Source organism: Streptomyces sp. NPDC055243 (genome assembly GCF_044544025.1).
Taxonomy (GTDB): Bacteria; Actinomycetota; Actinomycetes; order Streptomycetales; family Streptomycetaceae; genus Streptomyces.
Genome location: NZ_JBITWR010000008.1, coordinates 163505 through 220183 on the forward strand (window position 1 = coordinate 163505; position 56679 = coordinate 220183).

Sequence of the window (56679 nt, forward strand, 5' to 3'; positions counted from 1 at the left end):
TTCAATTCCGCCCGTTACGGCAAAAACACTCCCGGCCCGGTGCGCTAAACCCTCACCCCGCGGCCGCAGTTATTGATCCATCAAGAGCAGAGCGTTTCGGGAAGGCCCCCTGCGCACCGCATAGAGGGGCCCTGGCGCCAATGGCACCAGGGCCCCGAAGGAACTGCTACACCATCCGTCGGCCCTGATACTGCGCCGACTTCCTGTTTCCGCCGACCCGACCGACGTGCTGCCGGGGGTGCGGGGATCGCGGTTGCTCGACCGGAGACCACCTCACTATCGATGTCCTGCGGTACCCGGACTCAAGACATCCGCCCGGGCGATCCTGATGGCGCTCGGCCCCTCCGTTCATCCCTCAGTGCTGAAACCATTTGCTTGGTACTGCCTACTACCGGTGATGCGTACTGCTGGTGATGCGTACTGCTTCACGGCGGCCCCTGATCACTGCGGGCCACCCGGTCCGGCCGTCAGTCCCGTCGCCGTCCTGCAACCGCTCTGGCTTCGAAACTCCACTGCCGTACCGCCCTGCGCACTGCAACTTCGGGTACTGCTGCCCGGCAGTTCGTCTCTGCCGGGCCTTGTTGTCTCTCTGGGCTACGAGAGAAACCATAACCACACGGCCACCCAATGTCTACTCCCGCCAACATAGTTTTCTGCGCGTTCGAGGGAGAGGTAATCGTCATCGAACAGCAGTTCAGCAGAGCCCGCTGCTGGCTCACCGGCCGCTGACGGCTGCGTGGGCCGCCTCGATGAACTCGTCCAGGCGGTCCCGGAAGCGCTGCTGTGCTTCGTCGAAGCGCTCCAGCGCCTGTGGGTCTTCCTGGGCAACACGCCACAGGGCCGAATTGGCCTCCGATGCTGCTTCCAGCACGCCGCGCGCAGCCTGGGCAACTGCCTCAGGACCCTCCAGCACGATGACGCGTACGCAGCGCATGAGCGGATCGAAGACGTCGCGCAGTTGCGTGCGCAGTTCCTCGATACGCGTCAGCCTGGCGGCCTGGTCGGCGAGTTGGACATACGCGTCGCCGACTCTCCAGTACAACTCGCCGGTGACGTGAGCCTGCTCCATCAGGTCCAGATAGGCGTTGCGCCGGCTGCTGCGCACACGGTCCCGGTACTGGACCTGAACCGACGTCTCCGCCTGCACCTTCGCCGCCCGCGCGTTCCCGATCGTGGTCACCCAACTCGCCATGACCGCCGTGCCGCCGGTGAAGACCGCAACCCATACCGCGCTGTCGACCACGACGCCCAGTTTCGACGAGCAGGTTCAGTCTGTCGAGGCCGCCTCAAGGCTGCCGGCCGCTTCCAACTGCTCTTCAGAAGCGCCCTGTTGGCGTGGCCGAGCGGCTCAGGGCCGGAAGGCCCGCGTCACTGCTCACCGAGGGGTGTCTGCCGGGCGAGGAACTCCTCGAACGCCGCCTTCTGCTTCGGGTCCATGAAGCCTTGGCGGACATGGCGGGCCTTCTCCTCGAGCCAGTGCGCCTCGCCGGGGTCCAGTAGCTCGGCGACCACCACGCCGTCGCGAGCAACCGCCGTGCGCCCTCCCACGCGACGGCGAAAGAGCGTGAAGGCGCCGAATTCCGCCGGGTGGGCCAGTTCCGGCTCCTGAGCCGCCGTTCCTTCCCCTTCCTCGACTTCCTCAGCGCCCCGGGCCGGGTAGGCGGTTGGGGCCCAGTGCTCCCAGAGCGCCAGCGTGGCCGCGGGCACCAGCACCGCGCGGTCCCCCTCTGTACGCCCCTCCCACAGGAACGTGACCGTGACGGGCTCGCCGACCGCCTCGGCCAACCCGAGCACCCGCTCCACCTCGTCGTTGATCGGGTAGCTCACCACTGCGTCGATCTGTATGCCCATGGCGCCCGAGGCTACTGGCCGCCACCGCCATGCCCGGGTCACGGCTTGGTGAGCGCGGGAGTCGCCTCGGTGCGCTGCGGCTGCTCCGTCTCCGGTGCGGGGTCGGGCTCGGGGCCCGTCCCGTGGTCCCGTTCGGGCTCGGGGATTCCGGTGCGCAGGACACGGTTGACGCGTGCGGTGTCCAGGACGCGTTCCCAGCGGGCGACGACCAGGGTGGCGACGCTGTTGCCGGCGAGGTTGGTCAGGGCGCGGCATTCGGACATGAACTTGTCGATGCCGAAGACGAGCATGATGCCGGCGGCCGGGACGGTTCCGACGGTGGACAAGGTGGCGGCCAGGGCGATGAATCCGGCGCCGGTGATGCCACCGGAGCCCTTGGAGGTCAGGATCATGACGGCGAGCAGCCCGAGTTGCTGACCGATGGTGAGAGGGGTGTCGGTGGCCTGGGCGATGTAGACGGCGGCCAGGGAGAGGTAGATGGAGCTGCCGTCGAGGTTGAAGGAGTATCCGGTCGGTACGGTCAGGCCGACGATGTCGCGGCGGACGCCGAGTCCTTCGAGCTTGGTCATGACGCGGGGCAGGACGCTCTCGGAGGACGAGGTGCCCAGGACGATGAGGAATTCCTCGCGCAGGTAGCGCAGCAGCCGAAAGATATTGATCTTCAGCAGGGCGAGGATGCCGCCGAGGACGACCACGACGAAGAACAGCGAGGTTCCGTAGAAGAGGCCGATGAGCCGGCCGAGGCTGGTGAGGGTCGAGATGCCGTACTTGCCGATGGTGTAGGCCATGGCGCCGAACGCGCCGACGGGGGCCGCGAGCATGATGTAGTGCAGGATCTTGAAGACGACCGTGCTCAGCCGGTTGATGCCGTCGACCAGCGGCGCCCCCACGGGCCCCACGGCTTTGAGGGCGATGCCGAACAGGACGGCGAAGAAGATGACTTGGAGGATGTTGCCCTCGGCGAACGCCCCCACGGCGCTGGAGGGCACGATGTCGGTGAGGAAGTGCCACCAGCTCTGGTTCTCGCCGTCTTTGACGTACTGAGCGGCGTCGCCGGACAGTTGGAGGTCGCCGGGGTGGGCATGGACCCCGGCGCCGGGCCGGAACAGGTTGACGGCGATCAGGCCGAGAGCGAGCGCGGCCAGGGTCCCGCCCTGGAAGTAGACCAGGGATTTCAGGCCGACCCGGCCGACGCGGCGCAGGCTGTCGACACCGCCGATGCCCGCGACGATCGTCAGGAAGACGATCGGCGTGATCAGCATTTTGATCGCGGAGACGAAGGTGGTGCCGACCGGTTCCAGGGCGACGCCCACGAAGGGCCACAGCCAGCCGGTCAGGATGCCCGCCACGATCGCGGTCAGCACCCAGAAGTACAGCTGCCGGTACCAGGGCTTGGCCGGTGCTGAGGGCGGGGACGTGCTGGGGGTGGTGGATGCGGTTGCTGCCATGGCGTTTCTCCTCGTCGAGGAACGTGGATGCAGCCGGGACGCGGGGCGGCCTGCCGGGGCGGGGTCGTCCGCGCGGCCCCGGGCCGTGCGCGGGTCGTGTCAGGTCAGAGGAGTTCGAGGAGCTTCTCGGTGAACTCGGTGGTGGTGGCGCTGCCGCCGAGGTCGGGGGTGCGTACGTCGGTCTTGGCGAGCACCGCCGCGATCGCGTCGGTGATGTCCTGGGCCGCTGCGCCGTGGCCCAGGTGGTCGAGCATCATGGCGGCCGACCAGATCGCGCCCAGCGGGTTGGCGATGCCGCGGCCCGCGATGTCCGGGGCGGAGCCGTGGACCGGCTCGAACATCGAGGGGTGCTCGCGCTCCGGGTTGAGGTTGGCGGCGGGCGCGATCCCGATGGAGCCGGCCACGGCGGCGGCCAGGTCGCTGAGGATGTCGCCGAAGAGGTTGGAGGCGACCACCACGTCGAAGCGGGCCGGTTCGAGGACGAACTTGGCGGCCAGCGCGTCGATGTGCTCCTGGTCCCAGGTCACCCGCGGGTGGTCGGCGCCGCGCTCGGCGACCAGCTCGTCCCAGAACGGCAGGGTGTGCACGATGCCGTTGGACTTGGTGGCGGAGGTGAGTCTCCCGCCGCGCCGCGCGGCCAGGTCGAAGGCGTAGTCGAGGACGCGGGTGACTCCGGCGCGGGTGAACACGGCCTCCTGGACGGCCATTTCCTCCGGGAAGCCCCGGTTGAGCCGGCCACCGATCTCGCTGTACTCGCCCTCGACGTTCTCGCGTACGACGACGAAGTCGACCTCGCCCGGTGCGGCGGCGCGCAGCGGGCTGTCGACGCCCTCGAAGACGCGGATGGGGCGGAGGTTGACGTACTGGCGAAAGCCCCGCCGGATCGGGATCAGCAGCCCCCACAAGGAGACGTGGTCGGGCACGCCCGGGTAGCCGACCGCGCCGAGCAGGATGGCGTCCTTGTCTCGCAGTTGGTCGAGGCCGTCCTCGGGCATCATCGCGCCCTGCCGGAGGTAGCGTTCGCACGACCAGTCGTAGGAGGTGTAGGAGAAGTCGAGGCCGTGTCGGGCGCCCACGGCGCCGAGAACCTGCTGGGCGGGCGGCAGGACCTCGGCCCCTATGCCGTCGCCGGGGATGAGTGCGATGTGGTGGTGGGTCATGGCCTGATTGCAGCAATCAGGCCTCGGCGCCGTCCAAGACGCTCTGCCGATCTGCCTTATAGGGCATGCCTATGAGTGCTCGGCCGGGGCGAGTGCGCAGGTCAAGAAGGCCCGTGCGGCGGGCGATTGCTCGGCACGGCGGCTGACCAGGGCGATCTGTAGCGTCGTCTTCGGCTCGATGTCCAGCACCAGGGCGCCGGCCCGCTCGGCCATCGTGCGCCAGGAGTCGGTCACCACCGCGAGCCCGACTCGCGCGAGCACCAGCGGCAGGATCGCCACCCGGTGCTCGGTCTCCGCCGCGATCGCGAAGGCGATGCCCCGCTCGCGCAGTCCGTCGACATACGCGCGCATCCCCGTACCGCGCTGCCCGACGATCAGCCGCTGCCCGGCCAGCTCCTCGCAGGCCACCGCTCGGCCCGCCGGGAACGGCCCGTCGGGCGGGGTGACCAGCACGAAACGCTGCTCCCCCACGGCGTGCGCCGTCACCTCCTTCTCGGCCACCGGACCAGAGGTCGCAAGCAGTCCCAGCTCGGCGGCGCCCGTACGCACCATGTCGATCACATCGCGCGAGGTGAAGGCCGCCCGGATGTTCACCGACACCCCCGGATACCGGCCGCTGAATCCGCGGACCATGGTGGTCAGCGGCTCCACCGCCTGCGAGGGCATGGCCGCGATGTCCAGGCGTCCCTCGCGCAGTTCGTGCACGGCGGCAACGCTGGCGCGGGCCGTCTCCAGACTGCGCACGGCCGCCCGCGCGGGCTCGATCAGCGCCGTACCCGCCTCGGTGAGCACCGCCCGACGGCCGATCCGGTGGAACAGACTGCTGCCCAGATCCCGCTCCAGCGCCTGGACGGCCTGGGACAGCGAAGGCTGCGAGAGGTACAGGGCCGATGCCGCCCGGTTGAAACCCCCGTGATCCACGATCGCGAGGAAGTACTCCAGCTGCCGGATATCCATGACCACCATCCTCGCTGCCCGCGCAGCGCATGGCGTGGTACGCCGGTGGGGTCTTCGGGGCGTCTTCCTGGTGCGCGGCACCCTTCCCCTGCACAAAACTGGCTTTCGATATAGGTTTTCCTACTCAATGCAGCGAGCCCTGATGCCACCGCTCGCGCCGTTCCGGCTGTCTGCTGGCGGAGCCTCAGCGGGCAGCCCCACCGAAGGACGACCAGTGAGCCATCTTCCTTCCCTGTCCACCGCCCCAGGCCGTCCTGAACGGCACTACGCGCTCGGTGGCCGTCGTGACTTCGGGGCGGGGGAAAGCACATGACGACGCCCGCGGAGCTGCTCCGTTCCTTCGCCCGCACCCGGGCCTCGCTCGACGGCGAGGAGGTCACGTACTGGTGGTCCGGAGACGTGTACTCCTGGGCCCCCGACGAGCCCTACCAGCGCGTCTTCGGCTTCGAAGGGCTCAACGTCGCCCGCCTCGTCCAGGACCCCGGCAACGGCCCTGACGCCTACCAACTGCTCACCCGCGAGGCCGCCTTCTACCTGGACCCCGTCACGCGCGAGATCCTGGCCACCTGGCAGGACCTGCCGGTGGTGCACATATGGAACGACCCGGCGAACCAGAAATGGCGCCCCTTCCCGATCCCGACGACCGATCTCGGCGAACAGGTCTGCTTCAGCCTGGAGATCCCCCTCGCCTATCCCTCGCCGCTGCCGGTGGCGCAGTACCCCGTGCACTCGGCCGGCGACACGTACAAGGCCCTGGAGCTCTTCCAGTTCTTCGCCGACCGCGCCGATCTGGCGGGACCCGCACCCAGCGTTCCGGCCACCATGTCGTGGACCCGGATGTCGCAGTGGCTCCCGTGGATGGCCCGCGGCCAGCGGCCCGGCGGGCTCACCTACCACTGCCGGGGTCGCAAGCTCGGCGCGTACGCCGAGGTCCCCGAGCGCACCCGTGCCTACATCGCCGACCACCACCCGCAGTTCGCCCGCGCCCCGGAGAAGTGGAGCGAGCCGAACGAGACCAGCTGGACCTATTTCCGCAAGCTCCACCCGCCGCAGCAGCCGGACTGAACACCCGTCGAGGAGCGGGCCGAGGCGCCTCAGCCGGGGCTGGAGCGGCCGTGCCGCCAGTAGCCGAAGAAGGCGATGTCCGGCTTCGGCACGCCCCGGTCGCGTACGAGGTGCCGGCGCACCCCGGTGGCCAGGCCGGACTCCCCCGCGACCCAGGTGTAGGAGCGGCCCTGGGGCAGAGCCGCTCCCTGGACCGCGTCGAGTGCGAGCCTGCCGGGGAGATCGGCGGAGCCGTCCCGGGCCAGCCAGTGCACACGGACGCCCTCGGGGGCGACGATGTCCTTGCGGACGTCCGCCGTCTCGGGCACCTCCAGGAAGACCTCCGCGACCAGGGAGGCGGGCGCGTCCTCAAGGATGGCAAGGACCGCGGGCACGGCGCTCTCGTCCGCGACGAGCACCTGTCCTTCCGCGTCGGCCGGCGGGAGGTAGGTGCGGCCCATGTCGAAGATGCCCGCCGGGTCGCCGGGGCGGGCGCCGAGAACCCAGGCGCACGCGGGGGTGTCACCGTGCAGGGCGAACTCGATGTCCAGCTCGCCCCGTTCGGGCCGCACCCGGCGAATGGTGTAGTTGCGCACCCGGGGCCTGCGGGACTTCGGAAGGAGCAGCACCTGAGCCATCCACGCCTCACTGGAGAGGGTGGGCATCGTGAGGCCGCTCTGGCCCGCGCGGGGGAAGAACAGCCGCACGGCCTGGTCGAAGCCGGTCGGCAGCAGATGCTCCAGTTCGGGGCCGCCGAGCGTAACGGTGGTGAAATTGGGGGTCGTCCGGGTCGTCCGGCGCACTTCCAGCGTGATCATGCGCCGGGACGTGGGCGACTGCACCTTGGGCAGCATGTTCGCGGTGCCTTTCAGAGATCGAGGATGATCCGGGAGGACAGCGCCCGGGACACGCAGGCATACATCCGGCCCTCTGGGGCGCCGATGTCGTCCCGGTGCTCGGGGGTGCCGCCCAGGACGGCGACTTCGCAGCTGCCGCAGACCCCTTCGCGGCACCCGGAGGGCAGGGGGTGCCCGGCGTGGGCCAGGGCGTCAAGGAGCGACGCGTCGGCGGGCACGGTGACGGTGTCCCCGGAGCGGGCGCAGAGCGCCTGGAACTCCGTGTCGGGACCGAAGGCCTTGGCCACCGGCTGGAACCGCTCGGCACGCAACTGCTGGGAGGAGAAGGCCTCTTCGGCCGCCGCCAGCAGGGTCGCGGGACCGCAGCAGTAGACCAGGGTGTCGGCCTCCAGCGTGGCGGCGAGGGCGTCGAGGTCCGGTCTGCCCTGCCGTTTGGTCTCCACGATCCGTACCCGGTCCCCGTCCCCGTGGGCGCGGCGCAGCTCGTCGGCGAAGGGCATGCTCTCCACCGACGGCCCCAGGTAGAGCAGGGTCGCGGGGAGTTCGGCGGCCACCGCCGCGTGCAGCATCGGCAGCAGGGGTGTGATCCCGATCCCGCCGGCGAGGAACAGGTACCGCGGTGCGGGGACGAGCGGGAAGTGGTTGCGCGGCAGGGAGACGTCCAGGGCGCGGCCCGGGCGCAGGAACCGGTGCACGTACTCCGAGCCGCCCCGGCTGAGCGGGTCGTAGCGGACGGCGACGCGGTAGGCGTCCCGGTCTGCGGGGTCCCCGCACAACGAGTACTGCCGGGTCAGCCAGTTGGGCAGGGACAGGTCGATGTGGGCGCCGGGGTCCCAGGCGGCCAGCTCCCCGGCGGTGGCGCGCAGGGTCAGGGCGACGACGTCGTCGGCGGCCCGGTCGATGCGGTCGACGACGGTCTGTTGCATCGGTGATCGAAGTGTCGGCCGCATCGGCGATTCCTGTGTCAGCTGCATCGGTGTTCCCCTCTGTCGGCCGGTGCGGCCGGGTCAGTAGAGCTTGCGGTAGCCGTCCTCGAGGGTCCGTTCGAGCAGCCCCACGTCCACGTCGGCACCGAACTGCGCGGCCGCGATCTCGCCCATCGACGGCATCCCCTCGGCGAGCGCCCGGCTGTCGGGATCCCACAGCCGCGAGCGGATCAGCGCCCGCCCGCAGTGGAAGTACGCCTCGGCCACCTCGACGACGATCGCCAGCTCCGGCTCCTTGGCCTCGGTGCGCATCCGGACCAGCACATCGGGCTCGTCGGTGACGTAGCCACTGCCGTTGACCCGCAGGACCTCGCGCATGCCGGGGATCAGGAAGCACAGTCCGATGCCGTCGTTCTCGGCGAGGTTGCGGAAGGAGTCGGCGATCTTGTTGCCGGGGCGGTCGGGCAGGGCCAGGGTGTGCTCGTCGAGGACCTTCACGAAGCCCGGGTAGTCGCCGCGGGGCGAGCAGTCGGCGCGTCCGGCCGCGTCCGCCGTCGCCATCGTCAGGAACGGCGAGTGGGCGATGAAGTGACGGAAGTAGTCGTCGATACGGTCCTTCAGCTTCGCCCTGACCATGTGCTCGGGCGGCCCGAGCCGGGCAAGGACCTCCTCCGGGGAGACCCGTCGAGGGCGCGTGAGGGCATGCGTCATGGCATTTTCCTTAGGCAGGCTTCGGTTTCCTCAAGCAGGGATCGGCGCACGACCACGGGCGCTCGGCCCCGCATCGCCGCAGTTCATGGCACTATTGTGAGCAATTACTCGCGTCGTGCGCTACTCGCTTTCACGGCCCGCCGCAGGAGGTGCCATGACGTCCGACCGCCGCGGACTTCAGCCACGTAAACAGCCCCGTCAGGTCCGGGCAGAGCTGACCCGCCAGCGCATCCTCGATGCCGCTGCTCGCGTTTTCGCCGAGTACGGCTACGCGGCGGGGACCACCAACCGGATCGCCGAGCGGGCCGGGGTGTCGATCGGGTCGCTGTACCAGTACTACCCGAACAAGGACGCGATCCTGGTCGAGCTGCTGACCCGGCACCTCGACGCCGGAATGGCCGCCGCCCCACTGGACCAGGACGATCTGCTCCCGGAGTCCATCGAGGGCATCATGCGCTTCTACGTGCGCGGCGCGATCGAGAACCACCGCGACGACCCGCAGTTGCTGCGCGTGATGATGGAGCAGGGCCCCCGCGCACCGGAGTTGCTGGAGCGGATCGCCCAGGACGAGCTGAGGTGGATCGCCTACACCCGCAAGCTGCTCGGGAAGCATCCGGAGGTGCGGGTCACGGACGTCGACGTCGCCGCCCGGCTCGTCGTGTCCACGGTGGAGATGGTGGTGCACCGGGTGATGGCAGGACCGGGCCAGGTCGAGGTCGCCCGGTTCGAGGAGGAACTCGTCACCATGCTCACCCGCTATCTGACGGGGTGTCCGGCTGCGGCACCTGGCGGCTGAGCGCGCCCCCAGCCACGCGGCCGGTGGTTCTGCCGCACGGCGGGGCGAGTTGACGCACCGTCAAGTAGAGGCGTCCGTACGCCGTGACCGGCGATCCTGTCCGGACGCGAAGGCGAGGATGTCGCGGGCCGCTTCGCGCAGGCTGCCGAAGTGGCGATGCACGCCGTCCACCGCCACGGGGCTGTTGACGCCCCACACCGTCATCCCGGCACGCAGCCCGGACTCCACTCCGGAGGGGGCGTCCTCGATGACCAGGCAGTTCTCCGGTGCGGCACCGAGCCGTGCCGCCGCCTGCAGATACGGCGCCGGCGACGGCTTGCCCTCCTCCACCGCGGCCGCGTCCACGACAACGTCCGGGACGGTCAGGCCGGTCCGTACGAAGCGGCCACGCACCCGGTGTTCGTAGTTCGACGTCACCAGCGCCCAGGACCCGGGCCGCAGAGCACTCAGCAGCTCCGAGGCACCGTCGAAGGCCGCATAGACGCCGGATCGGACGTCCTCGTCCTCCAGCTCGTGCAGCGCGGCCAGACACTCCCGGGGGTCCCGGTCCGGCGCGACCTGCGCGAAGGTCTCCATCGGCCTCGTCCGCAGCGCCACCCGGTAGACCTCACCGGAGTCCAGACCGTGGCGCTCAGCCCACGTTCGCCACACCAGGCGCTGATTGTCCACGGCATCGATCAACGTGCCATCGACATCGAACAGCACACACCGCGTCGCACCGCACCGGCCAGGTTCACTGATCACGCTTCGATCATGCCACCAGCCCCTGGCCCGGCCCCTGCCCGCACTGCCTGGATTCTTCGGACCGATCCCTCTTGGCCCTGCGGTGTCGCCAGCCCGAACCGGGGGCATGCATAGTCGCGCAACGGCACGCTGGGCGAGGAGCAAGGCATGCGGCGGCGGTCTCAGGCCCGCACGGGCGCGGGCGTCTCCGGTCTGCTGGCTGCCCTGACGGTGCTCATGGGCCCGGTGACGAACTACGCCAGCAGCTCCGTGCCCGCGTGGGCCGACGAGGCCTGGGTGATCTGGCCGGCCTTCGCCGGGTTGGCCGTGCTCAGCATCGGCTTGACGTGGTTCGGCCAGCGGCTGGGAGGCGCGGAGCCCCCGCCCACCGCGCCGCCTTCCTCACCTCCCCTTGCCATGACGCGTCCCGTGTCCCTGCGGCCCCCGCATGTCGAGACGGAGCGGATGCACGGCCGGCAGAGGGACCTGGACCGTCTCACCTCCATGCTCCGCAAGCCCAACGGACGCTTCGCCGTGCTCTGCGCAGGAGGCGGCATCGGGAAGACGACGGTGGCCGCGATGCTGTGTGCCCACGCGGCGGACATGGGGTACGAGCGCTTCTGGATACGGTGGCAGGGCCTGGAGCACCTGCAGGCACAGCTGACGCAGGTCGCCGAGGCCTGTGGGCTTCCCAACTCGCTCCTGGAACGGGCCCGGGCTGGCCATGACAGTGTGCCGGACGTCTTCTGGCTTCACATGGCCCGCACCCGCAAGTGGCTGCTCGTCATCGACAACATCGACGATCCCGGCCCGATCGTTCCGGACACCGAACAACTCAGTGACTACCGCGGTTGGATCCGGCCCTACGGCGGCGGCCTCCTCCTCGTCACGAGCCGTGACACGAGCCAGGACCTCTGGGGATCGGCAGCCGAACTGATGAGACTTCGCCCGTTGACCACACCGGCAGGAGGACAGGTACTTCTCGACCTGGCTCCCCAGGCAGGCACGTTGGCCGAGGCCAAGGAGCTCGCCGCCCGTTTGGGAGGGCTCCCCCTCGCGCTGCGGGCAGCAGGCCGCTACCTGACCGAGCAGACCAGCCGCTACCGCACGTTCACCGAGTACCAGCAGGCGCTGGACCAGGATCTGGCTCCCTTGCTCGGCCCGGAGCACCCTGATGCGACCGACCCGGAGACAGCCCGTGTCCTGGTCCGCTACACCTGGGAGATCTCCCTCGACCAGCTCGCCGCGGACCGCAGACCGCTCGCCCGGCCCGTCCTGCGGCTGCTGTCGCTGTTCGCGGACGCACCCATTCCGCGGCCCCTGATCGTCGGGGACTTCGTCCAGGCGGCCGTCGGCGAGACCGTCACCGAAGGAGCCCTCGACGAGGCCCTGGCCGGCCTCCGCCGCTACGACCTCCTGCAGACCACGGAGATTCCCCTCGCCGACGATGTCGCCGCCTCATGCCTCGTCCTGCATCCGCTGGTGCGCGAAGTCAACGCCTACATCCTGTCCGTGACGACGCCGGACGTCGCCGAGTGGCGCATGCAGGTCGCCAGGCATCTGATGTCGCAGGCCCGGGAACTGTCGGAAGCCTCGCAGTCCTCATGGGACCGCGCCCGGCTCATCGCACCTCACCTTGCGCTCGTCGCCGAGCTCGGCACAGACGGCTCCATTCCACTGCCCGAAGCCCGGGACGCACTGGAGAATCTCGCCGCGCTCCTCAGCGACGCAGGCGCTCATCCGCTTCAACTCGCTCTGCGGCGCAGCGCGCACGCCATGGCACGACAGGTGCTGGGAGCCGACCACCCGGACACCTTGGAGTGCCTCGGCAAGCACGCTCGCGCGCTACGCGCCATGGGGGACTACAGCGCGGCCGTCGACCAGCACAGGGAGGTCCTTGCCGCACGTACCCGCGTGCTGGGCCCCAGTCACCTCGACACGATCTCCAGCCGTCATCACCTCGCACGGGCCCTGCGGTACCTGGGTCGTCACGCCGAGAGCGCCGACCTGGCCAGGGACACCTCCCGTGCCCTGAACAGCAGACTCGGCCCGGACCATCCCGAGACCTTGGCCAGCCGTGATGTGCTGGCCCTGGCCCTGGACAGCCTGGGAAGCCCCGGAGAAGCGGCCGAGATCCACACCGAGGTGGCGGAGATCCGCACACGGGTGCTGGGGCCCGCTCATCCTCGTACGATCTCCAGCCTCAACCACCTGGCCGACTCGCTGAATCGCCTCGGCGCTCACCCCCAGGCCGCTCGTCTCGCGCGCGAGACGGTGCGGACGGCACACCAGGCCCTCGGCCCTGACCACCCCCGAACCTTGAACGGCCGCCATGCGCTCGCCACGGCCCTGTACGGGCTTGGTGAGTTCGGAGAAGCGGTTCGAATTCACCAGGACGTACTCCAGGCAAGGACACGCATCCTGGACGCCGAACATCCCGAAGCCGTCGAAAGCCGCGATGCGCTCGAACGCTCACTGGCCGCGCTGCGCGGTACGGGTCGTTGAAGTCGCCGTTCCCCTAGGGCAGTTCGCATGGCCGGCCGTTTCGGCGGCGGGCGCCGCGGCTGTCTAGTCGCGATCCGGGCCTGGCTCGGCCGTGCCGCCTGCGGTCGGTTCGCCTGTCGTGTGCAGGATCTCGCGGGCCTGCTCGGCGGCGCGGGCGATGCCTTCGGAGACGAAGTCGAGAAAACGGGCGACGTTCTCGAGGCGGCCGGCGGCCGGAGTGTCGGGGCCGAGGACACCGACGCCCTGCCGTGCGATCTTGACGATGTCGGCGGTGGAGCGGGCACTGGCCATCATCGACTGGTACCAGATGTCGTCGTCGACGACGTAGCGATCACGGCGGCGCTCGTCACGTTCCCGGCGCACGAAGCCCTGGCTCTCGAGGAACGCGATCGCCTTGGAGATGGACGGCGGGCTCACCTGGAGGCGCTGGACGAGTTCGGACGCGGTGAGGCTGCCGGAGTCGGTCAGGGTGAGGCAGGACATCACCCGCGCCATCATCTTCGGCATGCCCGACGCTATGAGGACTGTGGTGAACACCTCCTCGTACTCGCGCACCGCCTCGGCGTCACGCCCATGGGCCTGCGGGAGCGCCTCCGAGTTTCGGGGCGCGGCCTGCTTGCGCCGGTGGGCGCGGCGTTCGGTGGCCCGGTGGGCCAAGTCGGCGCGGTAGGCGGTGGGACCGCCGTTGCGCATCACCTCACGCGTGACCGTCGAAGTGGGGCGGTCGAGACTTCGGGCGATCTCCGCGTAGGCGAGGCCGTCGGCCACGCCCAGCGCGATCTGCTGGCGTTCCTGCTGGGTGAGCCTGCCTCCCGGCATCGCGGTCTCCTTGATGGTTCTTCGATGGTTCTTCGTTGTTCCCTATGCCGCGAGCATAGCGTTCACTCGCAATCCATTGCAATGATCGCGCGTCAAATGTTGCATTAGATTCCAGCTCATCGCAACGATTTACGTGCTCTGACCTGCTGTAATGCTGTTCATGCGCAACGACTCTGTTGTCTGAACCGTGAAGGCAACGTAGCTTTTCCGTTGTCGGAAACACCGAGCCGACATCGGCAAGACAACAGAGGAGAACACGATGCAGAAGTTCGACACCCCCGCCCCGGTCGCCACCGTCCTGGACATCCCCGCGGGGCTCATCCGGCTCATCGCCGCCGACCGCAGCGACACCACCGTCGAGGTCCTGCCCGCCGACGCCGCCAAGGGCCGCGACGTCAAGGCCGCCGAGCAGACCACCGTCGCGTACGCCGACGGCGTCCTGACCATCACCGGCGCACCGGCCAACAACCAGCTCCTGGGCGCCGCCGGCAACGTCGAGGTGACCGTCCAGCTGCCCGCCGGCTCCCAGGTCCAGGCCACGGCCGCCGCCGCCGAACTCCGCGGCGTGGGACGCCTTGGCGAGGTCGCCTTCGACGGCGCCCAGGGCACCGTCAAGCTCGACGAGGCCGCCGGCGCCCGCCTGACCCTCCAGTCCGGCGACATCACCGTCGGCCGCCTCAACGGCCCCGCACGGCTCAGCACCCAGAAGGGCGACCTGACCATCACCGAGGCCACCCGCGGCGAGGTCACCCTGCGCACCGAACACGGCGCGATCACCGTCGACGCCGCCCGCGGCGTCTCCGCCGCCCTGGACGCCGGCACCCCCTACGGCCGCATCCACAACACCCTCAAGAACACCGACGGCAACCCCGACCTCACCATTCACGCCACCACCTCCTACGGCAACATCACCGCCCGCAGCCTCTAACTCCCCAACGTCCTTGAACCGCAGCCCCTGAGGAGCACCCACCATGACGAACCTGGCCATCGCGGCGAACGGGCTGCGCAAGTCCTACGGGGACAAGGTCGTGCTCGACGGCATCGACCTGGCTGTCCCCGCGGGAACGGTCTTCGCGCTGCTCGGCCCGAACGGCGCCGGCAAGACCACCGCCGTCAAGATCCTCTCCACCCTGCTCTCCCCCGGCCCCGTCTCCGGCGAGATCCAGGTCGGCGGCCACGACCTCAGCACCGACCCGCAGGCGGTACGTGCCGCGATCGGCGTGACCGGGCAGTTCTCCGCCGTCGACGGCCTGATCACCGGCGAGGAGAACATGCTCCTCATGGCCGACCTGCACCACCTCCCCCGCGCCGAAGGGCGCCGGGTGGCAGCCGAGCTGCTGGAGCGCTTCGACCTCACCGAGGCCGCGAAGAAGCCCGCCTCCACCTACTCCGGCGGCATGAAGCGCCGCCTGGACATCGCCATGACCCTGGTCGGCAACCCACGCATCATCTTCCTCGACGAACCCACCACCGGCCTCGACCCGCGATCGCGCCACAACATGTGGAGCATCATCCGCGAACTCGTCGCCGACGGCGTCACCGTCTTCCTCACCACCCAATACCTCGAAGAAGCCGACGAACTCGCGGACCGCATCGCCGTCCTCAACGACGGCAAGATCGCCGCCGAAGGCACGGCAGAGGAACTGAAGCGCCTGATCCCCGGCGGCCACGTCCGCCTCCGCTTCACCGACCCGACCGCATACCAAGCCGCCGCATCCACCCTCCAAGGAACCGCCCGCGACGACGAAGCGATGTCACTCCAGATCCCCAGCGACGGCACCCAACGGGAACTGCGCTCCATCCTCGACTGGCTCGACTCGAAGGACATCGAGGCCGACGAACTGACCGTGCACACCCCCGACCTCGACGACGTCTTCTTCGCCCTGACCGCCGACTCCACCCCCCAGCCCGGACTGCCCGGCCTGCCCAGCCAGCCCAAGGAGACTGCCCGATGAGTGCCCTCTCTCTCGCCGTCCGCGATTCGTCCACGATGCTGCGCCGCAACCTCCTGCACGCCCGGCGCTACCCGTCCCTGACGCTGAACCTGCTGCTCACGCCGATCATGTTGTTGCTGCTCTTCGTCTACCTCTTCGGCGACGTGATGAGCGCCGGCATCGGTGGCGGCGGCGCCGATCGCGCCGAATACATCGCCTACATCATCCCGGGCATCCTGCTGATGACCATCGGCGGCACCGTCGTCGGAACCGCGGTCTCGGTCTCCACCGACATGACCGAAGGCATCATCGCCCGCTTCCGCACCATGGCCATCCACCGCGGCTCCGTCCTTATCGGACACGTCATCGGCAGCGTGCTGCAGTGCATCGCCAGCGTCGTCCTGGTCGGCGCCGTCGGCGTGGCCATCGGCTTCCGCTCCACCGACGCCGCCGCCCTGGAATGGCTGGCCGCCTTCGGACTGCTCGTCCTCTTCGCCTCCGCCCTCACCTGGGTCGCGGTCGGCATGGGCCTGGTCAGCCCGAACGCCGAGGCCGCCAGCAACAACGCCATGCCGATGATCCTGCTGCCCCTCTTCTCCAGCGCCTTCGTCCCCGTCACCTCCATGCCCGGCTGGTTCCAGCCCGTCGCCGAATACCAGCCCTTCACCCCGACCATCGAAACCCTGCGCGGCCTGCTGCTCGGCACCGAGATCGGGCACAACGGCTGGCTCGCCGTCGCCTGGTGCATCGGCCTCGCGGTACTCGGCTACTTCTGGTCGACCTCAAAGTTCAACAGCGACCCGAAGTAACCGCCATGACAGCGCGGGCCATGTCCCGCCACTCGTCCCGCCACTCGTCCCGCCCCAGGGCGGCGTACTCCGACACCGTCTCGGAGCCCGCCGCCCTCTCGGCGTGCTCGGCCACCGCCAGGACCGGGTCGCCGTTCAGTCGCTGATCCGAGCCACCGGACGACCCGTCAGAAGCCCTCGCCGTACCCCGGGGCACCGCGTCACGCGCCGATGAAGCTCACCGTTTCCGCCAGATCCGCCCGCCCGGTACGTGGCCGTGGCACACCTTCCTTCTCGAATCCCACCGAGACGCCGCAGAACAGCACGAGCCCGTCATCGGCTCCGACCACCTGACTGACCGTCTTGCGATACGTCGTCCACATCACCTGGGGGCAGCTGTGCAGCCCTTCCGCCCTCAGCAGCAGCATGACCGTCTGCAAGTACATCCCCGCGTCGCCCCATTGCCCGGGGCCCATCGTCCGGTCCAGGTAGCAGAACAGGACGACCGGAGCCCCGAACGCGTCCGCGTTCAAGGCAGCGATCTTCGTGGGTCTGCCGGGGTCGTCGCGCTCGATTCCCAGCGCCTTGTAGCGCAGGGCGGCCGCGGCGGAGAAGCGGTTCAGATACGGGGAGGTCAGCTCGGCCGGGTACATCGGGTACTCCCGATCGTCGCCCGGGTCTGCCGCCAGAGCCCTGGCCGTCGCGCGCTTCTTCAGTTCGGCCAGGGGCTCACCGGTCACGACGTACACATGCCAGGGCTGGAGGTTGCCGCTCGACGGAGCCCGTGTGGCCGCGGCCAGCACTCGTTGGAGTACGTCTTTGGGTATCGGCTCGTCGCTGAACGCCCGTACAGCCCTGCGACTGACCACGGCTTCATACACATCCACGTATTTCGCCCTCTCACTCCATGGCGGGCAGCGAAGACACCAGGATGATCGTCGCATCAGGCGAGCAGACCGGACGGAGCTTTGAGTTGCCGGTACGGGCCCCATTGCTCCGTCGACGTTCCTCCGTCGACGTTCCTCCGTCGACCGATCACGAAGTACCGCTGAGACTCACCCGCGTGCGCTGTCGGCACCCAGCGGCAGAGCCACCCGTTGCTCGGACGTGGCCCCTGCCTGCTTCAACTGCGTGCACCACGTGCATTCATCGCCCATGTGCCCGGGAGAGTCCAACCAGTAAGCACCGGTGAGAAGTTGGCCTTGGGGCGGGGTGGCGAGCGGACCTCTCGTGTCATCCATGTTCCGCTCAACGAGCCCCGATGACAGGGGTTTTGCAGAGCGACAACCCCGCTGGCCTCCCGCCGTCCGTGCGCCTGAAGTTCCCTCTGCATCGTATTCATATGGAAAAGAACGGGTAGGAGGGGCCGCTTCACCGTCGCCTACGAGTACCAGGACCGGTTACCGGGCGAGCTGGCCCGCCGTGGGCCTCAGACGCTCGGTTACTGCTTGCCGGTGCCGACGGGGTCCACCGTGACGGTCGCCACGGCCTTGTCGGAGACGGGGAGGTTGAGCGAGACCGGCAGGGTCTTGGAGTGCGTCTCGTTGGGCGGGGTGACGACGATGGTGGTGATGTCCAGGCCGGAGCCGCCGGAGCCGCCGGTGTCGTTGCGCGGGGTGTGGAGGGTGAAGCGGATCGTCTCACCGGACTTGAGGGCGACCGCCGGGGCGGCGAGCTTGCTGCGCTCGGCGCTGAGGCCGCCGGGGCCGCTGTCGGCCTTGAGGTCGACTCCCGGGAATCCCTTGAGGGAACAGGCGTCGCCGCCGGTGTTCTTCAGGGCGACCAGGAGGTCGCCCTCGCCCATGCCGTGGGAGGTGCTGAACTCGAGGTTGGCCGTCTTGCAGGTTCCGGTGGTGATCTGCCCGCCACCGCTGCCCTCGTCGGCCTCCCCAGCGGCCGAATCGTCGCTGCCGCCCGCGGTGTTCTCGTCGGTTGCGCCGCTGCCGCCGGAGGTCCCGGACGAGGACGAAGACGAGGACGACGAGGACGACGAACCGGAGGAGGAGCCGGAGCTCTTACCGCTCGCGGTGGCGTCCTCATCCCCCTGGCAGGCGGTGAGCGAGAGACCTGCGGCGAGGGCCAGAGCGGCGAGGGTGAGGTTCTTGGAGCGCATCGATTCTTCCTTGCGGTCGGTGTCGTCCGATCGGCACGAACGGGCGATACTGATCATCAGGACCCCCGCGGCCCGGGAAGCCGTTCCACCCGCCCGCCCCCTAATACATGCCTGTTACATGCGACTGCGAGACCCGGTGATGCCCCCTCCGCCGTGCGCACCTTCGAATCCCCCAACGCACCCCAACGCCTGGCCGTACGACAGCCGAGGGGAGGACGGTTCCGCGCCAGGGCGGCACGTAGGCTGACCACGGACTCGATGATCACGTGCCTGGGCGTGCTCCTGCGATCCGACGGCTGAGGCGCCTGGTGGCGGCCCGGGCTCGCCGGTGAAGGCGGCCAGGCGTACGACGGAGAAGGAGGCGGCCTCAGATGGGCGAGGACGTTCTGCGCTGGAGCGACTACCGCAGCATGCCGTGGAAGAACGGCGGCGGTACGACCCGCGAGGTCGCGTCGGGCGCCGTCCACGCGCCCCTCGCCTCGGCGAAGCCCGCGGACGGCTTCGATTGGCGGGTGAGTATCGCGGACGTGGACGCGGAAGGCGCCTTCTCCCCCTTTCCCGGGATCGACCGCGTGATCACCCTGGTCGAGGGCGAAGGCATGGTGCTGACCGTGGACGGAACCCCGCAACCGGTCGAGCCGTTGAGCCCCTTCGCGTTCTCCGGCGACGCGGCCACAGACTGTCGGCTGGAGGCGGGTGCGGTGCGCGACATGAACGTGATGACCCGCAGGGGCCGGGCGACGGCACACGTGCAGATCGTTACCGTCACCGCCGCGCAGGGGGCGGAAATGGCGTGCGCCGCGGGCGAAACGCTCCTCGTCATGGCTGCCACCGAGGGACTCGCCGTCGGCGGGCCGGAGGGAGGGGAGACCGCCCTGGGCCGTCTCGACTGCGTACGCCACCAAGGCCCGGGACCGCTGGCCCTGCGAGGCGACGGCACGGTGGCCGAGATCAGGATCACCGCGGCGCGCTGACGACATTCGGGCGGATTCCTCGGTCAGTCAACGGACCGCCCTGGGCGTGAGGTTGGGGGACGCCCGGTCTAACCGCTCCCCCACCGGGCCCGCAGAAAGCCGTCGGTCGGGCAGGACGGCAGTAAACAGCGGATCGCGTTCATCGACGTACAGGGACAAGGCTGCGGCGGCTCGGGCGCCGGCCACGTGGGCGGTCAGTTCCTGATACTCGGACGCGTCGGCGATCGTGCTGGTGATCACCCCGTTCTCGCCCTCCCATACGAACTCCACCGCGCCCCCGTCGGGTTCGGCGGGCAGGTCCGGCCAGACGGTCAACTGGGCACGCGGGGTGAGCCGGGCGCGTACCGCGTCCAGGGTGTTCTGGGCGAGGCGGTGCCAGCGGGAAGCGTTGCTGAGGTATTCCTCCTCCAATATCGCTGCCTGCCCCATGTCGATGGACCGGCGAAGTCGGGACCAGAAGTCCTCGTCGGCGGGCCGCTGCACGCCGGGGTCATCGAGGTCCGCACCGTAGGGCGAACGCTCCAACCGCTCCGGAAAGAGGCCGAGCGCCCGGGTGCGGGCAACGGCTCCCTCGCAGGGCTTGTCGCTGCTGACGCTGTGGCCGAGTTCGCGCTGTCGGCTGGTCACTGGCCCCCTCCTGGACCGGCAGGCTCGCCCGTCGGATGACGCTCCCGAAGCCTCCGAACATCCTGTGGCCGAATCGGATGTATCCCACGAAATACATCCTTGACGCGCGGTTGGCCCAGCAGGAACGTGTGCCCACTGTCACGTCACGCACGGACACTAGGGAGGGACACCATGCCCGCAGGTTCCGAGGGCCATGGAGAGGTCCAGTTCGAGGAAGCGAAGGTCGAGGAGTCGCAGATTCACTTCCTCGGAGGGCAGCGACCCGAAGGCGTGAGCCCGCAGGATCTGTCCGGCTTCGGGTGGACGTACCGGCACAACTGGGGTCCGCGCAACGGCTGGTGGATCCTCAACCTGACCTCCAACAGCTTCGGCCCCAACACCCGTGCCTTCGTCTCGATCAGCGAGGGACCGACAGGCAGCGGCGGCAAGTTCATCGGCGGCGCCCGCTACCAGGTGTACAACATCGCGCCGGACAGCGGCGTCGTGTCGATCCGCGTGTTCATCGACTGGTCCTCACCGATCGGCCTGGTCGCGGACTACCTGTTCGTCAACCCGTAGTCGCTCACCCATCACCGCACGGAAGCGGTCTCGTCCCCTTCCCCGCCGGGAGGGGACGAGCCATCTGCACCTCCGCGCGTCCGGCGGATTCCCGGCCGGGCACACGGATCAGCTGAAGACCACCGTCCGGTTGCCGTGGAGCAGGATGCGGCCCTGGCAGTGCCAGTTGACCGCACGGGACAGTGCCAGGCGTTCGGGGCAGCTGAGGGTGAGGACGACCTCGCTGTTCATGCGTGGCTCCTCAGCACTCGACGTCTCGGCGCCCGATGACGATGTACACGAAGGCGGCGTACACGCAGGAGCGCGCGGCCCGTTCGCAAGGGATCTATGCCGGCTGGAAACAGGTCGGCGACGCACGTGCTCATCGGCTGCCCCTGTACTCCGTGCACGCGTCGACGAGCCAGGTGGCCAAGTAGGGCGCGAACGAGGAGCGGACCAGCAGCCATACGCTGCGGGCGGCCTCTCCCCGCACCACCAGCGTGATCGGCGCCTGCGCCAGCAGCGTGGTCAGGCATGAGCCGACGGGTGTCACGCGCGGGTCGAGATCGATGGCACAGCCGTGGGCCAGCACCGTGCGCACCAGGTGTCCGGACAGGGCCAGGGTGGTGCGCTGCGCCGAGACGTCGGTGACCGTGGCGAACTCCTCGCCGATGGCCGATCGCAGTTGGGCGGTGAGGGCGTCCTGGCGGCCGTCGGGGGCCATCAGGAGCCGTTCGTCCGGGCCCATCCACAGCGCCTTGATCTCGCCGGACATCTCCGCGCGCAGGGGGCCGGGCAGCGTGAGGCCCAGGGACGCCTCGACGGCACGGGCCGCGCGGCTGCCGGGTTGCAGCCGCAGGGTGAGCTGGGTCAGGAAGGGCAGTTCCCGCGTCTGTAGTCCGGTGGGCAGGTGCGCCAGGGTGTCCTGCCACGCACCGAGCGGGCTGAAGCGGGCGGATGTCTCAACCGTCACGGCGAGCTCCCTCCTTGTCGAAGAGCACGGGTTCGGTCACGGTCACCGGGACGGTCCGGCCGTCCAGTGGGACGTAGAGGGTCTCGCCGATGCGCTGGGTGCCGGCGCGCACCAGGGCCAGGGCGAACGTCCGCCGCAGGGCGTCGCTGCGGTAGCTGGAGGTGACATGGCCCAGCATGGGCACCGGGGGTGCCGGGATATTGCTGGTGGCGATGATCTGGGCGCCTTCGGGCAGGAGGATCGTCTCGTCGGCCGGTAGCAGGCCCACCAGTTGCTTGCGGTCGCCGCGTTGGTTCTCCGCGCGGGCGAAGGAGCGCTTGCCGATGAAGTCCGGCTTCTTCTTGGACACCACCCACGCCATGCCCAGGTCCTGCGGGGTGACGGTGCCGTCGGTGTCCTGGCCGACGATGGGGTAGGCCTTCTCGGCGCGCAGCACGTGCATCGTCTCGGTGCCGTACGCGGTGATGCCGAACGCGCCGCCGGCTTCGTACAGGGCCTTCCATACGGTGATTGCGTGCCAGGCGGGCACGTTGATCTCGTAGGCGAGTTCACCGGAGAAACTGATGCGGCACACCCGCGCGGGGATGCCGGCCACGGGGGTGTCGCGCCAGGACATGAACGGGAAGGCGTCGTTGTCGACGTCCAGTTCGGGGGCCACCTGGGCAAGGACGTCGCGGGAGCGCGGGCCGACCAGGGGGATGGTCGCCCAGTGCTCGGTGACCGAGGTGAGGTGCACGCGCAGGTCGGGCCACTCCGTCTGTAGCCACTCCTCCATCCATTCGAGGACCTTGGCCGCGTTGCCGGTGGTGGTGGTCAGCAGGAACTCCTGCTCGGCGACGCGGATCACGGTGCCGTCGTCGAGGACCATGCCGTCGACGCCGCACATCACGCCGTAGCGGACCCGGCCCACCTTGAGCGTGCTCATCAGGTTCGTGTAGAGCCGGTCCAGGAGCACGCCGGCGTCCGGCCCCTGCACGTTGATCTTGCCGAGGGTGGAGCCGTCCATGATGGCGACGCCGGTGCGGGCCGCCCGGCATTCGCGCAGCACCGCCTGGTCCATGCTCTCGCCGGGCCGCGGGTAGTACCAGGGGCGCTTCCACTGGCCGACGTCCTCGAACAGGGCGCCGTGCGCGACATGCCAGGGGTGCAGGGCGGTGACCCGGGTCGGGTCGAACAACTCTCCGCGGTTGCGGCCCGCGAAGGCGGCGAAGGACACCGGCACGCCGGGTGGGCGGAAGCGGGTGGTGCCCAGTTCGGCGACGTCGATCCCGAGCGCCTCGGCGACGATGCCCGAGGCCATCACGCCCGATGTGCGGCCCTGGTCGTGGGCGGTTCCGATGGTGGTGTAGCGCTTGACGTGCTCCACCGACCGCAGGCCTGCCCCGGTGGCCCGCAGCACGTCGGTGACCAGGGCATCGCGCTGCAGGTCGACGAACTGGTGCGAGCCGTCCGGGTCTTCTCGGGGGCTCGGGACGCGCCACAGCACCTGGCCGGGGGCAGTCTCCGTCTCCGTATCCTTTTCCGCAAGCGGGTAGGTGGCCGGTGCAGGGGTTGTCCTGCCGAGCGCGGACAGGGCTTGCGATGCGGCGTGCGCGCCCTCGCTCAGGCAGCCGTCCAGGGTGAAGGTGCCACTTGCCGCTCCCGCCGCGCGGACGGTGTCCGGCGCCTGCGCGGGTACGAAGGCTCCGATTCCGGCGTCGTAGCTCAGGGCGCCTCGGGCCTGGCTGAACAGGGCCACGGCCGGGTTCCAGCCGCCGGAGACGAGCAGCAGATCGCAGTCGATGCCCTGCCGGCCGCCGAGGCGTCCGTTGCTGAAGGGGGCGACGTGGGCGCGCGAGACGTGCTTGATGCCGCTGGTTCCGGTGATGACGTGGCCGGTGCGTACGTCGATGCCGCGCTCTGCGCATGCGCCGCGCCAGTGCGTCGGAACGTCCTCGCGGGCGTCGATCACCCCGGCGACGCGCAGGCCCGCGTCGGCCAGTTCGAGCGCGGCCGGGTAGGCGCTGTCGTTCGTGGTGAACACGACGGCCCGCTGCCCGGGCAGCACGCCGAAGCGGTTGAGGTAGGTGCGCGCGGCGCCGGCCAGCATGATGCCGGGGCGGTCGTTGTCGTCGAAGGCGACCGGCCGCTCGTAGGCGCCGGTGGCGTACACGACCTGCCGGGCGCGGATGCGCCAGATCCGCTGGCGCGAGAGGTGGGCGGGCGCCGCGGCACCGAGGTGGTCCGTGCGCTTCTCCAGGGCCAGGACGAGTCCGTCGTCGTAATGACCGAAGGCGGTGGTGCGCCGCAACACCCGTACGTCGGCACAGGCGTCGAGCTCCGCGGCCGCCCGGCGGACCCACGCGGTCGCCGGTGCGCCGTCGAGGAGTTCCTGGCTGCCCAGCAGCGACCCGCCGGGCTCGGGAAGTTCGTCGACGAGGATCACGCGGGCTCCGGCACGGGCCGCCGTCAGTGCGGCGGTCAGGCCTGCCGGTCCCGCGCCGACGACCAGGAGGTCGCAGTGGGCGTGCAGGGTGTCGTAGCGGGCCGTGTCCGGCTCGCTGCTCAGCCTGCCCTGGCCGGACAGCCCCCGGGCGACGAGGCCCTCGTACAGCTCCACGGTGGTGGCCGTGAGCATGGGTTCGGGGAAGGGCGCCTCGATCTGCACCAGCGCGTTGGGCTCTTCGGTTCCTGCGGCGAGGACGCCGCGCGGCCTTCGGTACTTGATGCCGTTGGCCACGTGGTGCACGCCGTTGGCCAGCAGGGCCGAGGCGAGGGTGTCGCCGGGGTGCCCGGTGTAGGTGGCGCCGTCGAAGGTGAAGGAGAGGGTGGTCTCGCGGTCGATGTGGCCGTGGCCGGGGGCACGGAATGGGGTGGTCATCGGGTGTCCTCCTGGCCTGTCCGCCGCGGTGCGGTCCTTGTGGTGAGGGGGCGCTCGGCACCGGGCGGGCAGACCGCGAGGAACTCGTGACTGACGGTGTCGCGCAGGGCGTTGAACCAGCGTCGGCAGCCGGCCGCGTGCACCCACCGCTCGGCGAACGGGCCTTGGGGGTTGTCGCGGAAGAAGACGTACTGGGCCCACTGCTCGTCGTCGAGCGCGTACGGATCGTCGGGATAGGCGATGTGCGCCTGTCCGCCGTAGTGGAACTCGGCTTCTTCCCGCTCACCGCACCAGGGGCAGGCTATGAGCTGCATGTCGATCTCCTTGGCCGGGCGGCGGTTCAGTGGGCGACGGCGGCCGCGCCGTGCTCGTCGACCAGGGCGCCGGTGGTGAAGCGCGCCAGGGTGAAGGGCGCGTTGTAGGGGTGCGGTTCCCCGGTGGCGATGGTGTGCGCGTAGCACCAGCCGACGCCCGGTGTGGCCTTGAAGCCGCCGGTGCCCCAGCCACAGTTGAGATAGAGGTCCTGGACGGGGGTCAGTCCGACGATGGGTGAGGCGTCGGGCGTGACGTCGACGATGCCGGCCCAGGTGCGGAGCATGTGGGCGCGGGCGAAGACGGGGAAGAGTTCGAGTGCGGCGGCCATCTGGCGTTCGATGATGTGGAACGCGCCGCGCTGTCCGTAGCCGTTGTAGCTGTCGATGCCGGCGCCCATGACGAGCTCGCCCTTGTGGGCCTGGGAGACGTACACATGCACGGCGTTCGACATCACCACGGTCGGATGCACCGGTTCCAGGAGTTCGGAGACCAGCGCCTGGAGCGGGTGGCTCTGCAGGGGCAGCCGCAGCCCGGCCATGGAGGCGAGGACGGAGGAGTGCCCTGCGGCCGCCAGTGCCACCTTTCCGGCGGCGATGGGGCCGCGCGTGGTCCGCACTCCCCTGACGCGGCCGTCGTGGATGTCGATGCCGGTGACTTCGCAGTTCTGGATCAGGTCGATGCCGTAGTCGTCGGCCTTGCGCGCGAAGCCCCAGGCGACGTAGTCGTGCTTGGCGATGCCCGCGCGCGGCTGGTACGTGGCGCCGTGGACCGGATAGCGCACGTCGGGTGAGGTGTTGACGATCGGGCAGACCTTGGCGACCTCGTCCGGCTCCAGCCACTCGGCGTCGATGCCGTTGAGTTGGTTGGCATGGACGCGGCGCTTGCTGTCGCGGACGTCCTGCAGGCTGTGGGCGAGGTTCAGGACGCCGCGCTGGCTGAAGAGGATGGGGTAGTCCAGGTCCTCCTCAAGGGTCTCCCACAGCTTGAGCGAGTGCTCGTAGATGCCGGAGCTCTCGTCCCACAGGTAGTTGGAACGGATGATGGTGGTGTTGCGGGCCATGTTGCCGCCCGCCAGCCAGCCCTTCTCCAGGACCGCGATGTTGGTGATGCCGTGATTCTTGGCCAGGTAGTAGGCGGTGGCCAGGCCGTGCCCGCCGCCGCCGACGATGACCACGTCGTAGGACGGCTTGGGGTCGGGATTGCGCCACAGGAAGTCGGGGTGGTCGGGCAGGACGTCGCCGGGCGCGGCGGGAGGGGCCTCGTGCGGGTGCGTCACTGGCCGGCCTCCTGGGCTGCGGAGCGGCCTACGTGCTGGTCAAAGGTGTGCGCAGTCATGAGAACTCCCTCGGGAGCAACTAAAAGACGACTGATATATCAACTTCTTGTTGCGATACACTAGGAGCGCGGATTGAGCCGCGTCAAGGGAGGATCCGGAGTGACTGCGTCGACCGTCGCTGGTCAGGGCCATGGAACGCTGGCCGACCAGGCCTACCGCTCCCTCTCGGACCGTCTGGTGACCCTCCAGATCCGCCCCGGAGAGCCCCTCAACGACGAGCGGATCGCCGCCGAACTCGGCTTCGGGCGCACCCCGGTCCGCGAGGCCCTCAAGCGCCTCGAACACGAACGCCTCATCGTCGCCTACCCCCGGCGCGGCACCTTCGCCACCGAGGTACAGATCGCCGACCTCGGCCACATCTCAGAGGTCCGCCAGCAACTCGAGCCCCTGGCAGCCTCGTTGGCCGCTCAACGCGCCGGCGAGGCCGACCGCGAGCAACTCAACCAACTGCTCGGCCAGTTGGCGGACACCTCCGGCGGCGACACGGACCTGATCCGGCTCGACATGGCCGTGCACCGCGCCATCTACGCCGCGACGCGCAACCCCTACCTCGAGGACACCCTGGTCAGGTACGACAACCTGGCCACCCGGATCTGGTGCCTGTTCCTCGACCGGCTGCCGGCCCTGGCCGGTCACGTGCACGAGCACGGGCCGCTGCTGCACGCCATCATCGACCGCGACGCGGAGAAGGCCGCGACCCTGGCCGCGGGCCACGTGGACGGGTTCGAGACGGCGATCCGCGGCGTCATCTGAACCGCGCAGCAGCAGCGGGTGGATCAGGGCGCGTTGAGGTCGACCGGCGGCAAAAAGGCACCTGACAGATCGACACAGTGGTGCTTATGATGCGCGGGATGAAGACCTTCTCCTCGTACGGAATGGGGGAATCGTCCGCGCAAGGTGAGTGCTGATGGCACTTCACCCTGCGAGCGAGATTCCGCCCCACCTGTTGATGTGGCAGCGCGTGCGTGAGTACGCCGTGCCACTGTCCATGATCGAGACCGCCACCGCCCGGCGTATGGCCGGTGACTGGGCCGGGGCATGCGCCGCCGCCCGGATCGACGTCGATCTCGATCTGCGCGCCGTGCGCGACCGCCACGGCTCCGAGCTCACCACCCGCCTCCGGGCAGATCTGCGCCGCCTCGCGCCGGATCTGCTGCGCTGGCACCTGCCCCGCATCGCCCCCGACGGACGGCTCCGGCCCGGCCTCACCATCTCCCTTGCCCGATACCGCAGTTCGGGCACCACGCCGCTACAGCTGGTGGTGCGGACGCCGCCGGCCCGGGCGGACGCCGGACAGCGGGCGTCCTTGGCACTGTGGGAGGAGTCCGGGAGCAGCGCCCCCGGACATCATCCGCACCCGCATCCCGACCGGCGCTTCCGGCTCGACCTGCACCGACATCTCTGGGATGCCGAACGCAGCGGCGAGCTGCCCCGGCGGTGTGGGGCGGGCGGGGTGCTCGTGCCTCGTCAGCCGGGTCAGCCGGGTCATCCGAGCCTGCAGGGTCTGCAGGGTTTTCAGGGGCTGCGGGGTCACCCCGCCGTCCCCGAAGCCTCGTTGGCGTCCGCTCGGTGGGCCGCCGAGGCTGACCTGTTGCTGCGGGCCGAAGGGCGTCCTCGCGGGGCCTTCACCGTGCGGCTCGGCGCGCGTACCCGTGCCGTGCTCGAACTCCTCGCTCCCGACGACAGCCATGCCCCCACGTTCCGGCCCCTGCGGGAGGCGCTGCCGCCCCAGGAGGTCGCGGCGCTTCCGGTGCTGCCCGAGGCGGCCGTACGGGTCCTGCCGGACCTGGAGCTCCTGCGGGCCGGGCTGATCCCGGCTGATCGGCTGCACCCGCTGGTCGCCGCGGCGTTTACGGCGTACGGCTCGGCATGGGGGGCGTACGACTCGGCACCGGCAGCCGGACGCGCCCCCGATCCCGGCGATCCGCACCGGGTGGAGTGCCGGGGCGAGGTGCACCGCATCGCATTGCGGGACGGTGTGCTGAAGGCGATCGATCACGACCCTGCCCAACTGCACCGCGAAGAGCTGCTGGTGGCGCTCGGCGGTCCCGCGCTGCCCTGCCTGCGCGCGATCGACGCGGTGCACCGCAGCCCGGAGGCACTGCCTGCGGTCCGCGAGCGGCTGCGCCACGGCGATGTCGCCGGAGCGCTCGCCGTGGTCGAAGGGCTGCTCGGCCCCGGTGCGGTCCTGCGCGACGGGCCGCTCAGGGAAGAGCTGCGGGCGGCCGCTGCCCGCCGCGTCGAGCACGGCCTCTTCCGCTCGGGGCTGGTCGCCGTGCATCCCGATGCCGGTGCGACAGGAGGCGCGTACGCCTCCGGGGGCGGGCGCACGGATGCCGGTCACCGTCCACGGCTCAACCGCCACACACCTCTGCCGACGCGTCAAAAGCTCAGCAGTCGGGCCCGGCCGCGCACCGGCCTGCACCGCTGACCGGGCGTACGCCTGACCGTCTGACCGGGCGACCGCCCGACCGGCTTGCCCCGCCGCCCACGTCCCTTGCTCACACGTCTCACTTGGCGCACTCGGCGCCGACCGCCCATCCCAAGCGATCCGAAACGGGCCCTCCCGTTCCCTTCCCACCCCCAGGTGATGCCCATGACCTCCAGCACCCTCCTGCCCCTGCCCGCGCCCGCCCCCTCCCCCGCCGACGCAATCGCAACCGCATCCGCATCCGCAACCGGCACCCAACTCGCCCTCTCCGACGACCTCCTGGCCCTCCTCCGCACGACCACCACCGAGCCCCGCCCCGACGAACAGCTCGAAGCGCTCACCCTGGCCGTCGCGGCCGACCTGCCCGTCCTGCTCTGGGGCGAGCCGGGCATCGGCAAGACCGCGGCCCTGACCCAGCTAGCCGCCTCCCTCGACCTGCCGCTGACGACCGTGATCGCCAGCGTCCACGAGCCGTCCGACTTCTCCGGGCTGCCCATCGTGGGCGACGACCCGCAGGTGCAGGGGGTGCCCATGGCACCACCGCAGTGGGCCGTGGAACTCGTGCGGGCCGGGCGGGGGCTGCTCTTCCTGGACGAACTGTCCACCGCCACCCCGGCCGTGCAGGCCGCACTGCTCCGGGTCGTCCTGGAGCGGAGGGTCGGTGCGCTGCAACTGCCGCCAGGAGTAAGGATCGTGGCCGCCGCCAACCCGCGCGCGTCCGCGGCCGACGGGTGGGAGCTGAGCCCGCCGCTGGCCAACCGGTTCGTACATCTGCACTGGGTGCACGAGCGCGAGGTGGTGGTGCGCGGCCTCGGCGGCGTCTGGCCCCGGGCACAGCTGCCCCAACTGCTGCCCGAACGGCTGCCGGAGGCCGTGGCTTACGCGCGGCGCGCGATCTGCGGCTTCCTCGAGGCGCGGCCTACGCTGATCCACCGGCTGCCGAGCACCGAGACGCGGCGCGGCGGCGCCTGGCCCTCGCCGCGCAGCTGGGAGGCCGCGCTGACCCTGCTGGCCTTCGGTACGGCGGCCGGCGTCTCCCGGGAGGTGCTCGCGCTGGTGGTGCGGGGCGCGGTGGGGGACGGTCCCGGGCTCGAACTCCTCGCCCATCTCGACCGGATGGACCTGCCGGACCCCGAGACCCTGCTCGCCGATCCGGCCTCCGCCGAACTGCCGGAACGCGGCGATCTGCGGCAGGCCGTACTGGAGGCGGTGGTGGCCGCCGTCGGGGCGCGGCCGCGACGGGAACGCTGGGAGGCAGGCTGGGCGGTGCTGGCCCGGGCCCTGGAGACCGGCACCCCGGACCTGCTGGTCGCCCCGGCGACCGCACTGGCCGGGCTGCGCCGCGACGACTGGGAGATACCGCGGACGGTGGAGCGGCTGACGGGGGTCATCGGCATCGCCCAGCGGGCGGAGCGCTCGGTGGCGCGGACCGTGGGCGGGCGTACGCAGGCGGCGCGCCGATGACGCGGCCCACGCAGCGGCCGTTGCCGCGCCCGATGCCCCGGCCCGCGCCGCCGCGCCCGGTGCGGGCCGCCCTCCCCAAGCCGACGGCCGGTGCGGGCGAGGCGGTCGGTGGGCCCGCACTCCCGCTGGATTGGGAGAAGTTGCTCGCCGCGCGGCTGCACGCGGTGCGGGTGCGCCCCTATCTGGCCGCCGCGCTGTTCGCCCTGCACGTGGTGGAGGACCGGACGGTGCCCACGATGGCGGTGGACGCGCACTGGCGCTGCTACGTCTCACCGGCCTTCGTGGCGCGCATCCCCGTGGAAGAGCTCGCGGGGGTCTGGGTGCACGAGGTCTCCCATCTGCTGCGCGACCACCACGGGCGGGGCGAACGGTACGCGCGCGAGCACGAGGAGCACGGCCCCGGTGAACGGCTGCGGCGCAACATCGCCGCCGACTTCGAGATCAACGACGACATCTACGACGACTGCCTTCCCCGCCCCGTAGGGGCGGTGCTGCCGTCACTGCTGCGGCTGCCCGACGGCCTGCTGATGGAGGAGTACCTGCGGACGGCCTCGATGTCCGGGCTCACCGCCGATCTGGCCTGGCTCGACTGCGGCAGCGGGGCCGACGGGCACACCCGGCCCTGGGAGCTGGGCCCCGAGGGGGCGCACGGGCTGAGCAGGCGGCAGCGGGACGCGGTCCGCTTCCGGGTCGCCGAGGGCATCAAGGGGCGGCCGGGCCAGGCTCCGGAGGGGTGGCGGCGGTGGGCGGAGGAGGCGTTCCATCCACCGCAGCCGTGGCGGCAGTTGCTGGGGGCGGCGGTCCGGTCGGCGGCGGGTGCGCCGGGGGCGGGCGAGGACCACAGCTACCGGCGCCCGTCCCGGCGTTCGGCCGCTGTCCCCGGGGTGGTGCTGCCGAGCCTGCGCCGGACACCGCCCCGGGTCTGCGTCGTGATCGACACCTCCGGTTCGGTGAGCGACGCCGAGCTGGGAAGCGCGCTGCTCGAGGTGGCGGCGATCTCGCGGGCGGTGGGCGGGCGGCGCGACCTGGTCTCGGTGATCTCCTGCGACGCGGCGGCCGGAGTCGCCGTACCGATCTGCCGCGCCGAGAACATCGAGCTGATCGGCGGCGGTGGAACGGATCTGCGTTCCGGCTTCGCCCGGGCCCTGCGCTCCGGGCCCCGCCCTGACGTGATCGTGGCCCTGACGGACGGTCAGACACCGTGGCCCTCCGCGCAGCCGCCCTGCCGCACCGTCGTCGGCCTCTTCCCCCGCCCCACCCGCGCCAAGGACGAGGAGAACCCCGACTACGTCCCGACCACCCCGCCGCCCTGGGCGCGGGTCGTGACCATCAACTGAGCCATCGCATGTTCATGTTCACGAATTGAGCCATCACATGACCACGGCCCGGCTCTCCTGCCGACCCGGTGCGCGGGTCGTTCCGATCCCGGCCCGCTATTCGGTGCGCAGCGCCGTGGCCGTTCGCGTTCTGGCGGCCCAGCCGGCGGGCAGGAGCGCGCCCAGGGTGGCGATGAGCAGGCCGCCGAGGGTGAGCGGGAGCAGTTGGGCCCCGTGGTAGACGGCGATGACGGAATCGGGCAGGCGAAGTCCCACGCTGTCGCCCATCGCGGGCAGAACCCAGCCGTGCAGGGCGACTCCGAGGGGCACACCCAGGGCACCCGCCACCAGTCCGGTCACGGCGACCGAAGTGATGACCATCGCGATGGTCTGCCGGGGGGTCATGCCGAGCGCCTTGTGGACACCGATCTCCCGGACGCGCTCGCGGGTGTCGAGCAGTACGCCGTTGAGTACGCCCAGCGCGGCGACGGCGACGAGCATCAGCGTGAGGATTCCGGCCAGCGCGTTGAGCGTGACGACCATGTCGCCACCGGCGTCGAGCCCTCCGGCCCGAGCTGTGGCCCCCAGCGGCGCCAAGTCCTGGTTCAGCGCTTCGACGTAGCCGGGCACGTCGGTACCGGACGTGACCGCGATGTGATGGCTCGCCTCCGTCAGATCGGGGTGGGCGGCCGTGAGCGTCGAGGCGTCGGTGAAGACCTGCATGCCGTCGTTGCGGGGGTCGAGCACCTCGCCGACGATCCGGACCGTGACCGGCTCGGCCAGGCCGTTCACGGTGACGGTGTCGCCGACACGGGTGCCGGTGGCGGCCAGGAAGGGGGTCGGGACCACGGCTTCGCCGGGCTTGTCGATCCAGCGCCCCGAGACCATGGTGTATCCGCCCCAGGAGGCGTCGCCGGTGAAGGCGATCACGTCGACGGTGCCGGTCAGGCCGGAGACGGTCGTGCGTACCGTCGCGGCGCTGTAGTACTTCCCGGTGCCCGAGCTGCCCTTGACGGCCGCGGTGACCGCGGCGGGATCGGGTGACGGCCGCCGCTTCTCGGGACCGGTGCCTGGGGGGCCGAAGTCCGGCAGGGGCGCGGGCACGACGACATCGGCGACGTCGTGCGCCTTGGCCTTCATCACCTGGCCGAGCGAGGCGCTCATCCCCACGGTGAAGGTGACGGCGACGGCCCCGAACAGGACCGCTGTGCCCATCGCCAGCGCGCGGGCAGGACGGGCGAAGGGGCGGGCCAGACCCAGCGCGAGCGACTGCGGCAACGGCAGCCGGCCGGCCAGGCGGGCCGCCCACCGGCCGCGGCCCGCCGAAGCGGTGCGCCCGACGGCGAGCGCGTCGGCCGTACGCAGCCGCCCTGCCCGCCAGGCGCCGGCCCACGCGGTCACTGCCACCAGGCCGAGCACCCCGCCGATCACCGCCAGGTCGACCCAGGGGGCGATGGTCAACGACGAGGTGCCGTAGGCCTGCTCGGCCTCGGCCAGCACCGGAACGGCCAGCAGGTGGCCGGCGAAGACACCGAGGACCGTGCCGGCGGCGGCCGGGATCAGCGCCTGGCCGACGTAGGCCCGCACCACCTGGGCCGGGGTGAAGCCGACGGCCTTGAGGATGCCGATGCGGCGCGTTGCCGTACCGACGGCCGACGCGACGACGTTGCCGACGATGAGCACCGACATGACCAGGCCCAGGGCGCCGAACGCGATGAGGAACGGGACGTAGAGGGCGGTGTCCTGTTCGGCGGTCTTCTTGACCGTCAGCCAGGACTGTTGGCCCACCGCCGCTCCAGGCGGCAGGGACTGCGTCACGGCCTTGCCACCCGTGCTGATCCGCGCGGCGGTGCTCGCGTCGGTGAAGCGGTAGAGCATCTCGTAGCCGCCGCTGCCGCGCGCGGTGAGCGCCGGCATCTGGGACGGCACCACCCAGGCGTCAGCGGTCCGCGTGACCGAGCGGGCCACCCCGACCACCGTCAGCGTCGGATCCCCCGGCAGCTCGGGGTAGACGACCTTCATCCCCATGGTCGGGATGAGCGAGGAGTCGGCGGACAGCACGATCTCGCCGGACCGCGTGGGCCACCGTCCGTCGAGCAGGGCCACCTCGTCCACGTCCCGGCCGGGATCGCCCCGGCCGACCACGGTCATCGGCCACCCGGGGCTCGCCCCGTCCGACCGCGGGGTGACCGTCGCCGTACGGAACGGCCCGGCCGCGGCGCTCACGCCGTCGGTGTCCTTGGACCTCGACAGCTGTCCGGCCTGCACCTTGCCCGCGTCGAACTGCACGGCCAGATGCGCGCCGTGCTGCCGGGCGAAGGCGTCGTCGAAGGGCGCGCCGGACGCCACGAGCAGGGAGCCGCCCAGGACGGAGGCGGCCACCGCCATCATCGTGGCGAGCCCGATCACCAGCGTCTGTACCCGGCGTCGTCCCACCCCCGAGCGCACCACCTTGCCGAGCGCGCTCATCGAACAGCCCCCGGGGCGACAGCCGGCGACCGGACGTCCTGGGTGATGCGGCCGTCGGTGATGTGGACCGTACGGTTCGTGCACGAGTGGGCCAGAGCCAGGTCGTGGGTGACCACGACGAGGGTCTGCCCCTCGGCATTGAGGTCGGTGAGCAGCCGGCTGACGTCCTGGCCCGCGGCCGTGTCCAGCGCCCCGGTCGGCTCGTCGGCCAGCAGCAGCGCCGGCCGGTTCATCAACGCCCGTGCCACCGCGACGCGTTGCCGCTCGCCGCCGGAGAGGCGTCCCGGGTAGGCGCGGGCGTGCCGTTCCATGCCCAGCAGTTGCAGGAGTTCCGCCGCCCGGCGGTCCCCCTCGCCACGTGCCGTCCCCGTGAGGCGCGCGGGCAGGACGACATTGTCGGTGACGGTCAGGTCGTCGAGCAGGTTGAAGAACTGGAAGACCATGCCGATCTTCGACCGCCGATAGCGCGCCGACGCGGCCTCGCCCAGCCGGTCCACCCGTACCCCGTCCACGGTGACCGTCCCCGTGTCGGGCCGGTCCAGGCCCGCGATCAGATTGAGCAGCGTGGACTTGCCGCTGCCGGACGGGCCAAGGATCGCGACGGCCTCGCCGCGCCGCACGGTCAGCGATGCCTCGTGCAGGGCGGGCGGGCCGTCGTCGTATCGGCGGCCCACTCCACTCAGTTCGATCACCGGCAGGGTCATGGAAGGCTCCTTGGGTACGGGCAGTTGGCTGGACGAATGGCTGCACGAACGCTAGGAGCGGGCCCCTGCCGAGCGCGTCGCCCGCCCGAGCCCATTGCGGTACCGCGCTGGGATGAGCCCCGCAAAGGTCATCCCTGCGATGTAGGCGACCGATGTATCCGCAGGGCCGGGAATGGCCACCGGGACGGACTCGCCGGGCCCTGCGCGGCGACGACAATGAGCCGGTGATGAACGTACGTACGACGCTGGATCGGCTGCGGGAAGCCGCCGGCCGGACCGTCCGCGACGCCCGGCTTGCGAGCGGTGCGCCGCTGCGGCCCACGCGGCGCGCCTGGCAGTTCGACGTACTGGTGGCCCTGGTCCTCGGAATCGTCACCGTCTACTACGGCATCGACAACGCCGGCAACGTCGTCCTGCGGGAGATCGCACCCGGCGTGGAGCGCGCCGTCCCGCGCCCGTCCGGCCCCGGCGGCCTGGCCCTGATGGTGACTCTCGCGGCCGTCGCCTCGGGCGCCCTGGCGCTGCGCCGCCGCTACCCGCTGGCCGTGCTGTGCGTCGTGACGGCCGCGACGCTGGCGACACCGCAGAGCGTCATGCGCCTGACCTTCTACGCGTTCGTCATCGCCGTCTACAGCGCCGCCGTCTACAGCCCGAACCGGTTGGCGACGCTGGCGGCGCTGCCGGTGTCGGTCGTCCTGGTCGGCACCTCGGGCAATTCGGTGACGACGATCGTCCCCAACGAATACATCGCCCTGCTGATCCTGGTCCCGATGGCCGTGGCCGCCGTCGGCCTGCGGACCTGGAAACTCCGCACCGACGAGGGCCGCACCCGACTCTCGGCCCTGGAACGCGAACAGGCCCAGGCGCTGCGCCGGGCCGTCGAGCACGAGCGGGCCAGGATCGCCCGCGAACTGCACGACGTCGTCACCCACAACGTCAGCGTGATGATCATCCAGGCGGGCGCCGCCCGCAAGATCATGAAGACCGCCCCCGAGGAGGCCGGCCAGGCGCTGCTCGCCGTCGAGGCCGGCGGGCGGGCGGCCATGACCGAGCTGCGCCACGTGATGGGACTGCTCACCATGTCCGACGAGGGTGAGGGACCGGACGGAGACGGGGACCTGGCCGATACGGCGGCGGCGCTGGCCCCGCAGCCCGGCCTGGACCAGTTGGAAAGTCTCGTCGGACGGGTGCGGGAGACCGGACTGCCCGTCGCCCTGACCGTGACCGGCCCGCCCCGTCCGCTCCCGCCCGGCCTCGAACTGGCCGCGTACCGCGTGGTCCAGGAAGGCTTGACCAACACCGTGAAGCACGCGTCGGGCGCCACCGCCGCCGTGATCGTCGAGTACGGCCAGGACCGGCTGCGGGTGAAAGTCACCGACACCGGCGGGCACCCGGGCGCGGGCGCGCCCACCGGCAACGGTCGGGGCCTGATCGGCCTGCGCGAGCGTCTCGCCGTCTACGACGGAACCCTGGACACCGGCCGGAGCCTGACCGGCGGCTACCGTGTGGAGGCCCTGATCCCCTTGGAGACACCGTGACCGAACCACTGCGCGTGCTCCTGGCCGACGACCAGACACTGGTCCGCACCGGCTTCCGGCTGATCCTCGGGGCCGACGGCATCGACGTCGTCGCCGAGGCGTCCGACGGAGCCGAAGCCGTCGAAGCGGTGCGGCGCACCCGTCCCGACGTGGTCCTGATGGACGTCCGGATGCCGGAGATGGACGGTCTGGAGGCCACCCGCCGCATCCTCACCGGCGCCCACGACGCCCCTCGCGTCATCATCCTGACCACCTTCGACCTCGACCGCTACGTCTACGCGGCGCTGTCCGCCGGAGCCAGCGGCTTCCTCCTCAAGGACGTCACTCCCGAGCAACTGACCGCGGCCGTCCGCACGGTGCGCACCGGCGACGCCCTCCTGGCGCCCGCCATCACCCGGCGCCTGGTGCGGCGATTCACCCGGCAGGGCAGCGGCGCCGCAGCCCTCCACCGCGACCTCGCCGCGCTGACCCCGCGCGAGCTGGAGGTCCTCGGACTGCTGGCCCAAGGGCTGAGCAATGCCGAGCTCGCCACCCGCCTCCACCTGGCGGAGGCGACCGTCAAGACACACGTCGCCCGCATCCTCGCCAAGCTGCGACTCCGCGACCGGGTACAGGCGGTCATCGTCGCCTACGAGACGGGACTGGTCAGCGCGGGCGCCCGCGAGGCGGCTGAACAGCCCACCGAGCACGCGTGACCCGAAACGGGATGCGACGCCGTGGTCACCCCAACCATGCGGCAAATCATTTCAGTTGCCGACACGCTCCCCACGACCGATCCTGGGCACTGGTCGAGCGAGGAGGACAGGATGGGGCTCGTGCTCTTCCCCGGAGACGACGACGTGACCGGCCCGGACGTCTCCTGGTCCTACACCGGCTTCAGCATGTTCAGGACGTGGCTGGCCCGGACCGAGGGGTTCGGCCTCTCTGAGATGTGCGGCTTCGGCGGAGACCGCCCGTGGAGCAGCGTCTCGACCACTCTGGCACCCCTGCTCAACCATGCAGATGACGATGGTCCGGACCTCACGCCCGCTCAATGCGCCGCCATGCTGCCCCGGCTCGAAGCAATCATCGGTCAGCGGCAACACGATGACAGCGACCTCGTTCTCCGACGGCGCATCGATGACACCTGCCAGCTGGTCACCGTCCTCAAGATCTGCTCGAACAAGGACGTCGGGCTCGTCTTCGGCTGACCACCGGACCGCAAACGGCCAGGCGGACGCCCGCCGAGCGCCCCGGGCCAGTGGCCCCGCAGCGGCGGCTTAGGGTGGCGCGAATGCACCATCCTGTCGATCGATCCGCCCTGGACCTGCTCGATGCCCACCTGGAGGCTCTCTGGGGTGGGGCGGACCTCCCGCTTCCGCGTCTTCTTCCTGCCCCCGACGGAGCGGACGAGCTCGTCCGCTGGGCGCTCGACCGGCTGCAAGCCATCCCGCATGAGCCGAAGGACGTCTTCCGGCGCCAGGTCGGCAGCCTGGTCACGGAGTTCCGCAGCCGTCAATGTCCCTGGAACGCTGCGGCACTGCGGCTGTTCGACGACGTCTACACCTTCATCGCCACCGGTCCTCGCCGACACCAGGACTGGGCGCACGATGTCCTCGCCGTGCTGCACCGGAAGGTCCGCGACCCGGCGGATGCGGCAGCCGATGCGCTAGCCGTCATGACCGAGGAGTAGCAGGGGGAGTTCGCACCCGTCCGTCACCGCCCGGACCGGGACGCCGTACTGGCAGATGCCCGAACCCTGCTCCAGCGGTACGGCCCCACCGCACGCTATTGGACGAACGCGACGGCAGCCGCCGGCGACCCGGCCCCGGACTTCATCACACCGGGTCTTCAGGACACCGGCTCCCACGGCTTCCTCACTTCCGAGTACATCAAGGGCCTCGATCTGTTCGATGACCTGGGCCTGATCGCGGTGGCCGACGACGAGGTGGGCGTGTTCTGGTCGATCGGGGCCTTTTGATGCCCCTGCTCATGCCCCGCGCGGATGCCCTGCCGCTGTCGGCGGCACCGCGGCGCCTCTCCGCACCGGTGGGCGGGGAGTCGGCGTAGGGCACGGTTCACCGTGTCGTTAGCCCGGGCGCGCGCCGGTTCGGCGTCACGCTGGTGGGAAGCCGCAGAGTGACCATGAAGAGTTGGTCAGCACACGGAGAGCTCGTGCGATCGCGCGAGGACACAAAGAGGAAACAAAGGAGACGGCAGATGCTGTTCGGCAAAGAGCACGTCGAGCGTTACGTAGCGACCGATGGCGCAGAAGGCCACGACTGGCAGAACACCACGGTGCTGATCCTCACCACCATCGGACGCAAGAGCGGCGAGCAGCGCAGCACTCCGCTGATCTACCAGCCCTACGGTGACGCGGTGCTGGTGGTGGCTTCCAACGGCGGAGCCGACCAGCCGCCCCTGTGGTACCGCAACATCGAGGCGAACCCCGAGGTCCAGGTGCAGGTGAAGGGCGACCGCTACACCGCCCGCGCGCGGACCGCAGGACCGGACGAGAAGCCGGACATGTGGCGGACCATGGCCGCCACCTGGCCCGCCTACGACGACTACCAGCGCAAGACCGACCGGGAGATCCCGGTCGTGGTCCTCGAACGCGTCTGAGGCTCAGGCCACCGGCGCACCCCCGTGCCCGTGCCCGCGTCCGTCCATCCGAGTTGAGGGTGTCGTGTTCGGGCGCGGGCGCGGGCGCGCGGGATCAGGCTCAGGCAGGCGTCCGCATGTGGCGTTCGACGGCGATCTTTAATCCGTTGGTCGCGTGGCTGGGTGCGCCCTACAGTGACGCCCGATGACACTCCTACATGTTCATGACTACGGGGGCGAAGGCCCTCAACTGGTTCTCCTGCACGGTTTCTCACGGTCGCTCAGCGACTGGGACACCGCCGCCGCCCAGCTCACCTCCGGACACCGCGTCCTCGCCGTGGACCTTCCCGGACACGGCCACTCCCCCAGCATCTCCCCCTGGACCCTCCCCACCGTGCTGCGGCAGATCACGGACACGCTCGACGCGCACGGCGTGCCGGAGGCCGTGATGGTGGGCCATTCCCTCGGCGGACTGATCGCGGTCGAGTACGCCCGGGCCAACCCGGAACGCACCCGCGGGGCGGTGAATCTCGACGGCTTCTGGTGGGGACCCGAATACCCCGGTGCTGAACGGGTCAGTGAGTGGCTGCTGTCCTCGGCCGGTGCCATCGCCCCGCCCGAGTACATCGAGCAACAGGTCACCAACGCCGCCCGGCTGGGGATTCCCGCCGATCGCGCGGAGACCGCTGCCCGCGCGGCCGCACGCCCGCTGCCCGACGGCACGTGGCAGACGCTGCCGGAACGGGCGCAGGCGATGGGGATCGTCGACGAACTCCACAAGCTCGGCGCGCTCGGCGTCACCGCCTGGCTCGACCGTGTCGACCGCCCGCTGCTGGTGGTCCAGGCAGGCCGACGGCCTTCGCCGCCGCCGGGGCTGGAGTGGTTCGGCGAGTTCAGCGCCCGGTTCGCACAAGGTGTCTCCGACGAGCTGACCGCACTCGCGCGCACGCGGCCGACGGTCGGCGTCCACCGGATCGACGCCACCCACATCATGCACATGGAGACGCCGGACGCGGTGGCGACACTGATCGGCGCGTTCGCGCGGGGACTGCCGGACTGATCCATGACGGGGCGCCGGGCCTGCCCAGGTTCACGCCGCCCCCGAGCAACCCGTCCGTGTACGCCGCCGGATGCCCTTCCGGAGCCGTCGGGGCCCACGCCGGGCCGTCATGAGCCTGCGTCGGTGCGGGTGATGAAGACGGTTATGCGGCCCACATTGCCCCTCACCACAGCGGCGTACGGCGGGTGGCGATGTGGGCTCCGGCGGGTCCGGGGGTGCGCGGTGCGAGACCCACCGTGACGGCATTCCCACGATGGCCGCGGGGCCCCAGACCGGGCGGCTTCCGCCCGCTTCGGCGAAAGGGTTGCAGAGCCGCCGGCTTCAGCCCGTCCCGGCCCACCGCGCACGGTCGGTGGCCTCGCAGATCGCCATGGTCGAGTGCGGGCTCGGCGTTACCGTGGTGCCCGCCGCCGTGTCCGCGTCACACCCCGCCGTCCGGTTCCGACCGCTCCGCCACGCGACGGCGACCATCGAACTCACCGCCATGACCAGATCCGGCCCCGGCGCGCTCGCCGAGCGACTCACCGCCGTCGCGACGCGGCTGGCCACGGACCATCCTCCGCCGCCCGACGGCTGAGCCAGGGCCAGGCCCCCGGCCGGGCGGCAGGGGTCAAGAAAGGACCTTCCCGGGATTCAGCACCCCGTACGGGTCAAGGGCCTGCTTCACCGCGCGCTGCATGGCCATGACCTCCGGCGTGATCTCCGCGGCGAGGCCCGGGCGTTTGAGCAGGCCCACTCCGTGCTCGCCGGTGACCGTGCCGCCCAGTGCGATCGCGTCGGCGATGATCTCGGCGAAGGCCGCCTGGGCGCGGGCGCGTGCGGCGGCGTCGCCGGGCTCGGTGATCAGCAGCGGGTGCAGGTTGCCGTCGCCGGCGTGTGCGATGTTGGCGATGAGGATGTCGTGCCGGGCGGCGGTCTTCTCGATGCGGCCGAGCATCTCCGCGATGCGCTCCTTGGGTACGCAGACGTCCTCGGTCAGGACCGGGCCCAGGCGCTCCAGCGCGGGATAGGCGAGGCGGCGGGCGGCGAACAGGGCGTCGGCCTCCAGCTCGTCGGTGGACCGATCCGCCCAGGAGGCACCGGCCGCGCGGAAGCAGTCGACCATGCGCTCGGCCTGGGCGGCACCCGTCTCGCCCGGCTCGTCGATCCGGCCCAGGAGCACCACGTCGGCGTCGAGCGACAGGCCCATGTTCTTCCACGCGTCGACGGCACGCAGGCAGTGCCGGTCGATCAGTTCGAGGGCCGAGGGGGTCAGGCCCGCCGCGGCGACGGCGCGTACGGCATCGCCGGCGTCGACCACGGAGCCGAAGTGCCCGGCGACCGTGATCGCGGCCGGCGGCAGGGGCCGCAGGCGCACGGTCACCTCCGTGACGATGCCCAGCGTTCCCTCCGAGCCGACGACAAGGCCCGTCAGGTCGTAACCGGCGACGCCCTTGGCGGTGCGCCGTCCCAGCCGCACGATCTCGCCGAGCCCGTTGACCATCTCCAGAGCCAGGACGTAGTCACCGGTGACGCCGTACTTGACGCAGCAGACCCCGCCGGCGTTGGTGGCCACGTTGCCGCCGATGGTCGACCACGGGGAGCTTGCGGGGTCGGGCGGATACCAGAGCCCGTGCTCGGCCACCGCGGCGCGCAAGTGGTCGTTGACCACGCCGGGTTGGACGACCGCGAGCCGCTCCAGGGGGCTCACCTCGACGATCCGGTCCATGGCATCGAGCGCCACGACCACGTGCCCGTCGCCCGAGTTGGCTCCCCCCGACAGTCCGGTGCCCGCTCCGCGGGCGACGACAGGGGTGCGGTGACGGATACAGGCGCGGACCGTGTCGGCGACGTCTTGGGTGGACCTCGCGCGGACGACGGCCGCGGGGCGACCGCTGGGCGCCCATGCCGCTTGGTCACGGCGGAAGGCCTCGACGCTGTCCGGATCGGTGAGCACCCGGTCGGCTGGGATGTGCTCGAGGATCGCTCGAACAACCGTGGCGCTCATCGTGTGTCCTCTCGGTGGGTTCGCCCCGAGGCGGGCCTTCCGGTGGCGTGCATACCTGTATCCGTCCCCTCGGCGCAGCACCCCAGGTGGGCGCGGTGCTGCTGTGTCGATCGAAACACGGGTGCGTGGTGATCCGTACGGAGACAATCTCCACGCTCGCGCCCCTGCCACGGAGAGACCCTCCACAGTGGGCTCTTGCGGGCCACTGCATCATGTGAGGGTGCACACGACCGAGAACCGCTGGCTGCGGCTGCTGTCCGAGGCCCCGTCACCCGACGAGATCGACGCGCTGCGCCTCGCGCTCCTGGGCGAGGGCCGAGCCGTCGAGGACGTCGAGGACTGCGCCGCGCACGCCCGCGAGATCCTGCGCCGCATGACGCGCCAGCAGCGGGAGTCGGCCGAACTCTCGGCGCTCAACGACCTGGCCCGGCGTCTGGGGGCGTTGACCGCGTCCAGCGGGGTGCTGCGGGAAGTGGCGGCGCACGCGCGGCGGCTGCTCTCCGTCGATCTCGCCTACATCATGGTGCTCCACGACGACCAGCGGCTGCGGATCGAGACCGTCGACGGCTCGATGGGCTCGACACTGCGCGGCATCGAACTCGAATCGGGCGCGGGCCTGGGCGGACTGGTCCTGCGCAGCGGTGCGCCGCAGTCCACCGTCCGCTACCGCGAGGACCCGGCCATCGCCCGCACCCCCGCCGTCGACAGTGCCGCGGCGGCCGAGCAGCTCGGCGGAATCCTGGGCGTGCCGATGATCGTCGACGACGAGCCGGTCGGGGTCCTGCTCGCCGCCGACCGCAGCCCGCGCCGGTTCACCGACCGCGAGGTGGAGCTGCTCGCCGCCCTGGCGGCCCACGCGGCGGTGGCCCTGCGCAACGCCGCGCTCATCGCGGATCTGCGCGAGGCCAATCTGACGCTGCGGCGCGGCGATTCCCTGGCGCGGGCGGAGGCGCAACTGCGCGACCGGCTCACGGACGTGGTGGTCGGCGGGGGCGGCTATCGCGAGGTCGCACAGGCCATCACCGGAGCGACGGGCCTTACGGTGTCGGTCCTCGACGCGCACGGCGATCTGGTCGCCGGACCGGAGTGTGTGCATCCGCTGCCCTGGACCAGTGAGACGAGTGGGGAGCCGCAGGCCCCGCGCCGGTTCCGTCACGACGATCGCCACGGTGTGGCGCTGCCCGTGGTGGTGCGCGGAGGTCACACCGGTTCGCTGGTCGCCATCGGAGAGCACGCCTTCCCCGACGAGCATGTACGGCTGCTGTCGATCGGCGCGGTCACCGTGGCGCTGGTGGCCGCTCTCGAACGCTCGGTCCTGGAGACGCAGTTGCGCACCCGCGGCGAGGTGCTGACCTCGCTGCTCTCCGCCGAGGCCGACGAGGCGGGGGTGCGACGCCGTGCGCTGGGCGCGGGCATGGACGTCGACTCCGTCGCGGCCCTGGCCGTGGTGGACGCCCGCGACACCGACCACACGGCCGACCAGATCGCCCGCCTTGCCCAGGAGACCTCCGGCTGGAGCGCCCAGCTCGGCGACCAGATCACGTTCCTGGTGCCCGGCATCGGCCTGGCCGAACTCCGAGCGCTGGTGGAAGCGCGCGGTCTTGCCGGTCCGGTGGGGCTGGCCGCGTGCGGGCGCGGCGTCGCGGAGATCCGCCGGGCGCACCGGGAGGCGCGGCAGACGGCGACGATGCTGCGGGCCCTTGGCCGGCCCGGCGTGGTGGCCGAGCCCGCCGAACTGGGCGCCTATCGTTCCCTGTTCACCCAGGCCGGCACCGACGAGGCCCAGGTGTTCGTCCGCACGACCGTCGGCCCGCTGCTCGACCACGACCGGGCCAGGGGACGGGGCGGCGACCTGGCGGCCACGGTCTCGGCCTATCTGGCCAACGCGCAGCACCACGCCCGCACCTGCTCGGACCTGCACATCCACGCCAACACGCTCTACCAGCGCCTCAACCGCGCCGACGAGCTGCTCGGCGCGGGTTGGCGCGGCGCGGACCGGGCCCTGGACATCCAACTTGCCCTGCGGCTACATGAGTTGGCGAGTCGGCTGGCCTGAGAGGGCCGCGGTGTCTTCACCGCGGGCTCCCCCGCAGCAGGGAGCCGCCTCGCAGAGCACCTAGACGAGAACGAGAGCACCTAGGCTTCTTCGCATGCTGAAGCTCGGAATTCCCGTCATCGGTGTGACCGACATTCCCCGCGCCGTGGCCTTCTGGACGCAGGCGCTGGAGCTGGTCGCCACCGAGGAGTGGAAGAGCGAGACATGGCGGACGCTCGACCACGCCGACGGCTCGGGCCGGGCGCTGGGCCTGCTCCACAGTGCCTCGCCGGCAGAGCCCCGCCCGCGTCTCCACCTGGACCTGTTCACCGACACCACAAAAGAGCAACAGGCAGAGGTACGACGGCTGGTCTCACTCGGCGCGCAAACCGTCGAGTGGGACCTGTATCCGCCCGACCCGGACTTCGTCGTGCTCGCCGACCCGGACGGCAACCTCTTCTGCGTGGTCGACCTGAGCCGTGCGCCCAGCGGCAGCAACCGGCCGCCGACCTGACCGCCGCCCGCTCCTGTCGTGCAGGTCATGCAGGCGTCCGGGTGGTCGACCCCGCAAGGGGCGCCGTCTCACCGCCCTTGGCCCGCGGCCCCTCGCGCAGTACGGCCGCTCCCACCCCGGCGGCGACCATCACGATGCCGACGATCCACAGCCCGGTGTCGATGTCCCCGGTCGCGTCGCGGGCCCACCCCGTCACGTACGGCGCGAGGAAACCCGAGGCGTTGCCCAGGGTGTTGATCAGCGCGATGCCCGCCGCCGCTCCCGCGCTCGTCAGGACCGTGGGCGGGAAGTGCCAGAAGACCGGCAGCGCGCAGAAGATGCCGACGGCCGTGATGGTGACCATCAGCATGACCGCGTACGGAGAGTCCAGGTAGAGGGCGACAGGGATCGTCAGGCCCCCCACGACGGCCGGTGCCGCCAGGTGCCAGCGCCGTTCCCCGGTGCGGTCGGAGTGGCGGCTCCACAGGATCATCGCGAACGCTCCGGCCACGAAGGGCACGGCCACGATGGCACCGGTCTGCACGAGGCTGAACTCGGTGTCGAACCGCTCGGAGAAGCCGGCGACCATCGAAGGACCGAAGAACGACAGCGCGTACAGGCCGTACACGATCCCGAAGTAGATGCCGCCCAGGGCGAGCACCTTGCCGCTGAGCAGGGCACGCCAGGCGGAGCCCTCCGCGGCGGGCGCGAGCTCGGCGCGCTCGGCCTCCAGCTCGGAGGCCAGGGCCCGGCGCTCGCCGGGGGTGAGCCAGGCGGCGTCCGCGGGCCGGTCGGTGAGGTAGAACCAGCAGACCACGCCGAGCAGCACGGCCGGCACGCCCTCCAGCAGGAACATCACCCGCCAGCCCTCGAGGCCGAGGAACCCGTCGAGATACGTGATGATCGCTGTGGACAGCGGGGCTCCCAGGGCGCTGGACAGCGGGATGGCGACCAGGAACGCGCCGATCAGCCGCACTCGTTCGGCCTTCGGCAGCCACCACGTCAGATACAGCATGATCCCCGGGAAGAAGCCCGCTTCGGCGATGCCGAGCAGCACACGCACCGCGTACAGCTGCCCGGCCGACTGCACGAAGGCCAGCAGCATCGCGCACAGGCCCCAGGTCACCATGATGCGGGCGATCCAGCGCCGCGCGCCGAAGCGGTGCAGGGCGAGGTTGCTCGGCACCTCGAACAGCAGGTAGCCGATGAAGAACAGCCCCGAAGCGAGCCCGAACATGGTCTCGGTCAGACCGAGATCCGCGCTCATCGTCAGCTTGGCGAAGCCGATGTTCGTGCGGTCCAGATAGTTGACGAAGTACACGAGGCCCAGGAAGGGGATGAGCCTGCGAGCGATCTTGCGCAGTGCGCTGCGGCGCAGCGTCTCGGCTTCCGTCATCGACGACTCCTCATGTCCCTGTGCTGGTTGAACGACCGTTCTGCCAGGTGAGCCCGCTCACCGTAGGCAGGCCGCCACCGCAGGGACAGGGAGAAGTTCTCCTGCCTCGTACGGCATCGATGGAGAAACCGTCCATCCTGGGCACGCACATCCGCTGCCGCCGCACACACGACCGAACCCGTCCTTGACCCTCACGGCATGTGCAACCGGCGTACCCTAAGTGGTATGCAACACCCCGTCCTGCGTGGGGAGTTGATGGTGCGACGGGGGTGGGACATGTCGTCGGACGGTCGGCTGGTCGCAGTGGTGTTCGTCCACGGGCTTGCGTCGTCTCCTGAGGTGTGGAGGCCCTTCGAGCGGCTCATCGCCGGGGACCCGGAGCTGGGGTTCGTCGCGCCACTGCCGTTCCGGTACGCATCCCCGCGCCTGTGGTTCAACCCCCTGCGCCGCATCCCGTCCTTCGACGACATCGCCGGAAGCCTCAAGGTCTTCCTTGAAGTGGAGGCAGGCGACTACGACGCTGTCGTCCTGGTGTCGCACAGCCAAGGCGGTCTCGTCGTACAGCGTTACCTCGCCCGGATGCTCAACGAGGGGCGAGGGCGGGAGCTGCGCCGCGTCCGGTTGGCCGTTCTCTTCGCCTGTCCCAACTCGGGGTCCGAGCTGCTGCTGACTCTGCGGCGCGGCCTGCTGCCGAGGCATCCACAGGAGCGCGAGCTGCGCCCGCTCAACATGGCCGTCGCCGAGGCGCAGCGAACCGTACTCAATCGCGTGGTGCACGCCCAGCAGGTCGCCGCCGACACCTGTCCGATCCCGGTGCGGGTCTACGCGGGGGAGGAAGACGGGGTGGTGACGTCGGTTTCGGCGCGGAGCGTGTTCCCGCAGGCGGATGTGTTGCCCGGGGACCACTTCACGATCGTGCGGCCGGATTCCACGGCCCATCGGTCGTTCAGCACGCTGAGGCGCGACTTACTGGACGCACGGCACGACGCGACACGCAGAGGATCACCGGCCCATGAGAACGGTCGGGGCGACGACCCGGGGCAAGAACGTCAGGCAAGGATCCAGCACAACACGGTGACGGGTGGCGGACTGCTCTACACGGTGCAGGACGGTGCCATGCACATCCATCCGGCGCCCAGCCCGGGGGCAGCGGAAGACGGCGGGGAAAGTGGGCGATTCCGGTGAGTGATCCCTCCGCGGGCGACCGGCCCTCCGGCGGCGCGGCCCGGCAGATCATCAACGCCGAGGCGGGCGCGAGCGTTTACGCCGTCCTACAGGGAGACCTGCACATCCGCAACGGGTACCCGGTGTACCAGATCGTGCCCGTACCCTCCGAACATCCCGGCGTCAGCGGCCCACAGGCTGCCATGCGCCCCAGTGTGCTGCTGGCCGCGGAGAACGCGGTCGTCGGCTTCCGTGGACGCGAGGATGAAACGGCGCTGCTCCGGTCCTGGCGGGACGCACCAGAAGCGGGAGTCACCGCACTCCTTGTCCATGGCCCTGGCGGACAGGGCAAGACGCGGCTGGCCGCGCACTTCACCCAAGGCTCATCGGGCGAGGGGTGGCGGGTGTGCGAGGCGCATCACCTGAGCGACCCGACGGCCTACCAAGTGGTGCAGCCCGGCGAGTTGGGTGATGCGCTGCTGCTGGTCGTGGACTACGCCGACCGCTGGCCGCTGGACGATCTCCTGCTCCTGCTCCTCAACCCCCTGCTGCGCGTCCCCGGGCGGCGGACGCGGGTGCTGCTGCTGGCTCGCGCCGCTCAGTCCTGGTGGCCTGCCCTTCGGCACCGGCTCACCAAAGCGGGTTACCTCGACGCACGCACGGTGCCCCTCTCCTCCCTGGCGCCGACCCTCCCCGAGCGGCAGCGGGTCTTCGACGAGGCGGGCGCGGCGTTCTCGGCAGCCCTCGCCCTGCCGCAGCCGGACACGGCCACGCCTCCCGAATTGACAGGACCTGGGTACGAGACCGTGCTCACCCTGCACATGGCGGCCCTGGTGGCCGTGGAAGCCCGGGCACGCGGGGAGGAACCGCCTCTCGACCCGGCCGGACTCTCCTCCTATCTCCTGGATCGCGAACACGACTTCTGGCAGAACGCCCACGATCACGGCGGAGTGAGCGTCTCCCCTGCCGTGATGGGGCGCATCGTCTACACGGCGACGCTCACCCAGGGGCTGGGCCGAGCCGAAGCGGTCGCCGCGCTGGAGCAGAGCGGCGCCCTACCCGATGCACAGGCCGACGCGGCTCTCGACGATCACGCCTCCTGCTATCCGGTGCCAGCGGGCCAGGTGGACCAGACGTGGCTGCACCCCTTGCGACCGGACCGGCTCGGCGAGGACTTCCTGGCCTTGACGACTCCTGGGCACTCGCACCCGGCCTACGTTCCGGACAGCTGGGCAGACGGCGCCGCGGCCCGGCTGCTGCACGCCCCCAAGGGTGTACCCGGCTATGCCCGGCCGGCCGTGGTCACGCTCATCGACACAGCGCGCCGCTGGCCCCACATGGGCCGCACCACCCTCTTTCCGCTGCTGGCTCGTGACCCCGGCCTGGCATTGGCGGCCGGCGGTGCCGCCCTGGCGGGACTCGCGGAACTCCAGGACACCGACCTCGATGTCCTCCAGGCCGTGAACGACCTGCTGCCGCACCAGCTGAATGTCGACCTGGACACTGGAATCGCGGTGCTGGTGAAGCGCCTGACGGAGCATGAACTCGCCACGGACACCGACGACCGGACGCGCGGTCGACTGCACCAGTATCTCGCCGAGCGTCTCACCAACGCGGGCCGTCGCGAAGAAGCGCTGCGCGAGACGGAAACGGCAGTGGCGCTGCGCCGCACGGTCGCCCAGCGCGAGCCCTCCCTCAACCGTGAGCTCGCCCGGTCACTGACGGCCCTGGGGCGGTGCCTGGCCGAGTGCGGGCGCCGTGACGAGGCGGTGGAGGCGGCCCAGGAGTCAATCGGACTTCTGGGCAGGGAATCCGGCGCGTTGTCGCCCGCGGACAAGGCGTTCCTGGCCGCCGCCTACGGTGGCCTTGCCATGTGGCTCGCGGAGTCCGGCCAGGTCCGGCAAGCGGTGACGGCCGCGGAGGAAGGCGTCGCCCGCCTTCGTGAACTGGGGCTGTCCTCGGAAGGCCCGATGGCGGAGATGCTCGGTCTGCTGGGCGCACGGTTGAGTGCGGTCGGCAGCCCCCGGGCGGTCGAGGTGACCCTGGAGTCCATCGAACTTCTGCGGCCCCATGCCGCCGCCCAACCTCAGCTCTATGAGCCCCAGTTGGCCAGCGGCCTCAGCAATGTGGGGTACATGCTGCAAGGCCAGGGCCGCCACGAGGAGTCGCTCGACTCGCTTCGCGAAGCCATTGAGCGCGCCCGTCGACTGGGAAAGGCCAACCCCGACCGATGGGACGCCCTGCTGTCCCAAGCCCTGTGCAATCTCTCCGCGGTGCTGTGGGCCCTGGGACGCAGCGCCGAAGGCCTGGACGCCGCCCAGGAATCCGTACTGATCCGCCGCCGTCTCTCCGTCACGAACGACGCCGTGTTCTCCCCGTTGCTGGCCCAGTCGTTGAACAACTACGCGATCACCCTGCACCTCCAGGGCGAGCGTGCCGCGGCACTGGAGACCTCCGCGGAATCCCTCGCCATACGGGAGCGGTTCGCTGCGGCCCACCCACAGGCATACGAGATCGATCTGGCCAAGTCGCTCGACACCTTCGCCGAGATCAGGGCCGAGTGCCGCCACGACCTGCCGTCCGCGCTGGAGGCCGCTCGCCGAGCTGTGGAGATCTTCACCCGCTGGCACGCGCGGATGCCCGCCGCCTTCGCGTCCGCGTTGCGCTCCGTGGAGTCCACCCTCGCTCTGGTGACGGACGCCGCCGACAGCCCGGACGACACGGCTGGGGCCCAAGGCTGAGGGCCGAGCTGACGCACCCCAGAAGATGCACAGGCCGTAGCCGCCCAGGACGGCCGAGCAGCAGCACCTCGATTCCTCAGGCTCTCTGGAGTGAGCCCTCCGTCCGTCAACCCGTGCGGGACAAGAAGTCCTCCAGCCAGGCGACCGACGTCGCCACCTCCCGGGCGGCAGCGGCCGACAGGAGCGGTGCGGCCAGCGGGAGCAGGATCGCCAGCCGCAGGGCGTCGACCGCGCCGCACCATTGCCGGACAGTCAGCTCACGCAGTGCGTCACGGGCTCCGCAGGACGTCAGTGCTTCTCCGACGGCCCGGGCGCAGTACCTGGTGGTCCGCGGGCTCTCCCGCACCTCGCCGAACAGCGCCGCCGCCCGGGTCGCCGCGTCGCGCGCTTGGGCGCCCGTGCCGATCGCCGTGGCCAGCGCGGCGAGTGCCAGCAGCCGATCGGTCTCGCGCACGATCCGTTCCACCTGCGCTTGGGCGTCCGCGTACCGTCCCTGTGCCGTGCAGGCCGCAGCGATGGCCATGAGCACATCGTCGTCGGGCCGCTCGCTCCTCCCGTACAGGGCGAGGGCCGCCGCCGGATGTCCTGCTTGGGCGAGTGCCGTGGCGTTTCCCGCGCGCCATCGCTCGCGGTAGTGGGCCGGCAGGTCGCCGTCGGGCGGGGGCGTTGGCTGCGCTCCCAGTGCGCTCTGCAGACCCGCCGCCGTGCCGAGCGTCTTGAGCCGGTCCGGGTAGTCCCAGGACTCGGTGAACTCGCCCGGACGGACGGCGTGGACGGCCCGGCCGAGCCGCTCCAGCGCCTCCGCCCGATGCCCCCGGTCCTCCAGCGCCCTGGCGATGTCGATCCAGGCGCGCGCTCGGTCCACGCGCAGCCAGGCGTCGGGGAACCGGTCGGCGAGCGCGTCGGCCTCGGCCAGGAGGCCCACGCGTGCCAACGCTCCTGCCAGTCGGCTGCCCAGGGAGGGCACGATGCCGGTCGCGGGGGCTTCCCACCATGCCGTCACCGCTGCGCGCAGCGCCGCTCGCGCTGCCGGGAGCTCACCGAGGTCCGCCAAAGCGGTGCCCGCGCGGTAGAGGACACCTCCCTGATCGGCTGCTGGAAGGCCGCGCACGAGGTTCTGACCGTCCAACAGCGCTTGTACGGCATCTTGCGGGACGGTGCCACCCGCCTTGGCAGCCCAGTGCACCAGGGCGTCGGCGCGGGTCAGGGGATCCTCGATGGTGGCGATCGTCGAGGAGGCCTCGGTGAACTCGCCCGCGTCGATGAGAAGGCGCACGAGCCGGTCGGTGGCGTCGTGTGCTCCCTGGCGGTCCGCGTCGGCAGCCGTGCGCTTCGCCGTGGCCCAGTCCCCGTGCCGGGCCAGCAGGTCGAGCACGTCGTCGGTGAAGTAGTGCCGGATCGGCGCGGTGCCCATCAAGCGGATGTGCTGCTCGTCCTCGTCCAGGAGGGCTCTGGCGGCCTCACGGTGGCCCGTGGCGATCTCGTGCAGGGCGAGCGCTCCGGTGATCCGGGACCGTGCGTCGATGGCTTCGGCCCGCTGCGCCGCCTCGTGTGCGCTCTGCGCGGCACCGGAGCGCAGCAGACCGGACACGATGGTGAACAGGGCGTCGTCGGCTCTTCCGGTCGCGTCGGCGCGGCGCCCCGGAGGCAGGACCGAAACCCGGACGGGGGCGTTCTCCGCGTCCCGCATCAGGTCTACGACTGCCAAGGCCTCCTCCACGCGGCCCTGTCGCACGAAGGCGGCGGCGACGGCCTGGCCCGGAGCGGCCCGTTGCGCAGGAGCCATCTCGCGCATCACGGCGAGGGCCGGCTCCGGCCGGTCCGCGTCCGCCAGAGCCAGGGCCGCCCACAGGGGGTAGACGGGGAACGTGCCTTTGGCGCGGAGCCCGCGTTCGTTGTCCACGGCCGCGTCGTGGAGCCGGACTGCGAGCCGCTGGGCCTCGTCCGGTGCGCCGAGGTGGTCCAAGAGCGCGATCAGTTCTCCGGTGGCCGTCTCGGAGGGCAATTCTTCGCCCTCCACGTCGCGAACGGCCGCCTGGCACAGTGCCGTGGCCCGGGCGGTGTCGCCGACGAGCAGCAGGCCCCGGGCCAGGGCCGCGCGGGCCGACGCGCTTGTCCCGGCGTCCAGTGGAGCGCGGGCCAGGGATTCCTCGGCGGCGTCGAGACGGCTTCGTGCCGTGTCGGCATCTCCGCGCCGCAGTTCTGCGTCCACCAGACGGACCGTCATCACCGTACGGAGAGCGGGGTCCTGGATGTTCCGGATCGTCGCCTCCGCGTCGGCCGACTGCCCCACGGCGGCGTACGACTGGGTCAACGACACCCACATTCCGTCGAGTTGTTCTGGGGGTGCAGAGCGCGCGGCACGGCTTGCGTTCTGTCCGGCCCGGCCCAGCAGCTGCCGTGCGGCCTGCTGGTCGACGTCCCAGAGGAGGGTCGCGGCCTCGGCCGGCACACGCACGTGCTCCGCCGAAGGGACGGGTGCGTCGGCCAGGCTCAGGCACAGGGCCGTCAGATCCTCGCCGGTCTCGGCTCCCAGCTCCGACAGCCGCCGCCACACCGGAAGCAGGTCGTCGAGCGCGCCCAGCGCCGTGTCCTCGTCGGCGATCGCGGTGAGCGCCGCGACCGCGGCCCGGGTCGCGGTCAGCGCCGCCTCGATCCGGTCGTCGCCGGGTCGCGTACCGGCCTCACCCAGCAAGGCCATGGCGACATCGGCCAACACCGTCGCCCGCAGACGCGGATCCGGGACCGTTTCGATGAGCTTGAGGACGCGTCTGCCGTCGTCCAGCAGCATCCACGCGGCGTGCACGGCGGGGGCCCGGGTGGTCTCGGCGCCGGACAGCAGATGGGACAGCAACGCGTAGCGGAACAGCCGCGGCAGTGCCGCCGACGCGTCCGCCGACACCTCGTGGCGCGCGGCGCCGATGCCGAGCGCCAGATCGGCCAGGTAGGACGATGGCGTGACGTCGGCACGCGACTTGGCCACTCCGTAGTCCCCCGCGTCGAGGAGCTCGAACAGTTCGTGCCGCAGGCGGCCGTCGTAAAGATGTCGTGCGCAGTGGGTCAGGCCGTACCGGTGCACGGAGGGCGCCACCCGCTCGCCCGGTTCGGCCCATGCGCCGGCGAACAGGTGCCGAAGACGCCGCGCCACCAGGGCGTGAGTGCTGATCCTCTCGACATGCAGCTCCGGTTGCGCGCGCAGCCCTGGCGAGGTCACGAACTCGGCCAGGGTGGCGTGGTAGAAGCGGTGGCGGCCCTCTTCCTCCGCGAGGAACTGACCCAGCCGTCGCAGGGCCGTCGCCACGTCCGAGGGCTCGGCGTCGATGCCGCCGAGGGCGCGCAGCTCATCGAGGCCGACCGGCTCCGGCGCGATGCTGAGCACTTCGAGGAGCGGGCGGTAGACCGCGGCCCAGGCGTCGAGCATCGCGATCCGCCCCGTCAGGGTGTCGACGAGGCGTACGTCGCGTGCGCCCGCGGTAGCGCGGATCTGCCGCAGGAAGAATCCGTACAGACCGGTGATGTGCTGGGGCAGTTCACGCAGCGCGAGCAGGTCGCCCAGGGCGGCCGCGGCCTCGGCCGAGACGGCCGCTTCGTCGACGGCCCGTGCGAGAGCGTCCAGGTAGCCGATGTTACCGTTCGCCTTGAGGGTCGCCTCCCGTACGAAGTCGTGTGGGTCGCGGCCGGCTTCGGCCAGGGTCCGCGCGGCCGGCGGCCGGGCGGCCAGCTGCCGGGTGTACCGGCGCAGGTCCCGGGCGACGCGGTCGTCGTACGCCGCTATGCCCACGTGCGCGAGCACACCTGCCTGCCCCTCCAAGAGAGTCGTCACATCGAGGCTGGGCCGTGACGCGACGACCAGACGCAGGTTGGGCGGCAACTCCGGCAGACGCGCCAGCCACTGCGGGAGGCTGTGCTCCCCGTCGTAGGCCGCCGCCTCGTCGAGTGCGTCGACCAGGACGACGAGCCGGGCGCCGGGCCGCAGCCGCCGCAGCGCACGGGCCGGGTCGAACAGCGCCATGTGCTGAAGGTCGGACGGTTCGACGAGCCGCGGATCGCCGACCCATTCGCCGATCCGCAGGCCGGTGGCCTTGCCCCCGGCGCGCTCGACGTCCTGCTTGATGTGCAGGACCGTCTGGTGGAAGGGCGAGGTGAGCAGCCGTCGTACCTCCGCGCCCACCACCTCGCCTCCGTCGGCGAGTTCGCCGATCCGCTGCGTCACCTCGATGCGTATCTGCTCGGTCGTGAAGAGCTCTGGACAGGCGGAGGCCAGCTGGAAGCCCACCCGCAGCAGGAACGCACGTGCGGTCGGGTCGGCCAGCGGGGTGCGCTGATCACGCCGGATGAAGTAGCGCGGCCACGTCGGGTGGTCGTGGGCGAGCTGAGCCAGGCACGCGCTCTTGCCCGCTCCGGGTGCCGCGGTGAGCAGCACCACGCGGATGTCGTCACGGTCCAGTTGCCGCTGGATGTCCTGGGCCAGCCAGTCGCGGCGCAGGAAGTGCGCGGAGTCCACATGGGAGGTGACGACGGAGTCGAAGAAGAGATCGCTCGTGCGCATGGGGTAGGTCCGCCCCCGCCCGGACCGGCCCTAGCCGATCTCGTCGATGTCCACGGCGGCCCCCGAGACGGCGTGGTCGGACTCCTGGGTCACCGACACATCGCCCCTGGTCATCTTCTTGGACCGGACGCCGACCTGTGACTCCATCCGCTTCATCCTCTGGACGACCACGATGTGCGGCGCTGCTCGCTTCACCTCGTTCAGCAGGCGCTCGATCTCCTCACGCAGGGCGGCGTCGCGTTCGCACTCCGCCTCCAGGAGGTCCGTCATCTCCTGCGTGTGGGCCTGCGGGCCGTCGGCGAACTCCTCGACCGTGCCCTCGTGTTCGGTTCCCGCGAAGCGGGCCCGCAGCCGGGAGAGGAGTTCCTCCGCCTTGAGCCACGCGCTCTGGCCCGCGGCGCCGGCGAAGTCCTGAGCCGCTCTGGACAGGAAGGGGGTCAGCAGGGCGACGGCGCCGGTGGCCAGCGTGAGCGGATCCATGCGGATGCCCCCTTCCGTCCGAGTGGAGGCGAGTACTTGCCCTCATACGGGCGCTTTCCGGGAAATTAAGGCGGTTGCGGACGGGCGTCAACCCGGTCCGCCGCCTTCCGGTCGCGACCCCTGGACGATGAGCGCCCTGGCGATCAGGCTCCTGCCGGGAGTCCCGTCCGCTGCCGCGAGGTCAGGAGTGCCTCCGCGCCCGCGTACTGGGCACCGCCTCCCAACTCCTCCTCGATACGGATGAGCTGGTTGTACTTCGCGGTGCGGTCGGAGCGGGACAGCGATCCGGTCTTGATCTGGCCGCAGCCCGTGGCCACCGCCAGGTCCGCGATCGTCGTGTCCTCCGTCTCGCCCGAGCGGTGCGACATGACGACGGTGTAGCCCGCCCGGTGGGCGGTGTCGACGGTGGCCAGGGCCTCCGTGAGGGTGCCGATCTGGTTGACCTTCACCAGGACCGAGTTGGCGACGCCGGAGGCGATGCCCTCGCGCAGGATGGTCTCATTCGTGCAGAACACGTCGTCCCCGGTGAGCTGGCAGCGCGCGCCGACCCGTGCGGTCAGGTCCCGCCAGCCCGTCAGGTCGTCCTCGGCCATCGGGTCCTCGATCGACACGATGGGGTACGAGTCGATCAACTTGACCAGGTAGTCGGCGTTCTCGGCCGGCGTGCGCCGCACGCCTTCCCCGGTGTAGTCGTAGACGCCTTCGCGGAAGAACTCGGACGATGCCGGGTCCATGACCAGGCCGATGTCGATGCCCGGCCGGTACCCCGTGCGTTCGACGGCGGCCATCACGAAGTCGAGGGCCTCCTCGGCGGTGCGCAGGGCGGGCGCGAAGCCGCCCTCGTCGCCCACGCCCGTGGAGTGCCCGGCGGCGAGGAGGTCGCGGCGCAGGGTGTGGAAGATCTCGGACCCCATCCGCACGGCCTCGGCGAAGGTCTCCGCGCCGATCGGGGCGATCATGAACTCCTGGAAGTCCAGCGGATTGTCGGCGTGCGCGCCCCCGTTGACGATGTTCATCATCGGTACGGGCAGCAGCCGGGCGCCGGAGCCGCCGAGGTAGCGGTAGAGCGGCAGGCGATGGGCGGCGGCCGCGGCCTTGGCGGTGGCCAGGGAGACCCCGAGGATCGCGTTGGCGCCGAGCCTGGACTTGGCGGGAGTGCCGTCCGTGGCCACGAGCACGGCGTCGAGGCCGGTCTGGTCCTCGGCCTCGCGACCGGTGACGGCGCCCGCGAGTTCCGTATTGACGTGGCGGACCGCGCGGTCGACGCCCTTGCCGTGCCAGCGCGCCGGGTCGCCGTCACGGAGTTCGACGGCCTCGCGGGCGCCGGTCGAAGCGCCGGATGGGACCGCGGCCCGGCCGATGGATCCGTCCGCCAGTTCCACGTCCACCTCGACGGTGGGGTTGCCCCTGCTGTCGAGGACGCGGCGGCCGATGACGGAGGTGATGGCGGTCATGGGAGTCCTTCCCGTTGTCGCATACGTGCCGGGTTCGGCTGCGGCGACGGTGGCGCTGAACCCGACACGCAAAACTCTACAGCAGAGCTGCGCAGTTGTGCTGTGTAGTTTGGCTGTTCAGTCCCGCTGTGCAGTTCTGCCCGCGCAGCTACGCTGCGTTAAAATTCGGTATGCCCCTTCCGGAATCCGCCGCCGTCGCCGCCGAACTGCGCACCGCGATGGGAAAGCTCTCGCGGCGAGTGAAGCTCGAGGACCAGATGCCGCTCGGTCAGGTGGCCGTCCTCGGCGCCCTGGACCGCAACGGCGCGATGACGACCAGCGAACTGGCGGCCGATCAGCGGGTGCGCCCGCAGTCCATGGCCCGAGCCGTCGGGCTCCTCATGGAGCAGGAGCTGATCACGCGCCGGGCGCATCCGACCGACGGCCGCAAGAGCCTGGTCGAGCTCTCCCCTGCCGGGCAGGCACTGCTGGAGGAGGAGCGAGGCCGCCGGGCGGACTGGCTCGCGCGGGCCATCGAGGCGGAACTGACGGCGGAGGAGCGGGAGTTGCTGGCGCGGGGAATCG

Annotated in this window: 49 protein-coding genes (1 of these 49 running past the window's edge); 24 read left to right on the plus strand and 25 right to left on the minus strand. The window is 70.8% G+C overall.

Going from position 1 to position 56679, the window contains the following annotated elements; genetic code table 11:
- Nucleotides 1-715 precede the first annotated feature (715 nt).
- The 5 genes from ACIGXX_RS23935 to ACIGXX_RS23955 all read right to left on the minus strand — a co-directional run bounded on the left by ACIGXX_RS23935 (nt 716) and on the right by ACIGXX_RS23955 (nt 5416).
- Nucleotides 716-1243 (minus strand): hypothetical protein, encoded by a 528-nt coding sequence (locus tag ACIGXX_RS23935; RefSeq protein WP_351168242.1) that lies wholly within the window; start codon nt 1241-1243, stop codon nt 716-718.
- A 125-nt stretch (nt 1244-1368) separates the two neighbouring features.
- Entirely contained in the window at nt 1369-1851 is a 483-nt protein-coding gene (locus tag ACIGXX_RS23940; protein ID WP_399978551.1) for a hypothetical protein, read from the minus strand.
- Between the two features lie 38 nt (nt 1852-1889).
- A complete protein-coding gene (gene dctA, locus ACIGXX_RS23945; protein ID WP_399978554.1) occupies nt 1890-3299 on the minus strand; it encodes a C4-dicarboxylate transporter DctA in 1410 nt (469 codons plus the stop codon).
- A gap of 104 nt (nt 3300-3403) precedes the next feature.
- On the minus strand, nt 3404-4459 hold the full coding sequence (locus ACIGXX_RS23950; RefSeq protein WP_399978557.1) for a tartrate dehydrogenase: 1056 nt from the start codon (nt 4457-4459) through the stop codon (nt 3404-3406).
- A 69-nt stretch (nt 4460-4528) separates the two neighbouring features.
- Nucleotides 4529-5416 (minus strand): LysR substrate-binding domain-containing protein, encoded by an 888-nt coding sequence (locus tag ACIGXX_RS23955; RefSeq protein ID WP_361473875.1) that lies wholly within the window; start codon nt 5414-5416, stop codon nt 4529-4531.
- A 309-nt stretch (nt 5417-5725) separates the two neighbouring features.
- Between ACIGXX_RS23955 and ACIGXX_RS23960 the strand changes: the two genes are divergently transcribed.
- Nucleotides 5726-6481 (plus strand): DUF1838 family protein, encoded by a 756-nt coding sequence (locus ACIGXX_RS23960; RefSeq protein ID WP_366464930.1) that lies wholly within the window; start codon nt 5726-5728, stop codon nt 6479-6481.
- 29 nt (nt 6482-6510) lie between these two features.
- Here ACIGXX_RS23960 and ACIGXX_RS23965 read toward each other — a convergent pair whose 3' ends face one another.
- From ACIGXX_RS23965 to ACIGXX_RS23975, 3 genes are all read right to left on the minus strand, one after another.
- Nucleotides 6511-7314 (minus strand): siderophore-interacting protein, encoded by an 804-nt coding sequence (locus tag ACIGXX_RS23965; protein ID WP_361473871.1) that lies wholly within the window; start codon nt 7312-7314, stop codon nt 6511-6513.
- Between the two features lie 14 nt (nt 7315-7328).
- The gene (locus ACIGXX_RS23970) at nt 7329-8243 is read right to left on the minus strand and encodes a PDR/VanB family oxidoreductase (RefSeq protein WP_399978563.1); all 915 of its coding nucleotides are present in this window, start codon (nt 8241-8243) and stop codon (nt 7329-7331) included.
- A gap of 81 nt (nt 8244-8324) precedes the next feature.
- On the minus strand, nt 8325-8954 hold the full coding sequence (locus ACIGXX_RS23975; RefSeq protein ID WP_399978565.1) for an MSMEG_1061 family FMN-dependent PPOX-type flavoprotein: 630 nt from the start codon (nt 8952-8954) through the stop codon (nt 8325-8327).
- A gap of 154 nt (nt 8955-9108) precedes the next feature.
- Here ACIGXX_RS23975 and ACIGXX_RS23980 point away from each other — a divergent pair, with 154 nt between their 5' ends.
- Nucleotides 9109-9750 (plus strand): TetR/AcrR family transcriptional regulator, encoded by a 642-nt coding sequence (locus tag ACIGXX_RS23980; RefSeq protein WP_361473862.1) that lies wholly within the window; start codon nt 9109-9111, stop codon nt 9748-9750.
- A gap of 60 nt (nt 9751-9810) precedes the next feature.
- On the opposite strand, the gene ACIGXX_RS23985 is transcribed toward ACIGXX_RS23980, so the two are convergent.
- On the minus strand, nt 9811-10494 hold the full coding sequence (locus ACIGXX_RS23985; RefSeq protein ID WP_399978568.1) for an HAD family hydrolase: 684 nt from the start codon (nt 10492-10494) through the stop codon (nt 9811-9813).
- 147 nt (nt 10495-10641) lie between these two features.
- Here ACIGXX_RS23985 and ACIGXX_RS23990 point away from each other — a divergent pair, with 147 nt between their 5' ends.
- Nucleotides 10642-12978 (plus strand): tetratricopeptide repeat protein, encoded by a 2337-nt coding sequence (locus ACIGXX_RS23990; RefSeq protein WP_351168264.1) that lies wholly within the window; start codon nt 10642-10644, stop codon nt 12976-12978.
- Nucleotides 12979-13041: 63 nt separating this feature from the next.
- On the opposite strand, the gene ACIGXX_RS23995 is transcribed toward ACIGXX_RS23990, so the two are convergent.
- Nucleotides 13042-13797, minus strand: a complete 756-nt coding sequence (locus tag ACIGXX_RS23995; protein ID WP_351168266.1) for a helix-turn-helix domain-containing protein — start codon at nt 13795-13797, stop codon at nt 13042-13044.
- Between the two features lie 259 nt (nt 13798-14056).
- Here ACIGXX_RS23995 and ACIGXX_RS24000 point away from each other — a divergent pair, with 259 nt between their 5' ends.
- Genes ACIGXX_RS24000 through ACIGXX_RS24010 form a run of 3 tightly spaced genes read left to right on the plus strand, consistent with a single transcriptional unit; the run spans nt 14057 to nt 16540 of the window.
- Nucleotides 14057-14725, plus strand: a complete 669-nt coding sequence (locus ACIGXX_RS24000) for a DUF4097 family beta strand repeat-containing protein (protein WP_399978572.1) — start codon at nt 14057-14059, stop codon at nt 14723-14725.
- A gap of 43 nt (nt 14726-14768) precedes the next feature.
- The gene (locus tag ACIGXX_RS24005; protein WP_399978575.1) at nt 14769-15752 is read left to right on the plus strand and encodes an ATP-binding cassette domain-containing protein; all 984 of its coding nucleotides are present in this window, start codon (nt 14769-14771) and stop codon (nt 15750-15752) included.
- Complete coding sequence (locus tag ACIGXX_RS24010; RefSeq protein ID WP_351166243.1) at nt 15749-16540, plus strand: ABC transporter permease; 792 nt, start codon at nt 15749-15751, stop codon at nt 16538-16540. Before ACIGXX_RS24005 ends, ACIGXX_RS24010 begins: the two co-directional genes overlap by 4 nt.
- Nucleotides 16541-16740: 200 nt before the next feature.
- Here ACIGXX_RS24010 and ACIGXX_RS24015 read toward each other — a convergent pair whose 3' ends face one another.
- Entirely contained in the window at nt 16741-17406 is a 666-nt protein-coding gene (locus tag ACIGXX_RS24015) for a nitroreductase (RefSeq protein WP_351166242.1), read from the minus strand.
- 554 nt (nt 17407-17960) lie between these two features.
- A complete protein-coding gene (locus tag ACIGXX_RS24020) occupies nt 17961-18632 on the minus strand; it encodes a DUF4232 domain-containing protein (RefSeq protein WP_399978580.1) in 672 nt (223 codons plus the stop codon).
- A gap of 371 nt (nt 18633-19003) precedes the next feature.
- Between ACIGXX_RS24020 and ACIGXX_RS24025 the strand changes: the two genes are divergently transcribed.
- The gene (locus tag ACIGXX_RS24025; protein WP_399978583.1) at nt 19004-19606 is read left to right on the plus strand and encodes a HutD family protein; all 603 of its coding nucleotides are present in this window, start codon (nt 19004-19006) and stop codon (nt 19604-19606) included.
- Between the two features lie 27 nt (nt 19607-19633).
- Here ACIGXX_RS24025 and ACIGXX_RS24030 read toward each other — a convergent pair whose 3' ends face one another.
- A complete protein-coding gene (locus tag ACIGXX_RS24030) occupies nt 19634-20233 on the minus strand; it encodes a hypothetical protein (protein WP_399978586.1) in 600 nt (199 codons plus the stop codon).
- Between the two features lie 171 nt (nt 20234-20404).
- On the opposite strand from ACIGXX_RS24030, the gene ACIGXX_RS24035 reads away from it, so the two are divergent.
- A complete protein-coding gene (locus ACIGXX_RS24035; protein WP_351166234.1) occupies nt 20405-20791 on the plus strand; it encodes a hypothetical protein in 387 nt (128 codons plus the stop codon).
- 108 nt (nt 20792-20899) lie between these two features.
- On the opposite strand, the gene ACIGXX_RS24040 is transcribed toward ACIGXX_RS24035, so the two are convergent.
- From ACIGXX_RS24040 to ACIGXX_RS24060, 5 genes are all read right to left on the minus strand, one after another.
- Nucleotides 20900-21022 (minus strand): hypothetical protein, encoded by a 123-nt coding sequence (locus ACIGXX_RS24040; RefSeq protein WP_351166232.1) that lies wholly within the window; start codon nt 21020-21022, stop codon nt 20900-20902.
- Between the two features lie 130 nt (nt 21023-21152).
- Nucleotides 21153-21743 (minus strand): sarcosine oxidase subunit gamma, encoded by a 591-nt coding sequence (locus ACIGXX_RS24045; RefSeq protein WP_399978590.1) that lies wholly within the window; start codon nt 21741-21743, stop codon nt 21153-21155.
- Nucleotides 21733-24603, minus strand: coding sequence for a sarcosine oxidase subunit alpha family protein (locus ACIGXX_RS24050; protein WP_399978593.1), 2871 nt, complete (start codon nt 24601-24603; stop codon nt 21733-21735). The genes ACIGXX_RS24045 and ACIGXX_RS24050 overlap by 11 nt, the downstream gene beginning before the upstream one ends.
- Nucleotides 24600-24917, minus strand: coding sequence for a sarcosine oxidase subunit delta (locus ACIGXX_RS24055; protein ID WP_399978596.1), 318 nt, complete (start codon nt 24915-24917; stop codon nt 24600-24602). Before ACIGXX_RS24055 ends, ACIGXX_RS24050 begins: the two co-directional genes overlap by 4 nt.
- Before the next feature lie 26 nt (nt 24918-24943).
- Complete coding sequence (locus ACIGXX_RS24060; RefSeq protein ID WP_399978598.1) at nt 24944-26194, minus strand: sarcosine oxidase subunit beta family protein; 1251 nt, start codon at nt 26192-26194, stop codon at nt 24944-24946.
- Between the two features lie 159 nt (nt 26195-26353).
- On the opposite strand from ACIGXX_RS24060, the gene ACIGXX_RS24065 reads away from it, so the two are divergent.
- From ACIGXX_RS24065 to ACIGXX_RS24080, 4 genes are all read left to right on the plus strand, one after another.
- Nucleotides 26354-27007, plus strand: a complete 654-nt coding sequence (locus ACIGXX_RS24065; protein WP_361465648.1) for a GntR family transcriptional regulator — start codon at nt 26354-26356, stop codon at nt 27005-27007.
- Between the two features lie 154 nt (nt 27008-27161).
- The gene (locus ACIGXX_RS24070) at nt 27162-28685 is read left to right on the plus strand and encodes a hypothetical protein (RefSeq protein WP_399978602.1); all 1524 of its coding nucleotides are present in this window, start codon (nt 27162-27164) and stop codon (nt 28683-28685) included.
- A 165-nt stretch (nt 28686-28850) separates the two neighbouring features.
- The gene (locus ACIGXX_RS24075) at nt 28851-30149 is read left to right on the plus strand and encodes an AAA family ATPase (protein ID WP_399978605.1); all 1299 of its coding nucleotides are present in this window, start codon (nt 28851-28853) and stop codon (nt 30147-30149) included.
- Nucleotides 30146-31486 (plus strand): VWA-like domain-containing protein, encoded by a 1341-nt coding sequence (locus tag ACIGXX_RS24080; protein WP_399978608.1) that lies wholly within the window; start codon nt 30146-30148, stop codon nt 31484-31486. Before ACIGXX_RS24075 ends, ACIGXX_RS24080 begins: the two co-directional genes overlap by 4 nt.
- Nucleotides 31487-31582: 96 nt before the next feature.
- Here ACIGXX_RS24080 and ACIGXX_RS24085 read toward each other — a convergent pair whose 3' ends face one another.
- Together ACIGXX_RS24085 and ACIGXX_RS24090 are read right to left on the minus strand one after the other, a co-directional pair.
- Nucleotides 31583-33934 carry an ABC transporter permease gene (locus tag ACIGXX_RS24085; protein ID WP_399978611.1) on the minus strand — a complete coding sequence of 784 codons (2352 nt, stop codon included), beginning with the start codon at nt 33932-33934 and terminating at the stop codon, nt 31583-31585.
- Complete coding sequence (locus ACIGXX_RS24090; RefSeq protein ID WP_383822014.1) at nt 33931-34638, minus strand: ABC transporter ATP-binding protein; 708 nt, start codon at nt 34636-34638, stop codon at nt 33931-33933. Before ACIGXX_RS24090 ends, ACIGXX_RS24085 begins: the two co-directional genes overlap by 4 nt.
- 227 nt (nt 34639-34865) lie before the next feature.
- Between ACIGXX_RS24090 and ACIGXX_RS24095 the strand changes: the two genes are divergently transcribed.
- The 7 genes from ACIGXX_RS24095 to ACIGXX_RS24125 all read left to right on the plus strand — a co-directional run bounded on the left by ACIGXX_RS24095 (nt 34866) and on the right by ACIGXX_RS24125 (nt 40393).
- Nucleotides 34866-36176: a sensor histidine kinase gene (locus ACIGXX_RS24095; protein ID WP_399978616.1), complete on the plus strand. Its 1311-nt coding sequence runs from the start codon at nt 34866-34868 to the stop codon at nt 36174-36176.
- Entirely contained in the window at nt 36173-36871 is a 699-nt protein-coding gene (locus tag ACIGXX_RS24100; RefSeq protein ID WP_351166214.1) for a response regulator transcription factor, read from the plus strand. The genes ACIGXX_RS24095 and ACIGXX_RS24100 overlap by 4 nt, the downstream gene beginning before the upstream one ends.
- 111 nt (nt 36872-36982) lie before the next feature.
- Nucleotides 36983-37366 carry a hypothetical protein gene (locus ACIGXX_RS24105; protein ID WP_399978620.1) on the plus strand — a complete coding sequence of 128 codons (384 nt, stop codon included), beginning with the start codon at nt 36983-36985 and terminating at the stop codon, nt 37364-37366.
- 83 nt (nt 37367-37449) lie between these two features.
- The gene (locus tag ACIGXX_RS24110) at nt 37450-37848 is read left to right on the plus strand and encodes a hypothetical protein (protein ID WP_399978623.1); all 399 of its coding nucleotides are present in this window, start codon (nt 37450-37452) and stop codon (nt 37846-37848) included.
- A gap of 527 nt (nt 37849-38375) precedes the next feature.
- Nucleotides 38376-38777: a nitroreductase family deazaflavin-dependent oxidoreductase gene (locus ACIGXX_RS24115; protein WP_351166208.1), complete on the plus strand. Its 402-nt coding sequence runs from the start codon at nt 38376-38378 to the stop codon at nt 38775-38777.
- A 184-nt stretch (nt 38778-38961) separates the two neighbouring features.
- Nucleotides 38962-39816 (plus strand): alpha/beta fold hydrolase, encoded by an 855-nt coding sequence (locus tag ACIGXX_RS24120; protein ID WP_399978626.1) that lies wholly within the window; start codon nt 38962-38964, stop codon nt 39814-39816.
- A gap of 352 nt (nt 39817-40168) precedes the next feature.
- Nucleotides 40169-40393, plus strand: coding sequence for a hypothetical protein (locus ACIGXX_RS24125; RefSeq protein ID WP_361465671.1), 225 nt, complete (start codon nt 40169-40171; stop codon nt 40391-40393).
- 33 nt (nt 40394-40426) lie between these two features.
- Here the strand turns inward: ACIGXX_RS24125 and ACIGXX_RS24130 are convergent, their stop codons facing one another.
- Nucleotides 40427-41803, minus strand: a complete 1377-nt coding sequence (locus ACIGXX_RS24130; protein WP_351166202.1) for an FAD-linked oxidase C-terminal domain-containing protein — start codon at nt 41801-41803, stop codon at nt 40427-40429.
- Between the two features lie 220 nt (nt 41804-42023).
- Between ACIGXX_RS24130 and ACIGXX_RS24135 the strand changes: the two genes are divergently transcribed.
- Both ACIGXX_RS24135 and ACIGXX_RS24140 read left to right on the plus strand, forming a co-directional pair.
- Nucleotides 42024-43859: a GAF domain-containing protein gene (locus ACIGXX_RS24135; protein WP_399978631.1), complete on the plus strand. Its 1836-nt coding sequence runs from the start codon at nt 42024-42026 to the stop codon at nt 43857-43859.
- A 94-nt stretch (nt 43860-43953) separates the two neighbouring features.
- Nucleotides 43954-44352 (plus strand): VOC family protein, encoded by a 399-nt coding sequence (locus tag ACIGXX_RS24140; protein WP_366461724.1) that lies wholly within the window; start codon nt 43954-43956, stop codon nt 44350-44352.
- Nucleotides 44353-44377: 25 nt separating this feature from the next.
- On the opposite strand, the gene ACIGXX_RS24145 is transcribed toward ACIGXX_RS24140, so the two are convergent.
- Complete coding sequence (locus tag ACIGXX_RS24145) at nt 44378-45727, minus strand: MFS transporter (RefSeq protein WP_399978635.1); 1350 nt, start codon at nt 45725-45727, stop codon at nt 44378-44380.
- Nucleotides 45728-45952: 225 nt separating this feature from the next.
- Between ACIGXX_RS24145 and ACIGXX_RS24150 the strand changes: the two genes are divergently transcribed.
- Nucleotides 45953-46912, plus strand: a complete 960-nt coding sequence (locus ACIGXX_RS24150) for an esterase/lipase family protein (protein WP_399978638.1) — start codon at nt 45953-45955, stop codon at nt 46910-46912.
- Nucleotides 46909-49632 carry a tetratricopeptide repeat protein gene (locus ACIGXX_RS24155; RefSeq protein ID WP_399978641.1) on the plus strand — a complete coding sequence of 908 codons (2724 nt, stop codon included), beginning with the start codon at nt 46909-46911 and terminating at the stop codon, nt 49630-49632. Before ACIGXX_RS24150 ends, ACIGXX_RS24155 begins: the two co-directional genes overlap by 4 nt.
- A 106-nt stretch (nt 49633-49738) precedes the next feature.
- Here ACIGXX_RS24155 and ACIGXX_RS24160 read toward each other — a convergent pair whose 3' ends face one another.
- The 3 genes from ACIGXX_RS24160 to eno all read right to left on the minus strand — a co-directional run bounded on the left by ACIGXX_RS24160 (nt 49739) and on the right by eno (nt 56115).
- Nucleotides 49739-54181 (minus strand): hypothetical protein, encoded by a 4443-nt coding sequence (locus ACIGXX_RS24160; RefSeq protein WP_399978644.1) that lies wholly within the window; start codon nt 54179-54181, stop codon nt 49739-49741.
- Between the two features lie 30 nt (nt 54182-54211).
- Nucleotides 54212-54661 carry a hypothetical protein gene (locus ACIGXX_RS24165; RefSeq protein ID WP_351166188.1) on the minus strand — a complete coding sequence of 150 codons (450 nt, stop codon included), beginning with the start codon at nt 54659-54661 and terminating at the stop codon, nt 54212-54214.
- Between the two features lie 143 nt (nt 54662-54804).
- Nucleotides 54805-56115: a phosphopyruvate hydratase gene (eno, locus tag ACIGXX_RS24170; protein ID WP_399978648.1), complete on the minus strand. Its 1311-nt coding sequence runs from the start codon at nt 56113-56115 to the stop codon at nt 54805-54807.
- 170 nt (nt 56116-56285) lie between these two features.
- On the opposite strand from eno, the gene ACIGXX_RS24175 reads away from it, so the two are divergent.
- Nucleotides 56286-56679 carry the 5' portion of a MarR family transcriptional regulator gene (locus ACIGXX_RS24175; RefSeq protein ID WP_361465693.1) on the plus strand. The gene runs 29 nt beyond the window's last position, so 394 of the gene's 423 nt are visible here — the first part of the coding sequence; it begins with the start codon at nt 56286-56288; its stop codon lies beyond the right edge, outside the window.

Coding starts and splice junctions, on each gene's coding strand:
- ACIGXX_RS23940 (WP_399978551.1), bottom strand. CDS start 1,851: ATGGGCATACAGATCGACGCAGTGGTGAGCTACCCGATCAACGACGAG.
- dctA (WP_399978554.1), bottom strand. CDS start 3,299: ATGGCAGCAACCGCATCCACCACCCCCAGCACGTCCCCGCCCTCAGCA.
- ACIGXX_RS23950 (WP_399978557.1), bottom strand. CDS start 4,459: ATGACCCACCACCACATCGCACTCATCCCCGGCGACGGCATAGGGGCC.
- ACIGXX_RS23955 (WP_361473875.1), bottom strand. CDS start 5,416: ATGGATATCCGGCAGCTGGAGTACTTCCTCGCGATCGTGGATCACGGG.
- ACIGXX_RS23960 (WP_366464930.1), top strand. CDS start 5,726: ATGACGACGCCCGCGGAGCTGCTCCGTTCCTTCGCCCGCACCCGGGCC.
- ACIGXX_RS23965 (WP_361473871.1), bottom strand. CDS start 7,314: ATGCTGCCCAAGGTGCAGTCGCCCACGTCCCGGCGCATGATCACGCTG.
- ACIGXX_RS23970 (WP_399978563.1), bottom strand. CDS start 8,243: ATGCAACAGACCGTCGTCGACCGCATCGACCGGGCCGCCGACGACGTC.
- ACIGXX_RS23975 (WP_399978565.1), bottom strand. CDS start 8,954: ATGACGCATGCCCTCACGCGCCCTCGACGGGTCTCCCCGGAGGAGGTC.
- ACIGXX_RS23980 (WP_361473862.1), top strand. CDS start 9,109: ATGACGTCCGACCGCCGCGGACTTCAGCCACGTAAACAGCCCCGTCAG.
- ACIGXX_RS23990 (WP_351168264.1), top strand. CDS start 10,642: ATGCGGCGGCGGTCTCAGGCCCGCACGGGCGCGGGCGTCTCCGGTCTG.
- ACIGXX_RS23995 (WP_351168266.1), bottom strand. CDS start 13,797: ATGCCGGGAGGCAGGCTCACCCAGCAGGAACGCCAGCAGATCGCGCTG.
- ACIGXX_RS24000 (WP_399978572.1), top strand. CDS start 14,057: ATGCAGAAGTTCGACACCCCCGCCCCGGTCGCCACCGTCCTGGACATC.
- ACIGXX_RS24005 (WP_399978575.1), top strand. CDS start 14,769: ATGACGAACCTGGCCATCGCGGCGAACGGGCTGCGCAAGTCCTACGGG.
- ACIGXX_RS24010 (WP_351166243.1), top strand. CDS start 15,749: ATGAGTGCCCTCTCTCTCGCCGTCCGCGATTCGTCCACGATGCTGCGC.
- ACIGXX_RS24020 (WP_399978580.1), bottom strand. CDS start 18,632: ATGCGCTCCAAGAACCTCACCCTCGCCGCTCTGGCCCTCGCCGCAGGT.
- ACIGXX_RS24025 (WP_399978583.1), top strand. CDS start 19,004: ATGGGCGAGGACGTTCTGCGCTGGAGCGACTACCGCAGCATGCCGTGG.
- ACIGXX_RS24035 (WP_351166234.1), top strand. CDS start 20,405: ATGCCCGCAGGTTCCGAGGGCCATGGAGAGGTCCAGTTCGAGGAAGCG.
- ACIGXX_RS24040 (WP_351166232.1), bottom strand. CDS start 21,022: ATGAACAGCGAGGTCGTCCTCACCCTCAGCTGCCCCGAACGCCTGGCA.
- ACIGXX_RS24050 (WP_399978593.1), bottom strand. CDS start 24,603: ATGACCACCCCATTCCGTGCCCCCGGCCACGGCCACATCGACCGCGAG.
- ACIGXX_RS24055 (WP_399978596.1), bottom strand. CDS start 24,917: ATGCAGCTCATAGCCTGCCCCTGGTGCGGTGAGCGGGAAGAAGCCGAG.
- ACIGXX_RS24070 (WP_399978602.1), top strand. CDS start 27,162: ATGGCACTTCACCCTGCGAGCGAGATTCCGCCCCACCTGTTGATGTGG.
- ACIGXX_RS24075 (WP_399978605.1), top strand. CDS start 28,851: ATGACCTCCAGCACCCTCCTGCCCCTGCCCGCGCCCGCCCCCTCCCCC.
- ACIGXX_RS24080 (WP_399978608.1), top strand. CDS start 30,146: ATGACGCGGCCCACGCAGCGGCCGTTGCCGCGCCCGATGCCCCGGCCC.
- ACIGXX_RS24085 (WP_399978611.1), bottom strand. CDS start 33,934: ATGAGCGCGCTCGGCAAGGTGGTGCGCTCGGGGGTGGGACGACGCCGG.
- ACIGXX_RS24090 (WP_383822014.1), bottom strand. CDS start 34,638: ATGACCCTGCCGGTGATCGAACTGAGTGGAGTGGGCCGCCGATACGAC.
- ACIGXX_RS24095 (WP_399978616.1), top strand. CDS start 34,866: ATGAACGTACGTACGACGCTGGATCGGCTGCGGGAAGCCGCCGGCCGG.
- ACIGXX_RS24105 (WP_399978620.1), top strand. CDS start 36,983: ATGGGGCTCGTGCTCTTCCCCGGAGACGACGACGTGACCGGCCCGGAC.
- ACIGXX_RS24110 (WP_399978623.1), top strand. CDS start 37,450: ATGCACCATCCTGTCGATCGATCCGCCCTGGACCTGCTCGATGCCCAC.
- ACIGXX_RS24115 (WP_351166208.1), top strand. CDS start 38,376: ATGCTGTTCGGCAAAGAGCACGTCGAGCGTTACGTAGCGACCGATGGC.
- ACIGXX_RS24120 (WP_399978626.1), top strand. CDS start 38,962: ATGACACTCCTACATGTTCATGACTACGGGGGCGAAGGCCCTCAACTG.
- ACIGXX_RS24130 (WP_351166202.1), bottom strand. CDS start 41,803: ATGAGCGCCACGGTTGTTCGAGCGATCCTCGAGCACATCCCAGCCGAC.
- ACIGXX_RS24140 (WP_366461724.1), top strand. CDS start 43,954: ATGCTGAAGCTCGGAATTCCCGTCATCGGTGTGACCGACATTCCCCGC.
- ACIGXX_RS24145 (WP_399978635.1), bottom strand. CDS start 45,727: ATGACGGAAGCCGAGACGCTGCGCCGCAGCGCACTGCGCAAGATCGCT.
- ACIGXX_RS24150 (WP_399978638.1), top strand. CDS start 45,953: ATGCAACACCCCGTCCTGCGTGGGGAGTTGATGGTGCGACGGGGGTGG.
- ACIGXX_RS24160 (WP_399978644.1), bottom strand. CDS start 54,181: ATGCGCACGAGCGATCTCTTCTTCGACTCCGTCGTCACCTCCCATGTG.
- ACIGXX_RS24165 (WP_351166188.1), bottom strand. CDS start 54,661: ATGGATCCGCTCACGCTGGCCACCGGCGCCGTCGCCCTGCTGACCCCC.
- eno (WP_399978648.1), bottom strand. CDS start 56,115: ATGACCGCCATCACCTCCGTCATCGGCCGCCGCGTCCTCGACAGCAGG.